Origin of the sequence: Candidatus Chlamydia sanziniae, assembly GCF_001653975.1 — a bacterium.
Classification (GTDB): domain Bacteria; phylum Chlamydiota; class Chlamydiia; order Chlamydiales; family Chlamydiaceae; genus Chlamydia; species Chlamydia sanziniae.
Window position 1 is genome coordinate 1 of record NZ_CP014639.1, and the last position, 57671, is coordinate 57671.

The following is a 57671-nucleotide window of genomic DNA, read 5'->3' on the forward strand; positions in this document are numbered from 1 at the left end:
GGAGCTCGAACAATCTGTGTTTCAAGAAATTCCGGACAAGAAACTGAGGAGCGGGTAGCACAGTGCTTCTTTACTGAAACTAAAGAACCTTCATGAACAACTCCACCTAATTGGACTTTTTGGTGAGCATCACTTGAAAGTGTTTCTTCTGTAGACTTTTGAAAACAACGCTTTAGAAATGAGGTAAACGACCTTTTCTCTCTAGTGGTTTTTTCTACTTCCCCAGGAGCTTGCTGTAATGTTTTATTTTTCTTAACAGAACGAGGAGAACATCGGGAAAACTTACTTTTTTTCTGAAGGACAGCAGATTCAGTGTTAGAAGTAGAAAAGACATAAGAAGTAGGCGAAAGACAAGTTTCATTATTTATTCGAGAGTATTTTCTTGCTTTCTGCTTGTCCTTTCTCGAAGACTGGTCTTTTTTAGCAGATTGAGACTCGATATAGACTGTTTTGAGCTCTACAGAAGCGGGTACAGGATGTGCTTGACCTACCGAATGAGTGAATGTTAACACAATTGAAAGCACTGCCAATTGCGAGGTACGCTTAGAGCTCATCATGCTGCTACAATCTCCTAGAAGCCTATGTGATCACCATAGCAACAAAAGGATTTTTTTCACAACTTGGACTTGCAAATCTTTTGGGGACTATAAGAATTAGTGAGTTTGGAATTCCCACTCCTTAATATAAGCAAGCAATTGTTCTTTATCCGGATAACTGTTGAAAAATTTTCTCGCATCTGAAGACATTCCTAAATGCACAACTTTATTTACTAAATTTAAATGATTTTTATCTTGGCAAGCAAAAAGGAAGAAGAGAATGTTTACAGGTTTCCCATCCAAAGCGCCATATTGTATTGGCTTGGGAAGAAACATGACAACAACGACATCGTGATAGGCTTTAATTAAAAAATCTTTTGCGTGGGGAAGAGCGATCCCCTTACCTATACCCGTAGACATTAAGTGTTCGCGATGCAGAAGCATTTCAAAAAGCACACTCTCGTCTAGATGAAACTTCTCTGCGATATATTTTGCAGCGTATTGCAAAGCCTCTTCTTTATCGTTAACAACGACGTTACGAAGAACCCCGCCATGATAAATTGCTTTATACAAACTATATTTTAAGGAGAGGTCTCGAAAAGTATCTTTGTTTTCAGGTCTCTCATGAACTAAGAGAGATTGGTTATGCAAAATCCAATCTTCAATTTCCTCTCGATTAAATCGATATTCATTATTCATGCTGTAACTAGGAATAGCTCCTTGTTCTAACCATTGCAGTACTGTATGTTCAGAAATATCCAATAAGCAAGCAACTTCTTCTAATTTTAAATCCATACAACTACATTCTCACAAATATATTCATAACTTCTTCAATTGTCTTCACTTGCAAAAGTTTTTGACGACATGAATCTTCTCTAAGAAAAAGTGTCAGTGTTGACAACAATTTAAGATACTCTGCTTGTGCATTTCCGGGGCCACCGATTAAAAAAATGAGTCGAACTAAAGCTCCATCAATTGCGTCCCACAGAATGCCTCGAGGATGGATTCCTACCGCAATAAAAAAGCTAGAACAATTTTCTAATTTACCGTGAGGAATTGCTACCCCCATACCAATCCCTGTCGACATAATATTTTCTCTGTGGACAAGAGCTTGGAAAAAAGCTTCTTTATTTTCAAGAAGACCCGCACAATCCACAAGGTCTGTGAGGTCTTGAAGAATTTCATTTCGAGAATGTTTGTTTAAAAACATAATCAATCTAGGGGATAAAAGGGGGGATAAAGAAAAATCTTGTTGATCTTGACAATGGAAAGGCATGTTAGTTCTCTCCAGTATGCCCAAAACCTCTATATCCTCGCAGTGTTGTTGCTAAGCTTTCTTCCTTAACAATGAACTCTGCCCGCACTACAGGAGCCAAAATAGCTTGCGCTATCCTCATCTTAGGCTCAATAACAAATGTACTGTCTCCTAAATTGATTATAATAACACAGACTTCTCCGCGATAATCAGAATCGATAGTTCCTGGAGAATTCAGAACCGTAATCCCGTGTTTTAATGCCAATCCACTACGTGGACGTATCTGCAACTCATAATTCTCAGGAATTTCCACCTTCAATCCTATAGGGATAAGTACACGGTGTCCTGGCAATAATGCAAGAGGTTCGGGAATATTTGCTCTAAGATCTGCACCTGCAGCCCCTGATGTAGCATATTCCGGAAGCTCTCCCCCTGCCTCTAATTCACAAAATACTGTCATATATGGATACTAATGTCGTTACGCAATGCAGCATGATGTTTTATTCACTATCATCTGTCAATAAAAAAATTTCTTTGAGTCTTCTAGAAAGATCTCTAGGAGACTTATCTTTGCCGCCAGTGTATTCTTGTGCTAAAAAGTAATCAAGTAAAGTCCGTAAAGTAGTTTTTAATTCTTTACGTTCAATGATTTTATCAATCATTCCATGTTCGAGTAAAAATTCTGATTTTTGTGCTCCTTCAGGTAGATCTTCACCAATGACCTGAGCAACTACGCGAGGACCAGCAAAACAAATAAGAGCCTTGGGCTCTGCAAGAATCACATCACCAAGGGAAGCAAAAGAAGCGGTAACTCCTCCTGAAGTAGGATTAGTTAAAACAGAAATATAAGGTAAGCCAGCTTCATGCAGTTTAGCAAGGGCTGCTGAAGTTTTAGCCATTTGCATTAAAGAAAAAACAGACTCTTGCATTCTTGCTCCGCCAGAAGCAGAAACGATAATCAAAGGGAGTTTAGATGCAATGGCTTCCTCTATAAGGCGCGTGAGTTTCTCTCCTACAACAGCACCCATAGATCCAGCCATAAAATTGAAATCCATGACCCCGAGCGCTACAGGGTATGTCCCTAGGGTACAAATCCCAACAACAACCCCTTCACTTGCTGTATTATTTTTACGTGCTTTTTTCAAGCGGTTAGCGTAGGTATCTGTGTCTACAAATTCCAAAGGATCCTGGGATCTAAGATTGGAGTAGAGGGGACGCCATGAATTTTGATCTGCAAGGAGCTTTATTCTTTCCATTGCAGTGATACGATAATGGTAGGAGCATTTAGGACAGCAATTATAATTCTGTCCTAACTCATTCGCATGAATCATCTCGTGACAATGCGTACACTTTAACCAACCACTAAAACCATCTGCTTTAATTTTTTGCACTTTAATCTTCGGTTTGTCATAAGAAAATAAACGCACAGACTACCTAACTCAAAATTCTGTTGGAAGGCAATTTTAAATTAAAGTTGTTAACACTGCAATTAAAATTACCCAATTAAAATTATTTAGATGAAATTATTTCAATAAATCTATTTTCAATATATCCCCAATTAATTACTTTAGGAAAAGCACGTAAATAATCTGCCCGAACGTTTTTATATTGGAGGTAGTAGGCATGTTCCCAAACATCCACTCCAAGGAGAGGCACTTTCCCCGTCACTGCTTGTAGAGGATCTTGGTTTGCTGTAGCCTTTAACAGAAGTTCCTTTTTTTCGGGACAAAAAGCTAACCATGCCCATCCGGATCCCTGAATAGTAGCGGCAACGTGAATGAGTTTCTTCAAAAAATTGTCAAAAGTCCCACAAAATTTTTCAATTAATTTTAAGAGTTCATGTCGGGGAAGCTCTCCCCCACCGGCGTTTACAGGAGCAAGCATTTCCCAAAACAAAGAGTGGTTAATATGTCCTCCACCATTGAAACGTAAGTTGGGTTCTAAAGCAATGAGTCCAATAAGGTCTTGTTGAGTTTCTGCGTCATCGAGCTTATTCAAAGCATCATTCAAATTATTTATATAGGCTTGGTGATGTTTCTGATGATGCAATTGCATAATTTCAGCTGAAATTACAGGCTCTAACGCATCGTAATCATAGGGCAAGTTTGGCAGAGTGTAGGGTACAAAATTCATAAGATATATCCTTCTTGGTCTTCGTGTTCAATCTTTCGATCACGGGTTTCTTTTAGAAATCACAACATTACAACCTCGTTTTGAGTCAACAAAAAAAGCCTGAGGGCGCAAGAGTTTTCTTTAAGGAAATTCCATGTTGAAGTTTAGATAGCTTGAAGATATTCCTACAAGGGGATTTTTATCTCAAGTTACACGAATTATAAAGTAGAAAATTTTTCTTTGAAATCTGTTATGAAGAGATCTAGTGTTTCGAAACTCTCTTTCTCTCTTTGCTTTTGAAGATGCTTGTCTGTGGTAGGCTCAGAGTATTTATGTACGACTTCGAAATAGAACTTAACTTTAGGTTCTGTTCCCGAGGGGCGTATAATAATTCTGGCTCCTCCACTAAAATAATAACACAGCATAGAAGTTCGGGGTAACTCTAAAGAATACGTAGTTCCGGAAAGCATATGCATTCCTAAACTTTTGGAATAATTTTCAAATTTCTCAATTTTATAGTTTCCTAAAGAAGTAAAGTTTGTGATTTGTTTTTCGAAGCGAGACAGTTTTTCACGCATTTCTTCCTTATGGTGTTGTTCCGAAAAGACGAAAGATTCTGTTTTATTTGCGAAATATCCATGAGTTTCGTAAAGCTCCAACAAAGCATCTCGAAGTGTTTTCCCTAGCAATTTTTGTTGTAAAGCAGCCTCAGCAACGATTGCGGAAGCAATAATTGCATCCTTATCCTCAACGTGAGTGCCATAGAGATAACCGTAAGACTCTTCAGCTCCAAAGACAAAACGCATGGGAGAATGTCTCCACAGCTCAATTTTCTCTCCAATATATTTAAATCCTGTTTCTACATTCACAATATCAGCGTGATAATGTTGGGCAATAGCAGTGAGCATTTCAGTGGTGACTACACTTTTTACGATCTTATCTTCTTTATCCAATTGTCTTTGTTGAGACCATGCGCCCAAAATATGATCTGCCAATAAACAGGCAATTTGATTGCCATTGAAACGATAAGGTAAACCTTCGTCTAAACAGACGACGCCTACACGATCTGTATCAGGATCTGTAGCAATAAAAATATCATCTTTGTTAGCCATCAATTGCTTGATTCCCAAGGCAAGTGCTTCAGGATCTTCGGGATTAGGAAGACGTACAGTGGGGAAATCGCCATCGGGAAGAGCTTGTTCCTCAACAAGTTTTACAAGTAAAAATCCCCAATCTTTCAGGACACGAGGAAGGATAGAGACTCCTGTGCCATGTAGAGGAGAATAGGAAAGATGTAGAGTTTTTCCTGACCTACGGTTATCTGCAGGGTACAGTTGTAATTTTCTGACGGTATCTATATAGGCAGTTTCATATTCCTCTCCTAAAATGCGAATCTTAGGGTCTTCTATAGAATCTACGGAAAAAATTGTTTCAACTTGTGCACAAACCTTAACAATTTCTTCAGCAAGGGTGGGAAGAATCTGACCTCCCGAAGCCATATAAACTTTATATCCATTATACTCTGGAGGATTATGGGAAGCAGTGATCATGACTCCTGCGGTAGCAGATTCCTGCCGTACAGTAAAGGAGGTTAATGCCAGCGGTTCGGGATTTTTAAATAGAAGAGCCTTACAACCATTACCGGCAAGAACCTTAGCCGTTTCATGAGCAAACTCTAAAGAATGGTGGCGCGTATCATAGCCTATAACAACACAAGGCATATCTTCTACATGGCGTTGATGAGAACGCAACACCTGTGCTAGCCCTTGAGTAGCACGACGTACAGTAAAAGTATTCATTCTATTTGTGCCGATTCCCATAGGACTACGTAATCCTCCCGTGCCAAACACTAGGGTAGTACTAAACAGCTCTTTAAGGTATTGAGGATTTTGATCTAAAAGTTGCGTAATTTCCTTTTTATCCTGCTCGGGGAAATCTCCTGATAGCCAAAACAGAATATTTTTTGCTGTTATTGTATCATAAAGAGCTTCAATACGTTGTTTCAATAGCTTCATAAGAACCTGGTATAGATTTAAGAAGCTTAATAAACATAAACAATCTTGAGAGGCAAGTAAATTCTTTTTAAATCTACTAAAAAAATAAGTTTAAACGATAGGATGACCTATGGAAGAAAAGGCAAGCAACAATCCTGTAGCTTTTGGCTCTAGCCGACAAAGATCTGTAGGATAGGGTCCTACAAAAAAGACACCACTTCCCATGCTAGCTCCAGAAAGAGAAAGAAAAAGCGTACAATCCTCTTCTCCCTCAAGGACTTCTTCATGAGAAAAAACCCAAAGATCGCGCACTAAAGAAAGCTTGGGGCGATGAACAAATTCAGCGGCAAAAGAAGACAACTGACGCTTATGTATCATTAAACTAATTTCAGGGATGGAGCGGAATAAATTTCCCCGCCAGCGTATATCTTGTGTATTTTTTGAAACCTTGCTCACAAAATTGCGTAATTTCACTTCTAGTTCAAGACAATCGTATTTTGTTAGAAGCGCTTCAAATAAAATAGAACCGTGATTTTGGAAATGACGCAAGTGTTCGAGGTGTAGTGCAAACCTCATACTTACCCAAATAAGACAACAAATTCAAAAGCACTATAGACTTTAAGCCTTTTTCCGCCTATAAAAAAGCTCCTGCATTCAAACAAAAAAAGACCAAAAGTTTATGAGTGAGTCTTTAAATATTCGGGCAATCGAAGTAAAATTAAAAATTACCTTTACCCAACCTCAATTATTAATCACCGCCTTTACCCACCCCTCATATAAAAACGAATCCCTGGCTTCTATTGAAGATAGTGAACGTTTAGAATTTTTAGGAGATGCTGTACTTGGCCTTATTGTTACTGAATATTTATTCTCACTCTTTCCTGCCTTAGATGAAGGAACGTTATCTACCGTCCGTGCTGCTTTGGTAAATGCCAAGGCATGTTACAGCTATACCCAGGCTTTAGGAGTAGGCCAGTACCTTCTTATAGGTAGGGGAGAGCGTGTTCAAAATCAACGTGGACAGTTTTCCGCATATGCCAATCTCTTTGAAGCTATTTTAGGCGCTATTTATCTTGATCATGGTCTGGCTCTAGCAAGGCAAATTACTATTCCCCTATTGCCATCTAAAGAAGCAATTTTCCCTCTAATGTTGGGAAATCCCAAAAACCGCCTTCAACAACTTACACAAAAGCACCTACGAACCTTACCTCTATATCAAGCTACACTATTGACGACTCCTGGAGGAACGGGGGGGTATCATGTTCAGGTAGTAGTGAATAAGGAAATTTGGGGAGAGGGATGTGCCACATCTAAAAAAGAAGCAGAACAACTCGCAGCACAACAAGCTTTAGAAACCCATGACTATGAAAACCAAAACACAATGGATATGTAATCATTGCGGAACTCATACTTCCAAATGGTTAGGACAATGTCCTAGTTGTCTCCAGTGGAATACTTTTGTTGAAGAATATTATACTGTTCCCACTCGTTCAAAATCTTCCTTACCTTCTGTAGTTGCAGCTGTTTCTCTAAATACTGTAGAAATCCAAGAAGAAGAACGACTTTGTATTGACTATGCAGGATGGGATAGAATTCTTGGTGGGGGTGTTGTTCGAGGAAGTCTAACGCTCCTTGGAGGAGATCCTGGCATTGGAAAATCTACACTCCTTTTACAAACTTCGGCAAACTTAGCTACACAAGGCTATAAAGTCCTTTATATCTGTGGCGAGGAGTCCATAACACAAACTTCATTAAGAGCAAAACGTCTGAATATTTCTTCTCATTTGATTTTCCTTTGTCCCGAAACGAATCTTGAAAATATTAAGCAGCAAATCAGTAGAGTAGCTCCCGATGTCTTGATTATAGATTCCATTCAAATTATCTTTAATCCCGTTTTACAGTCTGCTCCGGGTTCTGTTGCTCAAGTACGGGAAGTTACTGCTGAGTTAATGCATTTAGCCAAACGCTCCCAAATAACAACTTTTATTATTGGCCACGTAACTAAGTCTGGAGAAATTGCTGGGCCTCGTGTTTTAGAGCACCTCGTCGATACTGTTCTCTATTTTGAAGGAAACTCCCATGCAAATTATCGAATGATACGCTCAATAAAGAATCGCTTTGGCCCTACAAACGAATTGCTGATTCTCTCTATGCATACTGACGGGCTCAAAGAAGTTGCAAATCCCTCTGGTCTTTTTCTTCAGGAAACTCGAACAACCACCACAGGCTCTGTAGTTATCCCTGTAATTGAAGGTTCAGGAACCCTACTTATAGAACTCCAAGCCTTAGCATCTCCTTCTCCCTTCACCAACCCGATTAGAAAAACCTCAGGCTTTGATCCTAATCGTTTTTCTCTACTCCTTGCTGTGTTAGAAAAGCGTGCTCAAGTAAAGCTGTTTACTATGGATGTCTTTCTTTCAGTGACTGGGGGCTTAAAAATCACGGAACCTGCTGCAGATCTGGGGACTGTACTTGCCGTAGCTTCTTCATTATACAATCGCCTTCCCCCGGAGAACTTTACCTTTATTGGGGAAATGGGTTTAGGAGGAGAGATCCGTTATGTGACACATCTAGAACGACGTCTTAAAGAGAGCAAGCTCATGGGCTTTCAAGGAGCCGTAGTACCTGAAGGACAGATCTCCAGTCTTCCCAAAGAAAGTCTTGAAAATTTTGATATCCAAGGAATAAAAACAATCAAAGATGTTATCCGCCTGCTACGCTGATCCATTTCTTTCTAATTTTTTCCACGGCAAACGCCCTGTACATATAGCGTCTCGTAGTTCAAATTTAGCTAAAATGCAAGTTTATGAATGTCTTATGTTGCTCCGAGCTTGGTATCCTAAACTTCGATTTCATCTTCATACTGTAAAAACTGAAGGAGACCGTGACAAAAAGACTTCCTTACGCTGTGTAGAGAATACCCACTTCTTTACTGGAGATGTGGATGCCCTTGTTCATAAGGGAATCTGTCACTTCGCTGTCCACTCCGCTAAGGATCTCCCCCGACCTTCTCCACTTCCCATAGTGGCTCTAACACGCTGTCTGCATCCTGCAGATCTTTTAATCTATGGCAGACATTACCACGTGCACTCCTTACCCCATGTATTGCATCGCATAGGCAGCTCTTCAATTCGTCGCACGGAAATACTAAAACAGCACTTCCCTCAAGCACACATCATGGATATCCGTGGGACTATAGAAGAACGTTTACAGCAACTCAAACATGGGCGTTATGATGCTATTGTCCTAGCGAAAGCAGCCAGCCTAAGGCTACATTTACATAGATTTCACAGTATTGAACTCCCTCCACCTTATCATCCATTGCAAGGTAGCCTAGCCATTACAGCTCTAACATTCCTAGATTCTTGGAAAAAGTTTTTTGCTCCCCTACACAAGCCAACCTTTAGCTATTCCTAATGACCCCTGTGTGAAATAAAATCCATCAAGAGGGCTCTCTGTCTTTGCGAAGTAGCTAAGAGTCTTGACTTAAATTCCAATTTAGTAATAAAATGTTTTTTCCGCAAATAATCAACGGCAAACTTTTACATGTTGAGTAATGCCCATGTCTCTTGAGTTTCTTGCAATAAATGCTTATACTATCGAGAGTCACGAACATATCTTCCAAGATAAATCCACAGCTAAGGTTAATGCTGGTTTTATAACTCTTGAGGCAAAGAATTTCCCTATGTATAAGCTTTCCTGTATGATATTAGCATGTCTTCCTCTTGTAGGATGGATTCATGCATACTATCTTTACAAGAATCAGAACAACATTACTGCGAATATCGGAATGCAGCTTGGCTATCTGCCAAACTCTAAATGTCGTAGTCAAGCATGTGCAGTTACATACTACCTCCTATACCTTCCTTTTATAACAGCAATCATAGGTGGCACAGGGCTCCTCCTTCCCCTACTCCTACTTTCTCTTATTATCTCTGCTTTTATACTTGGAATAGCCTACTGCTTAAATTTACGACAGGGTTTATAATCCACTACTGGTTCTATAAAGCATCTTGCTTCTACACGTAAAACATATTATGAGTAAAGTTACTCGCATTAGGAATAAAGGTATTCCCTCTAGCGTGTGTAGATAACTTTAGTTTTTAAAGAACCATTGAAATCATGTCTCAACCAAACAGAGTAAGTTTTTTTAGCTCTTATGATTCTACTTAGATTAGGGATGACTTATGAAAGCCGGGCAATTTGTTTGCAACTACCAGTTGCGGAGACTTTTCATATTTCGAACAAATCTATAATTGGAGCATCTAAGTAGGCTTAGACGCCTTCTTGTTTACTTACCTAAACACTATGAATGCATTTTCCCCTATCCTGTTATTGTTTTCTCCTGAAGTTGTATGCAAGCTCTCAGAGAGTTTTTTGGATTAGACTAGACAAACAAGTCATGCAAAATCAAAATAGACAAAACAAAAAAATAAATAAGATAACATCTCTAATGCTTTCTTCCGTATTCTCCCACGCTTCCACCCTACATATACTATATCAACCTTTCTTAAGCCCTCTACGAAGGGATTGTAGCCCTATCCTCTGAGCTGTGATATACAACAATTCCTTTTTATAAGACTGCTTCCGTTTTTCTGAAGAATTCTTCTTTTATATTCTTAATTCAATCCTACTCGCTGTTAAAGTACTAAAGTCTTACTCTACCTCCATATAGGACAAAAAAACACCGTTCACTTACAAGTTTTTCGAAAGATTCTTGAGTATCAAAGAAATAAAACAATAAAATCTTTAAATACTTTTTAAGTTCTTAAATGATACGCTATCTTTGCAAGAGCTATGAGTCATTAGATGCGATAATTTTCAATATCATGTAGTATAGTGAAATTACAGCATGCTTCTTACCCTTACTGTCAGAGATCTTAAGGGAAAATAAGCCCGTATATAAAACTCACATGTTTGAAATACTTTTAGGATGATACCTCATGACTCAAGTCTCCTATCAAGCCTCTTCTAGAAAATACCGTCCACAAAATTTTGCTGAAATTCTTGGGCAAAGTTCCATTGTTACTGTATTAAAAAATGCTCTTCTTTTAGAGCGTGCAGTGCATGCTTATATATTTTCAGGAATTCGTGGTACGGGAAAAACTACATTAGCGCGAATTTTTACCAAAGCTCTCAACTGTACGTATTTAAGTGCCGAAGGCGAGCCTTGTAACTCATGTGCTTCTTGTAAAGAGGTTACTGCAGGTTCTTCCTTAGATGTCATTGAAATCGATGGTGCTTCACATCGAGGAATTGAGGATATTCGTCAGATCAATGAAACTGTGCTCTTTTCTCCTGCAAAGTCAAAATATAAAATCTATATTATCGATGAAGTGCATATGCTGACTAAAGAAGCTTTCAATGCTTTATTGAAGACTTTGGAGGAACCTCCTCGTCATGTAAAGTTTTTCCTGGCAACTACAGAAATTCATAAAGTTCCAAGTACTATTTTGAGCCGTTGTCAAAAATTGCACCTACAGAGAATTCCAGACTCTATGATTATAGAGAAGCTCTTACTCATGGCTCAAGATAATTCTATAGAAACTTCTAAAGAAGCTCTAGTGCCTATCGCCCGTGCGGCTCAGGGAAGCTTACGTGATGCAGAGTCTCTCTATGACTATGCTACTGTTTTACTTGGGAACACTCTGTCTACTAAAGCCGTGGCTGACGCGTTAGGGTTAGTTTCCTTAGACACTTTTTGTGCTTTAGAAGAAGCTATCCGTCAAGGAGATGTCCTTGCTGCTTTAACTCCTGTAACAGCTCTTTTAAATGCTGGCATAGTCCCTACAATATTTTTGCATGAGTTTACATTATTTTACCGTGACTTACTTTTTATCAGTGATCCCAGCTCACGTTTAGCAAAAATAGCTGGTCTATATCAACCAGAGCAGCTCTTGGAAATGATAGACTTTCTTGGGGAATCTGCTCGTCATTTGCAGCATACAATTTTTGAACAAACGTTTTTAGAAACCTCAATTATTCATTTAATCCGGATTTTCCACAGGCCAACACTATCTCAGCTTGTTTCAACCATACAGACGAAAGAATGGGAAAGTCTTCGAGATCCTAAAGAACTTGACTTGGAGCAGGCACAGCCGACTCCTTTGCCAACCCCTAAAACAACCTCTCTTTACGAAGAGCAAAGTCTTCTTCCACAAACAGATGTGCAGCAACAGTCTTTATCCAAAGTTGTTCTTTCTGTAAAGGCAAACACATCACCCTCTTTAGCAGGATCAGCAACGACAGATACACTATTACAATTTGCTGTTGTAGAATTTTCAGGAATTTTAACTAAGGAATAGAACCCATGGGCAGCGGGTATGCTAAGAAAAAAAAAGAAGCCAAAATCATGGAACAACAATTCTTAGAAATGGAAGCTTCTTTACTGCAAAAACGGTATGAAGGCAAAGCAGGCAATGGTCTTGTTACCATTATCATCAACGGAAAATGCGACATTGTATCTGTCAAAGTTTCTCCTACGTGCCTTGACCCTGAAGATCCAGAAATCATTGAGGATCTCTTCTGTGCGGCTTTTCAAGTAGCAAAACAAAAGATGGATGAAGAGATGTCTGCTCTGCGTTCAGGAATGTCCTTTTAAGCAAGTAATGCTCGGACTTCCTGACATGTTCTTGCTTGTAGAAGCTGCTCGGCAAACTCATCACAATAGTGCCTATCTAAACACGCTATATGTTGACGTAGCTCTGGAACCAAAGGCATCGCCACTGACAACTCCTCAACTCCCAAACTCACGAAGAAAGGAGCGAGGTGCAGATCTCCTGCAGCTTCCCCGCAGATACTTACAGCAATGCCTTGTTGTTTTGCAGCCTGTACAACATAACGAATCATACGAATGACAGCTGGAGGTAAAGCAACATCAAGATAAGGAGGAGATAAAGCCTCTCGAGAGTTTCCTAAGGTATGCTGTGTGAGATCATTGGTTCCTATCGAAACAAAATCACACTCAGAAAGGATTTCTTCAATCATCCATACTGCTGAGGGAAACTCTATCATACTTCCCCAATAGATATTTTTTGAGTTCTGTTTTAGACGCGACGCACGCTCTATAGCAGTCCATCGTGCTTTGATCTCCAGAATCTCTGCAATATCGACAACGCCGGGAATCAGCACTTTCAATGGACCCGTTACTGAAGCAGCAACAATAGCTTCAAGTTGTTCCTCAAGAATATCTGGACTCTGCAACAAATGTCGAACAGACCGTTCTTTTGTAGTCTTACCTTTAGGGCAAGGCTTATCCTCTCCAAAATCAAAAAGTCGTAGCACAGAAGGCAACCCAGGAAGACGAGCAAGTTGCCTATATACTTGAACCTGTTCTTGAAACGTAGGGAGACGACCTAAAGCAATGGCTAGAAATTCAGAACGGAATAGCCCCACAGGAGTCTTAGGCAAATTCTCTAACAATGTGGTTAAATCTTCCTGACTTGTCGCTTGTGAAGAAACTGAAGTATATACAAAGCCTGACAATTTAACAGAAGGTTGTACAACTTTAGACACTTTCTTTTGATAGCAGTTTTGCAACGTCCTGGATTTAGGGTTAAAAATAAGTTCTCCTTCCAATCCATTGATAAGGACGAGTTTTCCACTATACTTTTTCGCAAGACCCCATAGCTCTTCAGAAACATTGGCTAAATAGGGAATACTTTTTGCTCGAGAGACAATAGCCGTATGTGATGTTGCTGCTCCTCTTAAAGAAACAAATCCGCGAATATAGGCAGGATTCGCACTCGCCACTTCAGAGGGGGTAAGTTCTTCAGCAAAAACAATAAGATTTTGATCTGACTCTCCCAAGGAGCTCTTATGCTGACAACAAAGATGACCAATAACTCTATTAGAGATATCATGGATATCTTGCACGCGATCTACAACAGGAGACATTCCCTGAACTGCAGATAAAGACTCTTCTATTTGCCCCATAACACGAGAAAAAACATATTCTGCATTTTTACGATCCTTACGGATCGTATTTACAACCTCCTCAGTCAACAGAGGATCTTTAATAATTTCCAAATGTGCTTGTAAAATAGAGGAGACCTCGTGGAGTCCCTGTTTTCCTGTAACTTCTTTCTCCAGAGCAACAATATCAGACTTTGAACGATTCAAAGCCTTGTAATAGCGGTGTATCTCATGTTCCACCTCTTCCTGTGGCAACGTTAACTCTCGAATATGTAATGGAGAGGCTCCTAAAAAAAAAACTTTGCCTAAAGCCACTCCAGGAACGATCGCTGTTCCTAAAATACGCCATTCTTCACCTGTGTCTTGAGGAAACACCGAACCATTCATTTACAGTTCTCCAAAGCCAGTTTCAAACGCAGTCTGAAGTTTCTCCAAAACACACAAAGCATTGTTCCCTTTCACAGAGACAAAGATTTTCCCTCCTTGGGGAGCTCCAAGCATGAGTATACTCATGATACTTCTAGCATTCACTGTTTTCCCAGCATAAGTAAAACGCACCTCACAGTCTTCCTCCTCAAAAAGCCTAACAATAACCCCAGCAGGACGTACATGAATCCCTGAGGCATTTTTTACCAGACAGATTCCACTGTATTCTTTAGATTTAGATATCATATTTCGAAGAGGGTTGTTGCGTTTATAGACTGAAGAAGGTTTACTCATTATATACCTCTTCACTATGTAAGTAATTTTCTAACCAAGAAAGGAAAGAAGGATAATGACTAGCAGTTAAATGGAGGAGTTCAATATTTTCTAAACTACGATGTTTCAGGCTTTCTTCCCCCAAGAATAAGTTAGGAGAGGATAGGTCCCTACGTATTTCAGGATCAAAAAGGAAACACTGATAAGTGAAAGGCTCTTCATATCCATAAAAAGGGAAAAGCCCTAAAGAATAGCAATTTTCTTCAGAACGTACTTTATTTAATTCGACAAGTTGCTGACGCAACTGCTGCTGCACTCTAGCAAGAGACCTATAAGGAAAAATGCCTTCATCTTCCCACTTACCAAAACCATTATGGATAGTAAAAAAACGCTCGTACAAACTGTCTCCCAAAGGAGGAAACCATCGTCCTTCAGATTGAGCAAGAGGAGGAGCTCCTTGAAATCCACAGCGACCATCGCAAAATGAATAAAACATCTTCACATCGTAAGGACCTTTCCCTCGTTCAAAGCGAAAAATATACACCTCCAAGGTTTCTAATAAAGAAAAAAAACGACAAATACCTGGCGATGCGCTATGCTCGAGTCCTAAAATAGAACACCAAAAATCCAAGCATAAATCTATGCGATCTTTTTTGGACAATCCCATCAATTCATACCAACCTCGGGGTAAGCGTGGCACTTTCTGGGCTATTGCTTCCCAGCTCATTTCTTTACGGAGTTGTTCTAAAGAAAACATTTCTATAGGACAAGAATAGACAATATCGGATGCAAAAATATTTTCAAAATTTTTCATCTTTCTTCTCTTGTTACCCCCTAGGCTCGTGGCTCACCCAACTACGCATTACATGCCAATATTTCCAAGAAAAACATCCAACTTTTTTATGCGCTTTATATTGGTTGGCAGGAATACTTGCGCGCACTCATGCAGATTGCTGTATTCTCATACTCGTTTTTCTACACCCTTTTCTTCCACGCAACCCTAAACAGTGGTTCCCTTTAGGATTGTGTTGGCTCGTTCCCTTACTTATATCTTCACCACCTTTCTCACACGAAGGATCCGCCTCAGGAATTTTTAAGGTCAGTTATAAAGGATGGGGAAAAACCTATTATGGCGAAGCTATTTATCTAAGCACTCCCTGCGGTAAACAGACACGCCATCTTTCTTGCAAGATTCTATCCTCACTCCATTTAGAACCAAAAAAAACTTATCATCTCCAAGGAACGCTATATCATACATCTCAAAATGTTTTTAAGTCTAATTCTTGCTATAAAGAAATTCCTAAATCCAAGTTCATTACTACAAAAGAAAAACTACGAGAAACAACCAGCCACTATTTAATTTCGTTATTTGACTCCTCACAAACAGGAAAATTTGTTTCCAGTTTGCTTCTCGGTACCCCCCTACCAAAAGACCTTCAAGAACTTTTCAGAAACAAAGGGCTCTCCCATCTTTTTGCTGTTTCCGGATGGCATTTCTCCTTATTTTCCTCTATTTTTTGGGTTTTCTTTTCTTTTTTTCCTATAAAAATAAAAAATTTCGTAAGTTTTGTTATTCTTACTTCGCTCACTCTCCTTTTCCCCACGTCTCCTTCAGTATGGCGCGCATGGATTGCCCTTTCCTTTTTGTACTTTTCTACGTATTCTTCGGGAACTTGCTCAGGACTGAACCGCTTAGGGCTGGGTTTTATCTTCTGTTCCTTATTTTTTTCTCCTTTTTCTCCTGGGTTTGCTCTTAGCTTTTTAGCCACTCTGGGAATCCTTCTTTTTTTCCCTATTCTTCATACCTTTTTTTATACCCCCTGGGCCTTGTTGATAGCCTCCCCATTCTGGCTCCATCTTATCCGCTACCTAATGACTATATTCGCTATTTCTCTATCTGCCCAAATCTTTCTGTGGCTACCTCTGATGTACTTTTTTAGAAGTTTTCCTCTCGATGGCATTATCTACAACCTTATTTTTCCCCTGATCATGCTACCTACGATTGCTTTAATTCTAACGACGGTGATTTTCCCTTCTCTAGCTCCGCTTACCCACCGTGTAATTTCCTGGGTAATTTCAAACCCCTGGATGTCCAGACCCAACCTCTTAGTATCCGTATCCTTTCCTCCAGTATCTCCCTGGCAACTCACCCTCATCTCCTCAGTGCTATTCTTTTTAGGCCTCGCATTTACTAAATCCTCATTTTCTGGGATTTCTTATTCAGATAAAGTAAATTATTTTACTGAAAACCTATATCCACAATAAGCTAAGCTTATTAAAATAGCGTTATAGTAAAATAATAAAAAATCTCGACAGATATAAAATTTATTTTTATACTACCTTAAATCAAAAACCTTAAGGTTTTTATTATGCTGCCTTCGATCCCTCCTCCCTCTTCCTCCCCACCTGCTAGCTATTCTTCACAACGCACTTCATGTTGCAACTTGAAAATTTTTGCTATAGATTCTGGACTTTTCCTTTTATCGATTGCGTTTTCTGTCTTAATATTTATTCTCGTATGCCAAGCCCTAGTTAGCACTCTAGGTCTTGTTGGTATACCCATTGCACTCGCTGCTAGTATTGCAGGCTTACTCACTTTCGTGTTAATGCACGTATTAATTAAGGCTTGTGTGAACTTTGTTTTTGACAAATGTATAAGGCGCGATAGTCTCCAGCTTCCTCTTTCTCCGCCTCCACATACACACAACCCACATCATTCCAATAATCCTCCACCTCTATATCCCAATACCCCTCCGCCTCCATACTCACAATGTCTACCGCGTCCTAGTACCCCTCCGCCTCCATACTCAGAAGAGCCTAACTAAATTCCCTAGCCCGTTTTAATAATATAACACCTAAATACAAGACTTCCCTATACTACAATTCGTTGTATGAAAGAAAAACTTTCTACAGAATACAAGCTCAAGCCCTGAAGTCAACAATTGTCTTTTAGTTCTGTACTCTATTTACTCCATCGCTTCATGCGCTACTTCCAAAAATTTCATAAGACAACTAAAAGATATAAGCCAGGTACATGAGCAGAAATCCCTACAACAGATGCATTCACCCCAATTAAAAAAGTACTGTAGATTCTTGTCTTAGCCATACAACAAAGCAGAGATACATCTACATTCCTATTGCAAAACCAAATGTTTATTAACACTCTCTTCTGAGACGATAGTAATTACTTATTCTTGTGTTGAGTCTATTGATATTATGTTATGACGATGACATAATCGCAGGACAAGTAAATTGCGTTTTTCCACATATAGGTGTGCCCTACAATGTTAAGGACAGCTTTTCTTAGCTGTAATTGCGCTGTCATCAGGGCTAGCCCTTAGTTCTTATTGATACTGAAAAACCTTATAATCGCCCTTTAGAATAATTATAAACACTAAAAAGTAATTATACTATTGCCATGTATTTTCTATTTTTATACACGTTAAAAATGCGCTAGGTCTTTCTATGCCTTACATTGTCCACCATGCTTATTCTCCTCATGGCGAACTTCTGAATAATACTCAGAAAAACAAGAAGCCCAGTAGGAACAATATTATGACTAATATTTCTACAGCAATAATGGATATCGGCTTAGGAATACTCGTTGTCTTATCTTTCATCGCAATTCCTATAATTACACTTCCTTTTCTTATTCTGATTACCGTAATCATAATTTGCTGCACACTTATCAAACTTGTCCAGCTGATCCTCGCTATACTTCTACTTTTATTCTATAAATGTAGGTAGATTACGTTTTCTATGGGTTCACATCTGGAAACACAAAAAAACCAGTTAATCCAAACACTGAAATAGAATAGAGGACATTTCTTTTAAATAATTACTACATCAAATCACCAGCGAGAGATCCCTCAACGTTTGAATTTAAAAAAAAATTAAAATTCAGCAAGGTTTTTTATTGCCTGGGCAATTTGATCTTTTTGTGGAAGGACCTCGTTTTCCAAGATCTTAGAATAAGGAACGGGAGCGTGAAGCCCCCCGAGACGACGAATCGGAGCATCTAAATGCATATAAGCCTGCTCTGCAACCGTAGCAACAAGCTCGCCACCAAACCCACAGAACTCTGAAGCTTCGTGAATGACTAAGAGTCTGCCTGTTTTTTCCACAGACTTGAATACTGTAGCAAAATCACAAGGAACTATCGTACGTAGATCTATAATTTCCACAGAAATGCCATCAAGTTTGAGCTCCTGGACGACTTCGAAACTCAGGACTAGAGGCATTCCCCAAGAAACTACAGTCAAATCTGTCCCAGGATGCACAATAGCAGCTTGTCCAAAAGGTAGAATATAGTCTCCACAAAACACAGGGCGGGCACTAAATATACGCCGTTGGTATAAAGCTTTATGTTCTAAAAACACTACAGGATTAGGATCTCGAATGGCAGCTTTTAATAAGGCTTTAGCGTCTGCAGCATTTGAAGGATAGGCTATTTTGATCCCTGGACAATGAGCAAGGAATCCTTCTATATTCTGAGAATGATAAGGCCCTCCCTGAATGTACCCTCCTGATGGAGCACGTATGACCAAGGGAACCTCCCATTCTCCAGCAGAACGATAATATATGCTTGAGGCTTCAGAAAATAACTGATTTATCCCTGGCCAAATATAGTCAGCGAATTGGATTTCTACAACAGGTTTATGAATACCATCAAGAGCCATGCCTATGGCGGTACCTATAATGGTAGCTTCTGCTAAAGGAGAATTAAAACAACGCGAAGGCCCAAATTGTTTTGTAAAATTTCGAGTGATACCAAAGACGCCTCCCTTGTCTCCCGCGACATCCTCACCAAAAACAATAACTCCTGAATCACAAGTCATCTCCTCTACCAAGGCCTCTGTAATAGCATCACGCATCACTTTGGGCTCGCTAACACGTAAATGCTGTGCTTCATGAGAAGACTCGTAATCTATTAACGAAAGCGTGTGGGGGGAGAACACTTCATGACTTGTTGTTCCTTTACAGGGAAAGGGAAAGGCCTCAGCAAGTGTATAAGCTTGGGAAACCTCCTCTTGAGCCTCAGCTTTAATTGCCGCTATCTCCGCAGTAGAAAAACCATAATTCTCTATTAGTTCTCTTTCTAAACGCAATAGGGGGTCCTTTTCATTACACGTCTGTAGCTCTAACTTTGAGCGATATTTTTCATGGTTATCTGAATTACTGTGAGGTCCTAAACGCACAACATCAATCAGAATCAATGCAGGGACAAAACTCTGACGTGCTCGCTCAATAGCTATAGAAAAGGTATGTTGAAGTGTTGCATAGTCTCCGCCATCTACTTCATAAACAGCAAGGCCTTGATAACATTCCCCCAAACGAAGAAGATCAACCCCACATTGTTCCTCGAATGGGACGGAAATCGCCCACCGATTATTTTGTATTACAGTGACGAGAGGAAGCTGGTGTAGAGCGACAAAATTCAACATCTCATGAAATTCACCTTGAGAGGTAGCTCCATCTCCACCGGAAACATACACTATTTCCTGAGAACGTATATTTTTCACTGCCCAAGCACGTCCTGCAGCTTGTAAAAATTGCGTCCCCACTACACTAGACTGACAACAAATACGTAACTTTTTATGTGAATAATGATAAGGCATCATCCTAGCTGAAGAATGATTCGGAGTCACTCGAGCAAGAAAAGAAGCGAAAATTTCAGAAAGATCACAGCCCAAACCTATGGGGAATCCTTGATCTCGATAATAAGGAAAAGACCAATCTTTTCCTGGAATCAAACTCTTTCCAGCAAGAACACCGGCAAGCTCATGACCCGCACAAGAAAGTTGAAAAGTACCTCCGGAATCGCTTTGCCTCGAAAGAAGAAGCATCTTACTTTCAGCAAATCTTAAGACCCAGACTAACTTGAAAATCTCTCCTATAGAAGAGGTGACTTCACGTTGTAGTAATCTCATAGCTTGCCCTTAATGAAGGATATACTTTTCCCTCTATACAGCGAAGTCAGAAAAAAAACCTTTGATTTTATCTAAAAAGCCTCGTTTTTTGGGAAAATTTTCTACTTTTTCTGTAGCAGAAAAACTACGCAAAAGTTCCTTTTGATCCTCAGACAAATGCTGTGGGGTTTCCACAGACACTCGAACAAGAAGATCACCACGATTTTTTCCATGAACATTGGGGAACCCTTGATTTCTTACCTTTAAAATGGTCCCACTTTGGATTCCTTCAGGAATTGTAAGACGACATGTTCCTTCTTGTTTAAGTAACGTGGGGATCTCTTTCTTCATCCCTAAGGCAGCATCTACAAAGCCTATTGGTAAATCCAAAATTAAATCATCTCCACGACGTTCAAAAACAGGATGCGGTTCTACTTCAATAAAGACATAGAGGTCACCTGCGGGAGCTCCATTTTGTCCTGCATCTCCATAACCTTCCATTTTTAAGCGCATCCCAGAATCTACTCCCGAAGGAATATGAACATGAACATTATGCTTATCTTTGATTCTTCCTTGACCACGACAAGAAGGGCAGGGATCTGTTATTATCCTTCCTTCCCCTCCGCAATCCGGACAAGTAGACGCCATAGAAAAAAAGCCACGACTTTGAACAACTTGTCCAGAACCTTTACAACGCTCACAATATTTTATACCTTGAGAACTGGCTGTTCCCTTACCGGAACAAGTTTCACAAGTCTTATATCCTGAAACAACGAGCTCTTTTTCTACCCCAAGAGCAGCTTCTTCAAACGTCAGGGTAATGTGCACCTTCTTACTTGATCCCTGACGAGCCCCCGTGGGATCAGCCCGCATCCCAAAGGCCTCGCCAAGACCTCCAAAAAGGCCGTCGAAAAAGCTCCCCCCACTAAATTCTCCACCAAAAGCGCCCATAAAAGTACGTAACGCATCTTCCATATTCCCCATATTGGCGCCACCAAAGCCGCCAGCACCGGCAAAAGGACCGTCTTTACCAAAGCGATCATAAGACTCACGCTTTTGAGGATTGCTCAATACTTCGTAAGCCTCCGATACTTCTTTAAAATGACGTTCGGCATCAGCATCTCCAGGATTTTTATCTGGATGATATTTAACAGCTAATTTACGATAAGCTTTTTTAATTTCCTCTGAAGAGGCGGTTTTAGAAACACCTAGAACTGAATAATAATCCATAAATTAAACACTACTAACTAAGCGACACTTTCAATTAACGACCACGATATTTGGCAGCAGCTTTAGACTTGGCACGTTTTTTGATCGAAGGTTTATCGTAAAATCGATGTGATTTAGCAGCTTTTAAAATTCCTTCTTTATCTATTTTCTTTTTTAAGATTCGCAGAGCTCGGTCTACTGGCTCCCCGACTCGAACTTTAACACTGGGCATGTGCCACCTTGTTACGTAATAAATAACGATAATTTGATCTTCTACATAGCAATCCTTTACTATGTTCTTAGAAGAGATTTGATTGTATCACCATCACTAATAGGCTTCAAGAGTTAGTTGAAGTTAAATACAACGCGTCTCATGCTTTTTACAGAAAGATTAAAAAAAACATGAGTAACTGCGGTAATCGGGCAAGAGTTGCTTGTTACATTCTAGATATATGTATTGGGAAATGATATATTGCCGAATTTTTTCTATAGAAGGTGATACTTTTTCTATAGAGATTTTTTTTGAAAAACTCTTTATAAAAAGCTGGGGATTTGGAGAAATCACATGATAATAGCCATGAACTAAGCAATGTTCTGAAGCTTCCGAATATGAAAGAAGTGTCCCTGGACCGACGCCTTTTTTTTTCTGAACAAATCCATCTTCAGAAAGATCCGAACTTAAAGTTAATACACCTCCGCGCTTCCCTAAAGGGAGCATCAATGCCTTTCCCTGATCTCCAGGAGAAAGGTAACCTTCAAGGGAACTATAACCTAGTAAAGGTACTTTGTGTGCCATAGCTAAGCCCTGAGCAAAAGAAAGTCCTATACGTGTAGCTGAAAAATTGCCAGGTCCTAAAGCAACAGCAATGCCTTGAAAAGGCAAGGCATGATTTTGAAAAAGAAACTCTAGAACAGGACCAAGATCGGGTCCTAAGGGTAAGGACCAATATTGAAGTACTGCATGACTATCTATACAAGCCAAAAACGGCTGGTAACCTGAAGTATCTATGACAATATACTTATAGAAGTACATAAATTGAGTTTAGAAAACAAAAAAATAAACTATACCCACCAAAAAACTTTTAATCAAAACAAAACTCTATTTTTTAACAAGAAGTTAATGGAAACATATGTTTCCATAGCTACTTTTCAAAAAAATCAACTAACTTCTTCTCTATCAAGGGAAAAAACAAAATTCTGTGAAATGCTACGCAACTAGAGTAAGCAACAATTTCTTTTTAATTAGGGGAAAATGCAGTCATTAGGAATAAAGGAAGAGACACTTCTTGGTCCTTTCTTCAGATTGAAAAAAAATGAGATGTCGCATTAAAGAACAGGGACATAAAATTCTCTCATATTTTGGTACTTCAATCTGTGAGCTTTTCTATAACCTGCGTCTCCAAAGCAATCCTTAGGTAAAGATAAATACAACTATTGAATTATCCGGACTCTATAAAATTTTCTTTGCAAAACATTTGAGAAGTTTTTCTAAAAATACGAAAAGACGATTTGCGTTAAACATGTGTCTTTTCTAATCTGTAATCGCTTCTAGCTATTTTGTGAAAAGTTGTGTATATGTGCTAATTTCGTTTATTTTGTAGTATAGCGAAATATGATATCTTTAAAGAAATTGCTTCTCTCTTGCCCAAATGAAAACATAGAATGGGCATGGATATAACGTATTTGATTTATAAGGACACTTGTGGACTCTACAATAAATACCGATTCTCCTACCTTAGATCCTAATTCAGAAGAGGTAGAAAAACTTTTAGATGAATCGGAAGACGAGGTTGAAGAAAAATCGAATGATCGAGCGCTTCCTTCGGAATTATTCATTCTTCCATTAAATAAACGACCCTTTTTCCCAGGAATGGCAGCTCCTATCCTTATAGAATCTGGTCCTTATTATGAAGTTTTAAAAGTTCTAGCAAAATCTTCGCAGAAATACATTGGGCTTATTCTCACTAAAAAAGAAAATGCTGATATTTTAAAAATAGGGTTTCACCAATTGTATTGTGTTGGGGTAGCCGCGCGTATTTTACGCATTATGCCTATTGAAGGAGGGAGTGCTCAAGTCCTTCTCAGTATTGAAGAGCGTATTCGCATTATAGATCCTGTAAAAGACAAATACTTAAAGGCGCGTGTCTCCTATCATGCTGATAACAAAGAGCTGACTGAAGAGCTCAAAGCCTATTCCATTAGCATTGTTTCCGTGATTAAAGATCTTCTAAAGCTCAACCCATTATTCAAAGAAGAACTGCAAATATTCCTTGGTCATTCTGATTTTACTGAGCCGGGAAAGCTCGCAGATTTTTCAGTAGCTCTAACAACAGCAACGCGAGAAGAACTTCAAGAGGTTTTAGAAACTACAAATATGCATGATCGCATTGATAAAGCGCTGATCCTGCTTAAGAAAGAGTTAGATTTAAGTCGCCTACAAAGCAGCATTAATCAGAAAATCGAAGCGACAATTACAAAAAGTCAGAAAGAATTTTTTTTAAAAGAGCAATTAAAGACGATTAAAAAAGAGCTGGGTTTAGAAAAAGAAGACCGCGCGATTGATATAGAAAAATTTACTGAAAGGCTGAAAAAACGTCATGTTCCCAACTATGCAATGGAAGTGATTCATGACGAAATAGAAAAACTACAAACTTTAGAGACTTCTTCTGCTGAATATACAGTATGCCGCAATTATTTAGATTGGCTTACGATTGTTCCCTGGGGAATTCAAAGTAAGGAATATCATAACTTAAAAAAAGCTGAACTCATTCTCAATAAAGATCATTATGGTCTGGAAGAAATTAAACAGCGTATTTTAGAGCTTATCAGTGTAGGGAAACTTTCTAAGGGATTAAAAGGCAGTATTATCTGTCTTGTCGGCCCTCCAGGTGTGGGAAAAACAAGTATTGGGCGTAGTATTGCTAAAGTTCTACATAGGAAATTTTTCCGTTTTTCAGTAGGAGGCATGCGGGATGAAGCTGAAATTAAAGGACACCGTCGTACCTACATCGGAGCTATGCCAGGAAAGATGGTCCAAGCTCTTAAACAAAGTCAAGCTATGAATCCTGTGATCATGATTGATGAGGTAGATAAAATTGGTGCGAGTTACCATGGGGATCCCGCTTCCGCTCTTTTAGAAGTTTTGGATCCTGAGCAAAACAAAGATTTCCTTGATCACTACCTTGACGTACGCGTAGATTTATCTAGTGTGTTATTCATTCTCACAGCAAATGTCTTGGATACCATTCCAGATCCTCTTTTGGACCGCATGGAAATCCTTCGTCTTTCTGGTTATATTTTAGAAGAAAAATTACAAATAGCCATAAAGTACCTTGTTCCTAAAGCTCGTAAAGAAATGGGGTTAACGGCACAACAGGTTATGTTTCAATCTGAAGCTTTAAAGCATATCATCAATAATTATGCACGCGAAGCTGGAGTACGTACTTTAAATGGAAATATCAAGAAAGTCTTAAGAAAAGTTGCTTTAAAAATTGTTCAGAATCAGGAAAAGATAAAATCTAAAACTGCACAGTTTAAAATTTCGGTAAGAAACTTACAGGACTACCTAGGTAAGCCTATATTTTCTAGTGATCGCTTTTATGAAGATACTCCTATAGGTGTGGCTACCGGCCTTGCTTGGACTTCCCTAGGAGGTGCAACTTTATATATAGAAAGTGTTCAAGTGTCTTCAACAAAAACAGACATGCATCTTACGGGTCAGGCAGGAGATGTCATGAAAGAGTCATCACAGATTGCTTGGACATATCTCCATAGTGCTTTAACTCGATATGCTCCAGGCTATCCATTCTTTCCTAAATCACAAGTGCACATTCATATTCCGGAAGGAGCAACCCCTAAAGATGGGCCCTCTGCAGGGATCACTATGGTAACATCTTTGCTCTCTTTACTTTTAGAAACGCCTGTAGTCAATAATCTAGGAATGACAGGAGAGATTACGCTAACGGGCCGAGTATTAGGCGTGGGAGGCATTAGAGAAAAGCTTATTGCCGCGCGTAGATCCCGGTTAAACATTCTTATTTTTCCTGAAGATAACCGTCGCGATTATGATGAACTTCCCAGTTACTTAAAAAAAGGACTCAAAATACACTTTGTATCGCATTACGATCATGTTTTCAAAGTTGCTTTCCTCCAATGCAAATAACTTGACACTCTAAGTGCTGTTATAAAGGGATTATTTCATCCTTGTTGTCATTTCAGATATCGAAAAAAAGTCTGTATATTTACAAATGATATCAAAGTTTGTAAGCTACGTTTTCTTATCTTTATCTTTCTAAACAACCGCTTTACCTTATGTCTTTCCTTCCTAATCTTTCCAATTTTGGTTCTAACTTAATTGCTAATACAACGGGCTTTGCTAAAAAACTGTTTAGCCGAGAAAAAAAGGTTGAAGAGCCCAATCTCACAATAAAACGTTGCACTATTGCTTATATAATTACCATGCTCACCCTCCTTATGCTCACAATAGTTGGTTTCATAACCACTATTTTCTTTATTGTGCCTGGTCTACTTATAGGTCTAATCAGTTTAGCACTCCTAATCGTTGGATTATGCCTAACCCCTTGTTTTTATTATATTGTAGCCAAATATACTTCTATAGAGTCTATACCTAAGTCTTCTCAAAATGGAAATACTCTCGGCCATTTATTCTCTTCGCGTAAGAAAACCCGTCGTACACACTCACATACGGCTATAGAGACAAGTACTGGTGGAGAAAAGCCAACGAAAACGACAAAGAGGTTGAGCTCGTCTTCCTCCGAATCTTCGGGTAAGTCTTCAAGAAGTAGGCACAAACAATCTGTGCCACGCCCGCAAACACCCTCAAAGAATGAGGAAGAAATTCACAGTGATGATTCTTTGCTTAGCTCACGCTCATCCTCTCCAACCCCAGAAAAACAATCCTTATCACCACGACGTGGGCGATGGTGGTAGTAGATAAGCTCGACGACTCTCAGAACTATGCAATTCTATTAGTCAGATCTGGTCTCGTTTTTCTTAATGAAAGGCGCAGCTGAAAAGTTCTAATGGAGTATATTGCTCAAGTTGGTTTATTCTATAGCTTTACTTATAGTAAATCCTCATGAGTTCTAGAGAATTGATTGTTTTAGGCTCTTCCAGCCAACAGCCCACCCGAACACGAAATCAGGGTGCGTATTTATTTCGATGGAATAATGAAGGCCTCCTCTTTGATCCTGGAGAGGGAACACAAAGGCAATTTATCTTTGCAAATATTGCTCCTACAGCAGTAACACGAATTTTTATTAGCCATTTCCATGGGGATCATTGTTTAGGGTTAGGTTCCATGCTTATGCGACTCAACCTAGATAAAATTGCTCATCCAATTCATTGTTATTATCCTGCTTCTGGGAAAAAGTATTTTGATCGTTTACGCTATGGGACTATCTACCATGAAACAATTAAAGTGATTGAGCATCCTGTAGATAAGAACGGTATTATTGAAGATTTTGGTAATTTTCGTATTGAAGCAGAGCGATTGCAACATCAGGTGGATACGCTGGGGTGGAGAATCACAGAGCCTGATACTTTAAAATTTCTGCCTAAAGAACTTCAAGCCCGTGGTATTCAGGGTCTCAAGATGCAAGATCTCATTAAAAGAGGAAAGATCTGTATAGATGGTAAGACAACGCAACTCAACGAAGTCAGCTATATTCGGCCCGGAGACAGCATTACTGTCATTGCGGATACACTGCCTTGCCAAGCCGCTATAGATCTTGCAAAAAATGCTCGTATCCTGCTCTGTGAAAGTACCTACCTTGAAGAGCATTGCCATCTTGCTAAAAGTCATTTTCATATGACTGCAAAGCAAGCAGCAGAAATAGCAAAAAATGCCAATGCTTATCAGCTTATTCTCACCCATTTCTCTGCACGTTATCTTAACCTCAAAGATTTTTTTTTAGAAGCTTCAACAATTTTCCCTAATGTTGCTATAGCTGAGGAATGCTGTCGCTACCCTTTTCCGAAAAATACCCTTCTCATTAAATAACCTGGGCGAGATACTTCCAGGAAAAAGGAGTGAGCCATGATTGCCGCTATCTATTCTTTTTTAGATTACCTACAAAACATCAAATCTGCCTCTCCCCATACGTTAAGAAATTACTGTATAGATCTGAATAAACTAAAAAATTTTTTAGAAAAGAAAGGAAACCTCTCCACTTTACCCCCAATAACCCTATCACGCATACAACGCAAGCAAGGAGACCTCCCTTTTACGCTGTTCACAAAAGATCATTTACGTCTGTATGTTTTAGAACTTATAGATACTGGCAAAGCAAAGCGCACAATTAAACGTAGTCTTTCTGTGATTAAAAGTTTTGCACAGTACTGTAGAACACACAAACTCCTCTTAGAAGACCCTGCGCGCAACATTCAGGGACCACGTCTGCCCAAAGAAATTCCTTCTCCTCTGACTTATGCGCAAATTGAAGTTCTAATGGCCATTCCCAATCTCTCCAAATATACCGGATTACGCGATCGCTGTCTTTTAGAGCTCTTTTATAGTTCTGGGCTTAGAATCAGTGAGATTGTTGCTATTAACAAGTGGGATATAGACTTTTCCTCAAACCTTATTCGCGTGCGGGGGAAAGGGAAAAAAGAACGTATCATTCCGATTACCCCGCATGCGGCTCAATGGATACAGACTTACCTGAGTCATCCTGAAAGGGCTGCGATAGAACAAAAAACCCAATCTCTCTTTCTTAATCGGTTTGGTAAGCGTTTAACTCCACGCTCTATTGATAGAAAATTCCAGGAATATTTACGCAAGTCTGGACTTTCAGGTCGCATTACTCCTCATACGATTCGCCATACGATAGCAACGCATTGGTTAGAAAACGGTATGGATTTAAAGACAATCCAAGCGATTCTTGGCCATAGTTCTTTAGAAACCACCACGATTTATACTCAAGTCTCTATAAAATTGAAAAAACAAACACATCGAGAATCCCACCCTCATGCTTAATAGAACAAGGCAAAGCTCTTGTGCTCTAAGAAGTACTTTGCTATGCTAGATGCCATGAGCATTGTATTAGATAAAATTGGCAAATCTTTAGGCACTCGTATTTTATTCGATGATGTGTCTGTAGTTTTCAATCCTGGGAACTGCTATGGTTTGACAGGTCCTAATGGCGCAGGCAAGTCTACACTGTTAAAAATCATTATGGGGACAGTAGAGGCAACAAAAGGTTCTATTTCGCTACCTAAAAAAGTGGGAATTCTGCGTCAAAATATCGATAGTTTTCGTGATATCACTGTTTCAGATTGCGTGATCATGGGAAACTCTCGACTTTGGGAGGCTTTACAACATCGTGATATGCTTTATTGTGAAGAGTTTACTGATGAAATTGGCATGCAGCTCGCAGAAATTGAAGAGGTAATTGGCGAAGAAAATGGTTATCGTGCCGATTCAGAAGCTGAAGAACTTCTAACAGGAATTGGTATTTCTTCTGAACTTTTTGATAAGAAAATGCAGACAATTCCTATAGATTTGCAATTTCGTGTTCTCTTATGTCAAGCACTTTTTGGTCATCCAGAAGCTCTCCTTCTTGATGAACCTACGAACCATCTTGATCTATATTCCATCAATTGGCTAGCTAATTTTTTAAAGAGTTATAATGGAACTGTAATCGTGGTGAGTCACGACCGTCATTTCCTAAACACCATCACCTCACATATTGCAGATATTGATTACGATACAATTATCATTTATCCTGGAAATTATGATGCGATGATAGAGATGAAAACTGCTTCTCGAGAACAAGAGAAAGCAGATATTAAATCTAAGGAAAAGAAAATTACTCAACTCAAAGACTTTGTAGCTAAGTTTGGAGCAGGATCCCGCGCTAGCCAAGTGCAATCGCGACTAAGAGAAATTAGGAAACTCCAACCTCAAGAGTTGAAAAAGTCTAATATTCAGCGTCCGTATATTCGCTTTCCTATTTCGGATCAATCTTCAGGTAAAGTAGTTTTTTCCTTAGAGGAGATTGTAAAAAACTATGATGATAATGAAGTGATTCGGCCATTTTCTCTTGAAATCTACCAAGGAGATAAGCTTGGCATTATTGGAAATAACGGCTTAGGGAAAAGTACTTTCATGAAATTACTTGCAGAAGTTGAGGAACCTTCTTCTGGATTGATAAAATTAGGGCATCAAGCTGTATGTTCATATTTTCCACAGAATCACGGAGATGTCCTAGCAAGCTGTGGTCATGAAACTTTATTTGAATGGTTACGCAATCGCAAAACAGGGATCAATGATCAAGAAATTCGTAGTGTACTTGGGAAAATGCTTTTTGGTGGGGATGACGCATTTAAACAGATTCACGCATTATCTGGGGGAGAAACCGCACGTTTGCTTATGGCAGGGATGATGTTGGAAAATCACAATGTTCTTATTCTTGACGAAGCGAATAACCACTTAGACTTAGAGTCCGTCTCTGCTTTATCCTGGGCAATCAATGATTATAAAGGCACGGCAATTTTTGTTTCTCATGATAGAGGTCTTATCCAAGATTGTGCTATGAAACTGCTCATTTTTGAAAAGGATAAAATCGTATTCTTTGACGGAACTTTAGCAGAATATACTACGAGTCATCGACAATTGACTTAAATGTAGTGTTAAAATAGCAAGTATACATTTTTTGGGGATCCATGCCATTACCGTTTGTTTTAGGATCTTCTTCTCCAGGAAGAAAAGTTATTTTAGAAGACTTGGGGTTATCTTTTACCACTGTTTCTCCGCAATTTGATGAAAGACAAATGGATTGTCACGATCACCCCACTGTGTACACACAAAAACTTGCTTTATACAAAGCTTTTGCTGTCGCCCACCAGATAGAAGATCCTGAAGCTTTGATAGTCACTGCAGACACTATTGTAGTCTATCAAGGACGTGTTTTCAATAAACCTAAAGACAAACAAGAAGCTATAGACATGCTGAAGATTCTTAGGAATCAAACACATTCCATAGTGAGTAGTCTTGCGGTACTTCAAAACCAAAAAGTTCTTACGGGTTCTGAAGTTTCTTTGGTCTCCTTAACAAACATTCCAGATGACTACCTAGAAGCCTATATTGAGGCTGCAGGCACTTTAAATACATGTGGTGCTTACGATATTCGACGTAAAGGTGCTTTAATAGTGCAGAAGATTGATGGATGTTCTTATAATGTTCAAGGACTTCCGATTCAAACACTGAAACACTTGCTGCTGGGGTTTAACATTGATTTATGGAGTTACGTTATCTAATCTTTTTTGAATTATTATTTTTTATTTTTCCTTTAGCATTGCTAGGAAATTTCCCTGAGTCTGTAAGTCATAAAATTCTTTATACTAGCACACAATCTCCTCAGGAAGCATTGAGTCATTACATCCAAGCTTTGGATACTTACTGTGACCATGATTTTTTTATCTTAAGAAAAATTGCGGAAGATTGTTTAAAACAAGGATTACGCTCTTCAGATCCTTATATCAGGAAAAGTACGATTATTGGAGCGGGGTTGGTAGGATCTTCAGAAGCTTTAGATATTCTTACAGAAGCTATGGAAACTTCAGACCCATTGCAGCAGCTGCTAGTTCTTTCTGCAGTATCTGCACATTTAAGTAAAACTTCTGACGAATTGCTTTTTAAAGCTCTTGCTTCTCCTTATCCTATAATTCGTTTGGAAGCTGCTTACCGCCTTGCAGGATTAAAAAATACTAAAGTTATTGACTATCTTCGTGCTTTTATTTATCAGCTTCCCGAAGAAATTCAATGCTTATCGGCAGCTATTTTTCTTCGCCTTGAAACTGAAGAGTCTGATACTTATATTCGCCAACTTTTATCTTCAACTAAAAGTACTATTCGAAGTACGACAGCAGTACTCATTGGAGAATACCAACAAAAGCGCTTTCTTACTACCCTACGCAACCTATTAACAAGTACATCCCCGCAAGATCAGGAGGCTGCTCTTTATGCCTTAGGGAAACTAAACGATGGTCAAAGCTACTATGCAATAAAAAAACAACTCCAGAAAGCAGACCCAGATGTTGCACTGGCTGCAGCACAAGCTTTAATAGCCCTAGGCAAGGAAGAAGATGCTCTTTCTCTACTAGAAGTACAGGCTCGAGAAGAGCGTCCACGTGCCCTGTATGCCATCCGACAACTGTCTCCTGAGGTGGGGATCCCAATTATACTTCCTATATTTCTAAAAACAGAAAACAGTGAAGCTAAATTAAATGCTGCGTTAGCCTTGTTGGAAACAGGCAGTGACCATCCGCAACTTTTAGAGTATATTACTGCTTGGCTGATAGAGCCACATTATAGCACAGCTTTAATGCCTACCTTTTCTAAAGGACGTGCTTTACAAAGTTGGAAGTGCGTCCCCACCGTTTTGCCACACAATCCTATGGAAAGGGCAAAAGTTCTTGCTACCTATCAAGCGATTGAGGAGCAAATTCTTGCTTTCTTATTTCGTCTTCCTAAAGAAGCCTATCTACCTTGTATTTATAAACTTTTAGCAAGTCAGAAAACACAGCTGGCAGCCACAGCTATTTCTTTTTTGAGTCATACCTCGAATCATGAAGCTATTGCACTACTTTCCAAGGCAGCGAGTCTTCCTGGAGAGCCTGTAATTCGTGCTTACGCAGATCTTGCTCTATATAATCTCACTAAAGACCCGGGGAAAAAACTATCGTTGCACCGTTATGCACAATATTTAATTCAGGAAACACTATTATTTATCGATACTGAAGAGCAAAGCCCTCGTCCCTATACTTCTTATCTTCGCTATCAAATAGCTCCTGAAAGTCGAGCGAAATTAATGTTGGATATTTTAGAAGCTCTTGTAGCTTCTAAATCTTCCGACGATATTCGTCTATTAGTGCAGCTTATGACCCAGGGGCATGTGAAAAACTTTCCTATCTTAGCAGGATTGCTCATGAAAATCGTGGAGTAAACAGAACACTTGTATATGAAATGTTATCTCCCCGCTTTTTTTCTTTTTGCCTTTCTTTTTACATCTCTGCCCCTAGATGCTTTGACTTATAAAGAAGCTGAGAAGAAAAAAAACTCTTATCTGAGCCATTTCAAAGGAATGACAGGGATATTAACCATAGAAGATGGTGTAGTGAATGTTCATAGTAATCTAAGGATTCAAGCAAATAAAGCCTATGTAGAGAGTGCCAAAGAGCGTGGGGTCAAGATCATCGCCCATGGAAATGTGATGGTAAATTATCGAGGGAAAACACTCGTCTGTGATTATCTAGAATACTACGAAGACAACGACTCGTGTCTCCTTACTAATGGGCGTTTTGCGATTTATCCATGGTTTTTAGGAGGTTCTATGATTACCTTAACTCCTGAAACCATCCTTATCCGTAAAGGTTATATTTCCACTTCGGAGGGGCAAAAAAAAGATCTTTGCCTTTCTGGGGACTACTTAAAGTACTCGTCAGATGGCTTGCTTTCTATAGGCAAAACCACATTGAAAATATGTCATGTCCCGATACTTTGCTTGCCTCCGTTTTCAATCATGCCCATGGAAATCCCCAAGCCGCCTATAAATTTCCGCGGGGGAACAGGGGGATTTCTTGGCTCTTATTTAGGGATCAGCTATTCTCCAATCTCAAAAAAATATTTTTCTTCTACTTTCTTCTTAGATAGCTTTTTCAAACACGGCATTGGCATGGGGTACAACATGCACATCTCGCAAAAACACGCTCCTAAGAATATTTTCAACATAAAGAGCTACTATGCCCATAGACTTGCTATCGATATGGCAGAAGCTCATGACCGTTATCGCCTGCATGGAGATTTCTCCTTTACTTACAAGCATGCCAACTTCGCTGGCACTTACCACCTGAGCGATAGCTGGGAAACTATTGCAGATATTTTCCCTAATAATTTTGCACTAAAGAATACGGGTCCTACTCGTGTAGTCTTTACCTGGAGGGATAAATATTTCGAAGGAAGTCTAAGATCTTCTTTACAAGTCAACTCTTTTCAAAATGTAAATCAAGAATTTCCTTATCTTATCCTCAAGCAATATCCTCTCCATCTTTGCAATACAGGAATCTATTTTGAAAATCTTTTAGAATGCGGGTATTTGAATTTTGCTTTTAGCAATCGTATTTCAGGAGAAAATTTTTTTTCCTTACGAGCAGCAACTTCTCCAAAAATTTATAGGACTTTTAAGCTCCCTCTAGGCACCTTAACTCCTACACTCTCTGGATCGATAATTTATTATAGCCATGTTCCTCAAGATACTTCAAATCACTACCAAGCCTCGGGTAAACTCAAGCTTGACTACCGTTTCTCCGCACATAAAACTTACCTACAAAAGCATCATGTTATAGAGCCCTTTATCTCCTTTATGACAACCACCCGTCCTCTTATTAAAAATCATGAACATTACATCTTCTCTCTTCAAGATGCCTTTCATTCTTTACATCTTCTACAAGTGGGTGTGAACTCATCAATATTCAGCAGGGTTATGCTCTCACAATCTCAAATATTTGCGAAACTTTGGACTACCTATATTTTCAACAACACTACAACTAAAGAGACCTTTCCTAAAACAGCAGGCAAGATGATCCTTCCCTTAGGGAAGAAAAATACTCTATCTGCAGATGTAGAATGGATATGGAAAACACATTGTTGGGATCACCTAAATGTCCGTTGGCAATGGATTAATAATGATCATCTTGCCATGACTTTGGAAGCTCTCCATAGAAGCAAATATAGCTTAATTAAGTGTGATAGAAACAACTTTATTTTGGATGTGAGTCGTCCTTTGAAAGAACTCCTCAACTCTTCATTATCAGATCGCAGAAATCTTATTCTTGGAAAATTATTTATTCGTCCTCATCCGTGTTGGAGTTATTACCTTTCCTTACGGTATGGCTGGCATCGCTCACATACTCCGAATTATTTAGAATACCAAATGATTCTTGGTACGAAAATTTTGGAACACTGGCAGCTTTATACTGTCTACGAACGACGTGAAGCGGACAATCGCTTTTTCTTCTTTTTAAAACTGGATAAATCTAAGAAATTTCATAAATAGCACCCCCATTTTCCCAGAGCAAAATATAAAAATAGTGACTTTAGGCAAGCACTAGGAGACCAAACTACTTTTATCGAGGTGGGTATTATAACGACGTTTAATTTTTTCTAAAAAAGTTTTAAATTTTTTTGGATCTTTAGGTTCTTCCATACGATCAATATAAAGTATGCCATGAAGATGATCTGTTTCATGCATAACGATACGTGCAGGGAAACCCTCTAAGGTCTCTGTAAACATTTGTCCTGTAAGGTTCATAGCGGTAACGGTAACTTGAGCAGGGCGAACAACCTCCCCTCGCAATCCGGGAATAGAAAGGCACCCTTCTTTACCTAGGACGAGTTGTTCCGCAAACTTAGACAATACAGGATTGATAAACACTTTTGGAAATTTAGAAAATATTAATTCCCCTTCTTCTGTTTCTCCTTCCACACACATGACAAATAAGCTTAAGCTTCTTCCTACTTGTGGAGCTGCCAACCCTACACCTTTATGTGCCAACATCGTCTCATACATATCACGAGCAAGATCCTGAATATCTCCTGTGATTTCTGGAATCAAAGCGGCCTTTTGTCTTAAAATAGGGCTACCATAGTATTCTAATCGTCTAATCATGAGTTTTGCAAACGCTTACATCATTATAATCCCGAAGATATACCGGGCATATAAGTCGATTTCCTTTTCTACGAATTTTATATTTTCGCACATATCCCTTGTCAAAGGCAATAATATACTTGTCAAACATAATAAATAAAAAAATTCATTCTATTTGTTATCTTCGTAATTTTTTAAAAAAACACTCACAACACAATTCTATGCATCTACATCTTAAATCAAACTAAGCAAAAATTATTTATACAATAGTGTAAGTATGAGAGAATTCAGAGTGGTAACTAGTTTTCTTGCTCTACAACTGTTTCCTGTGCAGAAGTCTGAAGAACATCGCCGTCACTAACGTTTAGAGAAAACTCTGTAGCGTCTAATTTTTTTCCTAAAAGGGAGGTGGAAAATGAAAGAAGTAAGCAACCAAGACAAAAAGCTACAGCACACCACGAAGTGATTTTTTTCAATATATCTGGAGTAGAAACACCAAATACAGAATCTCCCGAATCAACGCCAAACGACGAGCCTAGTCCCATGCTCTTACTTTCTTGTATTAAGATTAGGCCACAAAGAATTCCACATAAGAGAAGAAAAATGAATAGAAATGTGTAAAACAAAATCGTCATAGTACTCCCCTCACTTAAAACACTCATTAGAATGACATACATTCTGTTGTTATTTTAATTACTATACAGTTTGCATATTCCTTTAGGGCTTTAGATTTGCCTTCCATAAGTCCATTAAGAAAGTCCATCACTCCTAGCTACGCATTTGCCTATCATTCTCTTACAAAATCCAATTATTGACTATGTGAAAAATCGTCGTACGAGAAAAACAACAGCTGGGTTACTTTTAGAAATTTTATTATCTTTACATATACTCAAAGCAAAAAATCTGGGAAAGGATAAAGAAAAACCTAGGGGGTTCCCAAAAAGAATCTGTGTTTCAAGGTTTTTTTTCAGAAAGTACATTAGCAGAAGGAATATGAACAGTTAGACCCTCAATAGAAGAGAGAATCTTATGAGGATTACGCTTCTCTCTTCCCTGGGGACAAATCCTGAAGTTAGCTTAGGCTAGCTAAGTCATTAAACATTTTCTTAAAAACAAAAATTTTTAGCGACATGAAAAAATTGTTGTGGGTCTAAGGAAGCACCGCCTACTAACAGTCCATCTACATCGGGACACGCTCCCAAGCTCTGAGCATTTTCAGCTTTTACTGATCCACCATAAAGAATAGAGATCCGTTCGGCTTCATTTTGAGAAAACTTACGTGCCAAAACTTGGCGGCAGAAAACATGGACGCGTTGCACATCAGTGGCTAAAGCTACCTTGCCCGTGCCAATGGCCCATACAGGCTCATAGGCAATCACGATCTCTGTATTGTTAGATACACGCTCCAACCCTAAGAGGAGTTGTTCTTGCAATACGGCTTCTGTTTTTCCCCGTTCCCGTACGTCTAAGCTCTCCCCAATACAGAGGACAGGCAAAAGATTTGTTTGCACTGTAGCTTCAACTTTAGCAGCAATAAAAGCATCATTTTCAAAAAAGATATGACGACGTTCTGAGTGGCCCAACAAGACTAGATCTACATGCCATTCCTTCAACATGGGCAAAGAAATTTCTCCTGTAAATGCTCCTGAAGTTGCTGAATAGACGTTTTGTGCTCCCAGTAAAAGAGAAGAACGCTCTTTGGCGATTTCCTCAGCACAAATACTTAAAGCAGTATACGGCGGGAGAATACCGACCGTACAAGACACAGGATCTTCTTTCAGCAATGAAGAAAATACAGACAGGTAAGTTTTAGCATCTTGAGCGGTTTTATGCATTTTCCAATTTCCCAAAACATAACGCGTACGTGCCATTTTTCATCTCCTGATTTCTCTCTTCCTTAATAGGATTGATGATTTTTTGATAGTTTTCTATAACAAAGTACTCTACCATTAATTAAGTGGCGTGCTCCAAAGAGTTATTCATGTCCATACCTACTCAACCTGTCGCTTATCTAACAGAATCCATAAAGACTCTGCTTGAATCTCATTTTTATCATATCGTTGTAAAGGGAGAACTTAGCAATGTCTCTTTACAGCCTAGTGGACACCTCTATTTTGGGATTAAAGACAGCAAAGCATTTCTTCATGGTGCTTTTTTTCATTTTAAAAGTAAGTACTACGATCGTCGTCCTAAAGATGGGGATGCTGTTATCATCCACGGCAAACTTTCCGTCTATGCTCCACGAGGTCAATACCAAGTTATTGCTCAAGCTTTGGTGTATGCAGGAGAAGGAGATCTTCTGCAACAATTTGAGGAAATGAAAAAGCGTCTTACTGCAGAAGGTTATTTTGCTAAGGAGAAGAAAAAACCTCTTCCTCTTGCTCCCAAATGCATTGGAATCATTACCAGTCCCACAGGTGCCGTTATTCAAGATATTTTGCAGATACTTTCACGACGTGCCTACAATTACAAAATCTTAATTTATCCTGTTACTGTACAAGGAGATTTAGCAGCACGAGAAATTTCCCGAGCCATTGAGGTCATGAATACTGAAAGTCTTGCCGATGTACTGATCCTCGCTCGTGGGGGCGGAAGCATTGAAGATCTTTGGGCATTTAATGAAGAGATCGTTGTTAAGGCAATTCATGCAAGTGATGTACCGATTCTTTCTGCTGTGGGTCACGAAACTGACTATACCCTATGTGATTTTGCTGCGGATGTAAGAGCTCCGACTCCCTCTGCTGCTGCTGAGATCGTTTGTAAAAGTAGTGAAGAGCATATTCAAATTTTAGAGGGATGTTTACGCCATGTACTTTCCCATTCACGTCAATTTCTCAGTGCAAAACAACAACAGCTGTATCCTTGGCGACGATTTCTAGAACGTGCTGAGTTTTACCGCACAGCACAACAACAGCTCGATTATGTAGAGCTTGCCGTAAACAAGGAAATGCAAAGCAAGGTAGTCTATTACCTTCAGCGTTATGAACACATATCACGTTGGCTACAAGGAGATCTGATTTCTAAAACACGCTACCGTCTGCGCGATTTGCAGAAGATGTTATCTCAAGCCTTTTATCATAAACTTTTTTCTATCCGCGCAGCTTTTTCTCAATTGAGAAAAAGTTGTAGCGCTCCTCGACATCCCCAACGTTATGCACAACAACTCGTTCTTTGGCAGCAACAATTACATTCCTCTCTTCTAAGACACCAACACTATCAACAACAAGCTTATGCACATAAACAAGCTTTATTCAGACATGCACAAGAGACTCTGAAACAAGAAGTTTTTGCTCATAAACACACTGTAACCTTGTTAAATAAACGGCTAGCTTTCCGTGTTACCCATATCGTACAGAATCAGAAGCAACATTATGCCAATGTAAAAGAAAGTTTTACTCTGGCTTGGCAGCGACGTAACGAAGTGTATCGTGCTTGGTACCATGCACTTAGAGAGAATCTTTACTCGTTAAATCCGAAAAATGTTTTACAACGAGGATATGCAATGCTCTTTGACTTTAAAGACCAATCCGCTATTATTTCCGTGAGTAATTTAAAATTAGATGCTCGTATAAGAGTGCAGCTACATGATGGAGAAGCTCTCCTTACTGTGATAGAAACCTCTAGTTTTACATCTGTGAAGTCTTAGCTATGGAAGAAATTCCTTTTGAAAAAGCCATGCAGCGACTAGAAGAAATTGTAGATTTAATGAATCAGTCTACAACTTCGTTGGATGCTTCCTTGGCACTTTATGAAGAAGCTGATGTTTTAATGCGCATTTGCGAATCTCGAATCCGCCAGGTAGAACAGAGAGTTCGTGAGTTGTCGGATAGGCGCCACGAAGGTTCTACTCATGAGGAGGAAACCCTTGTTCCTTAGGTAAGCAAGCATGGCGCAATGTGATTCCATAGATTCTGTACAAGAGATACTGATTCTGGAACAATCTCTCGAAACTCTTGGCTCCCTTGACATAGCTTTGGCTACATATGAAAAAATGTTTTCTTTGATTTATCAAAGTTTGAATAGGGCTTTACGCAAAGATCAGCAATGTTATTTATTATCTGTGCAACCTGATGGAGGTCTTGTTAAAGATGCTTTAGGGAGTCCTGTGGTACAAATATTTTCTATGAATTTTGAATAGTTAAAGCAACGAGCATGCGATCCTTTCCTCTTTTAGATCAAATATTTTCTCCTAAAGATCTTAAAAAGCTTTCAGCAACACAGTTGCCACAGTTAGCTGAGGAAATTCGTGAACGTATTCTTTCTGTATTAGCACAGACAGGGGGACACCTCGCATCTAACTTAGGAATTGTAGAGCTCACCATTGCTTTACATTATGTATTCTCTTCTCCAAAAGATAAATTTATCTTTGATGTAGGCCATCAAACCTATCCCCATAAACTCCTCACAGGAAGGAACACGTCAAAATTTGACAACATTCGCCATGACGGGGGTCTGAGTGGGTTTACCAATCCTTTAGAAACCGACCACGATCTTTTTTTTTCTGGTCACGCAGGAACAGCGTTATCCCTAGCTATGGGAATAGCAAAAACCACCCTGAAAGAATCCCAGACCCATGTCATTCCTATTCTTGGCGATGCTGCGTTTTCCTGTGGTCTTACGCTAGAAGCATTAAATAATATCTCTGCTGATCTTTCGAAATTTATTGTCATTTTGAATGACAATAACATGTCAATATCCAAGAACGTTGGAGTAATGTCGCAGATTCTCTCCCCGTGGATTCATCATCCTACGATAAATAAACTCACAAAACAAATTGAGAAGTGGCTGACTAAAATTCCCCGTTATGGTGATAACCTAGCTAAGCGCAGCCATAAAATCTCCCAATCCTTTAAGAATTTTTTCTGTCCTGCTCCACTCTTTGAGCAATTCGGATTATCGTATGTCGGACCTGTGGACGGACATAATTTAAAAAAACTCGTTACTATTTTACAAGCAGTGCGCGACCTTCCTTTTCCTATTGTACTGCATGTATGCACAACAAAAGGCAAAGGGTTGGAGCAAGCTCAGGACAACCCTACGAAATACCACGGTGTCAGCACCAACTTTAATGTTCAAGAGCCTACAAAACACCTTCCCATTGTCAAGCCTAAAGCTTCTTTCCCTAATATCTTTGGACAAACAATTTGCGAACTTGGAGAAGTGTACCCACGTCTTCATATCGTCACGCCAGCAATGTCTTTGGGATCATGCCTTGAGGATTTCAAGAAGCGGTTCCCTGAGCGTTTTTTTGATGTAGGCATTGCTGAAGGCCACGCGGTCACTTTCTCCGCAGGAATTGCCAAAGCTGGCAACTCCGTGATTTGCTCTATATATTCTACGTTTTTACACCGTGCTTTAGATAATGTTTTCCATGACGTGTGTATGCAAGATCTTCCTGTAATCTTTGCTATTGATCGTGCGGGGTTAGCCTATCATGATGGACGGAGTCATCATGGGATTTATGATATGAGCTTTCTACGTGCTATGCCACGCATGATTATCTCCCAACCTAGAAGCAGCATTGTATTCCAACAATTGCTCTACTCTGCACTCCAATGGTGTGCTCCCTGTGCGATCCGCTATCCTAATGTACCTGCCTCTCTTCAGGACCCCATCAGCATTGATGCACGCCTTCTACGTTCCCCGGGGACTGCAGAGATTCTCTCACAAGGCGAAGATATTTTAATTATTGGCCTAGGGATTTTATGTTTCACTGCTCTATCCATTAAACATCAGCTTCTCGCCTATGGTATTTCCGCTACCGTCATTGATCCTGTCTTTATAAAGCCTTTAGACAAAGACCTCTTCAGTTTGCTACTCATGAATCATACAAAAATTGTCATTATAGAAGAACACGTAATCCATGGAGGGCTTGCTTCAGAATTTAATGATTTTGTTGCAGTATGTAGTTTCAAAGTCGACCTTCTTCATTTCGCGCTCCCCGATACATTCCTATCTCATGGAGATAAAGAAAGTTTACTGAAAACTGTCGGACTTGATGAAGTCAGCATACTTAACCGCATTTTGACATATTTTAACTTCCGAACAAAAAAGCATATCTTCGGAGAATTGCACGTCTAATTTTGTTTTCAGCCAGTCAGTCAGAGATACTAAGAAGTTCGCTTTTTTAGCGTGGGAATCATGATAACACAAAATATATGCGTGTCCTACTGGCCTATATTTCTAATTCCGTAGATAGTTTCTCTTGCAGAGAAATGCGTCACAAAGAATGTAGAAACTGAAAGAGTGTGAGGTAATCATGAAGACTCAAAATCTCAGGACGGGCCTTTTCAGGAAGTCCAAGCTCATGAAGTGCACGACTTACCTCATCTTTAGAATAGAGATTTTTCAAGGTATTTGTAAGTAGCTTTCTTCGTTGCTGAAAAGCAGTTCGGGTTAAAGCAAAAAAAGGGACTAAGAGCATCTCAGGCAATGGAAATATCTTTTTTACCACCATATGGATAACAGCGGAGTAAACTTGAGGCTTAGGGAAGAAACAGGAAGGGCTCACTTTAAACGCATAGCGCACTTCAGCAAAAAATTGCAGAAAGAGAGTCAAAGAACCATAATCCTTACTTCCGGGTTGTGCAGTAATGCGTCTGGCAACTTCATCCTGCACCATGACTGTTAAGGTAGTCCATAGGTGAGGGGCTTCTAAGAACAATTTTGTAAGTAGAGGCGTAGTAATGTGGTAAGGAAGGTTAGCTATGACTCTTCCTTTTCCTTCCCAGCCTTTATTTTTAAGATCGTTAAGCGAATATTTACGGGCATCAATAATTTCAAAAACAAGTGGAAGTTCTTCCAACACGGGAAGAAATAGTGGATCTTTTTCCAAAGCTACAATGCGAGCGCCTTGGGAAATAAGTTCTTCTGTAAGAGCTCCGAATCCAGCACCAATTTCAAGAACCCAATCTCCAGGTGTAAGTTGAGATGTGGCGACAATTTTCTTCACAATATTTTTATCGACTAAAAAATTTTGTGACAATCCTTTTTTTGGTTTCCCTTGTGCTTCGGTAAGGAAGCGACACAACTTCTCACGAGAACTTCTCGACATGTAAAGATTCCTAAAGCAGGGAAAGGAGGGGGGGAGCTTCTTCAGAAAGCAGTTTAGCAATCATAGAGGCATCGTAACCATAACGGTTGCGTAATTTCTCTTTATATCGTTTCTCTAGACCTTCGGCCTCCATAACAAAAAGATGCTGCTTAATCCTAGGTTCCATAACATCCAAAGATTCTATAGAAGCTATAGATTTGTCTAACAACACATAGATCTTAAATCCAGATTTGTGTGCCCTAGGAAGACTACAAAGCTTGTCGGGATAGGAAATTTCTTCTAATGCAATTCTGTGACTTTTCGAGAGTTCCTGTTCCTTACGACAAAATTCCTCGGAGCAGACCATCTGTCCGCCTTGAGAAAGCACTAAAGCAGATAAACGTTCTTTATCCCAAGTCTTTGTTTCATTCAACCGAGTGAACACCTTATCCGCGATTTGGCTGGCTAAAGATTCTGTGTTTGCCTTAAGGGTAACTACGCGATATTTCCATACAGGGGTTTGGGCAGCCTCTTCAGATAGCTGGTTGTAGTGTTCACGAATTTTTCCCGGGGTTATTTTCAACATCGCCTTAGAACGGACCATCATTCCCACAACCCTTTGTGCTGTGAGTGTACGTTCCATCACCTTAAAAATGTCTTCGGGAGTCATATCAAAATGGACATAGAAAGAAGAGAGATCTCTACCAAATATCTCTTCGATTTCCTGGTTGACAATTGTAGGATCGATACCGATTTTTTTAACTTTTGCATCCGCAACCATGAGAAACTCGTCAATTACAGACTCTACGACTACAGGCCACATAGTCGTATAATATTGCGAGCGTGCAGGAAATGAATCTATAAGATGAGGGTAAGAAGTATAGAAAAGCAGGTTTAACTTTTGGATCACATCTAATGTAGTGACGACAAGGTCTTCATTAACTTTAAATAAAACGCGGTTATGGATGACTAGCCCTGAGGGATCAGCCTCCTTCTTAGAGTCAAATACATTTTCATAACTTGAAGACACTGCAGAAGTTTCATTGCTGTATCCTATGGGGAATCCCAGCGAACAGATCAGACCCACTAAAGACAGGATACTCAGGGTTTGCTGTAATTTCATAACTTACTACCTTGGATTTTTCATCTACCTAAGGACTTACTATAAGGGATTATCCAAATTTTGACCACTTAGAGAAGCATCTTTCCCTGCTTGGAGAAAGAAAGAGAACCTTTAAGATGATGCTAGGTACCTACGGAAAGCTTCAAGATCTTGAAACTTTCTTCCTTGATTCGCGTCTAAAACATAAAGGATAGAAGTGGTTTGGTTTTCCTGGGGAATGAGACTGTGTTCATATTTGGAAAGGACGGTTTCTAAAATGTCTTTGTCTTTTTTTGTCATCCAGACTATGGAAATGTGGGGAAGAAAAAGTCCGGAAAAGCACTGGAAGATTGCCTTGCGATCGTGTTCATTTCCCAAGGAAATAAGAATTTTTTTATGTTGTCGGGAAAAGTAATTCTGTGCTGCCAGAAGATGACCTAGAGAGGAAAATTTATGCGTATGCCAATAGGCTTGTGCGAGCTGTAAGATCTCTTCAGCATGGGTAAAGTAATGTTTTTTTTCTGTAAGGAGATAAAGAGAAAGTAGCCCTTCACATACCAAAGCATTTCCCGAGATGGACTCTCCATCAGCAAAAGGAGATTGTTTAATTAACAACGTGGTATCCTGTCCATCTGTACTGTAAAATCCTCCGCCTTCTGCACGAAAAGAAATCAATACTTCCTGCATAAGTTCCTCTGCAAAACTCAACCAACAAGCTCCGCAGCCAGATTCGTAGAGAGCCAACGAACCTAGGATTAAAGCACCATAATCTTCTAACCCTCCCCGATACTTGGCTTCGCCTTCTCTCCACCGACGCAATAGAGTAGGATGCTTGTATAGAGAGTCGCGGACAAACTTTCCACATTTCTCCGCAATGTGGATATAATGAAACTCTCCCAGCAAACGGCCTGCATGAGCCAAAATATAAATCATCCAACCATTATTGAAAGACAACGATAGATCATCTTTTAATGGAAGAGTTCTCCGATCTCTAAGACTTTTTAAAATTCCTTGGAGTTTTTCTAGCATCTCTTCAAATTCTTCAACAGAACAATGATATTTCTCCGCAATTTCCTTAAGTTCAATATGCGCGGGGATATGAAGAATGTTCCTTCCATTACAGAATCCCTCACGGGAAATGCCATAATATTCACAGAAAAGTTCAGCATTAGGACCTAGAGCATTACGGATTTCTTCTCCTGACCATGTATAGAAATTTTTTGCTTCACCTCCCCAGTTTTCCGCTTGTTCCGAATTATAGAATGTCCCTACGTCCCCATCATAAAGTTCTGAAAGGATATAGGAAAGCCCCTGCTGTCCTATAGAGTAATAACTCTCTCTCTTGGTATAGGCCCAAGCTTCTAAATAGTTCAAAGCCATAAGAGCATTATCTATAAGGCGTTTTTCAAAACAGGGAATTAACCATTTATCATCTATGGTATACGTATACACCCCACCACCAATATGATCTCGAATTCCTCCTGCAGCAATCCTAGTTAAAGAGCGCTCTGCAAAAAATATGCTACGGCTATCTTGATATTCATTTCCATATCTTAAAAAAAATCTTATCAATAATCCGGGAGTACGTTTAGGGAAGGCTTTTATGCCTCCATAATGACCATCGATATCGTGATATAAAGCTTCTACAGTTTGACGCAACGCGCTCTCTTCTAAAAGTTCCTTTCTGAAACATCCCTCTAAGAATGAGGCAATTTCCGTAACTTTCATCGCCTGATGAATAAGCATGTCTTTTTCTTCGCTATCTTCCCACATCAAATGGAGTTTATCGATCACTTGGGGAAATGAGGGAAGGCCAAGTTTTCCTTCCACTCCGATATAATTTATAGAGAAAAAAGGCAAAAGGTCGGGTGTGAGGAAAACATTTAAAGGCCAAGCAGTTCCCTCTTGCTGTCCTCCAGATACTGAAAGCATCTGAGCCAAATCACAATACAGCTTAGCAATGTGAGGAAGTTCTTCTTTATCTACTTTGATATTAACAAAGTACTCATTCAACATCGCAGCCACTTCAGGGTTTGTATAGCTCTCCTGGAGCATAACCCTGCACCACCGTGATTGTGTGCAACCTATAGATAAAAAAATAGGTTTATCTTCAATTGCTGCGATGTGAAAAGCTTCGGGCCCCCAAGGATACCAATTCACAGGAGTATGAGCGTAGAGAAGCAAATAGGGGGATTTTTCTGCGATGAGCTTATTCGTATACAAGGGTTCGGACATGGTATAATAAAAAAGTAAAAGTCTATATTCTATTTTAAATTAAAAAATACACTTTTAATATCTTTTTTAAATAAATATCCTATTATTATTTAATAAATCTTTTATTTAGAAATCTCTAACCATTTCTAGTCCCTTTTTTCGGTATAAAGAAGAGCTTGAAAAATATAATGCCCTAAACATAAATACATTAAGCAACAGTCTCCTCCTTAAATGAAAAACAAGAATACGCATCCCCTTTCTTGAGATTTTGCGGCGTAAGAAAAATGGCTTTCTCTTGATTTCCTACACCAAGATTCTCTACACTACATTGGAGCCTAAGGAAGAGTGGCAGAGTGGTCGAATGCGTCTGATTCGAAATCAGAAGTTCTTGTAAGGAACCGGGGGTTCGAATCCCTTCTCTTCCGAACCTTGTACCTACCAAATAACATTAGAGAAAACCTGAACTTAACACAATGAAGACACTTGAGGTAAGCAATAAGGTGTACCATTTTCAAGTTGATGATTAAAAAAACTATTCAGGTATGTTTCCAATAACAGAGGGTGCTATAGAATTTAACAACATCATATAGTAATCATCAGAAAAACACTTCAGAAGTTGCTCCCACTGGATGACAGTAAGCCTGGCATCATAGTTTTCTACGCGTTTTACTGCCGGGGTATAGAGTATCCCTACATAGTAAAGATCTGCCCATCGGCAGGCGATTTCTACAGATTTCAAGCGATTCTCATCGGAATCTACGTAAACAATTTGTTTAGGATACACTGACAATGTATCTAAGAAAGCTGTTAGCACTTCATCCATAGATAAACCATTAATCATGCTTCCTGTAAACAAAACGTTGTTTTCTATTGTCATCACTTTCATAGGCGTATCTTGAGTTTTGACATGAGGAATGATTCCCTCGCTCTTTTGTATTGCTGTGCAAGAAGTGAAGTCTAATCCCAAAGACTGCAAAACACTTAACGTTCTACTTACAAGAGGAAGTGGGCGTATGGAGATTCCTAAGATATAGGCCGACGTGGATGCTAATTGTAAAAAAAAAGAAGAAACCTGGGGATGGACAAGTTCATAATCTGCTAAAAAAACAATTCCCATCCACTCACACAATGCTTTCTCTTTAGCGTTAGCGGCTGTCATATCAGCCATCAATTCCTGATTTCTATGATTGAACCACACTGTTTGCCCCAGCATCTGCTTAGGAAATACTAGAGAGTCATCGATACCAAGGCAAATTAAACTGCCTTCTTTTGCATACCTATGCACTACTTGAATATCAGAAACTTTGATTATCGTAGCTTCAACAAGAGGTTCACGACATAAACACATTCCTAAGGCAATCAGAAGACAACATCGCATAATATATCATCGCAATATGAACAGCGACATTGTATAGGGATGGAGTTTAGGAGCAAATATTTTTTTTATAAAGCAAGAATATCTTAGAAATCAGGGATTTCTTTGTTTAAATTTCGAGAATAGAGCATCGAAAAAAGGGCCCTAAACATCCTCAGGGGGAGAGAGAGAATGTTTAGGGCTTATTTTGAATCATAACTATTTAACTATTTCTAGGAAGAGAATCTAACGCTAACTGTGCGATCTCATCTGAAATTATCTCCAGAGCCTGTCTCTCCTGCATTTCAGCAGCTGTAGAATATGGATACCTATAAGAGAAAAGGCTCTCAGTGGCTGGGTAATACACGAGTCCTATGAATTTTAATCCTTGTTTCACACAAGCCGCACCCAAACTTCGAATGACTCCGGGATCATCACTCAAAAAAATCACTTTTTTCACAGTGAGGTTCAACTGAGTCCTTAGCTGTTGGAAAGCATCTTCTACTGAAGTTCTAGCACAAAAAAGCACACCTTGATAAAATAGAGCGGACATTGAAGGCAACGGAAAAGTTTCTAAAAAGAAGTTTACCAATGACACAGAATTTTGAGAAAAATCTAACTTCTGTTGTAATAAGCTTTGAATGGTAGTAAAAACAGCATTAGGGCCAAGAAAAGAGATTCCCAATACGCGACAAGGAAAGTCTTGAATAAGGGTGGCGAAGTGTTGCGGAATGGTTTTCTCTAAACATACTCTCTTTCGAAAAGTATCTATAGCGAGTTGTTCTTCTCTTGTACGTTTTTGGGCTTCAACATCATCTTTATAGATTTGTGTTAATTTTACGCGGCGTTGCTCATACCACGCAGGACTTCCAAAATGGCGATGTTGCAATAACCCACGATCTACATCAAAACAAATCAAAGTGTCTTTATCTTCATGTTTCAGATAAGGAAAGACTTGGTTAAAAGAATAGATGATTGATATGGAAATTTTTTTGTTTTCATTACTTGCTTCTATAGGAGCGCAGAGTATGTTACCAATTCCGAAGACTATTAGGCTAAAATTCGCGATTTGTTTTCGAAATCCTAACATAAGCACCCATAAGCAAATCCAGGACCCAAAGTTTATAAATTTTTTTTAAAAAAACAATAAGAAAAAATCCAGTCTAGGCTTTTATTTTCTTGATACGTTATCAAGAAATCTTAAACAATTTTAAGAGAAAACCTTAACATAGAAAGCACAAAACTTTTTCTTTTGGTGGTTGAATTCCAACAGCAATCTTAAATCTTATAAAAAATATAGGAACAGTATGGACTTGAAAAAATTTTTTACAAAATCATTGCTTCAATTTATTCAAATTTCAAAGAAAGTGCCCAAAATATATGTAGACAATGCTCTCGCCCTTTTCCCAGTCATTCTGGACAGCTATTTCATGTACGAAGCCTATACATTAGAAAATGCTCCACCTTAATTTTCTCTGCCTTACTCTAATAAAGAGACGGTTAGAAAATTCTAAAAAACTTTGGGACAAAAACAACGGGGCCTATGAACCTGGCCTCTCTACTTTCTCATAACAAAGCTTGCTTAGAAATTTCTCGTTGTTCTTCCCGAGCAAATCCATAGCTTGTTATATCCAATAACGGGCTAACAAACACAAGCGTCTAACAATAGTGAAATAAACTAAAACAATTTTTAAAGGGGGTGTACTATGGTTTTCCCGCATTATCCTATATATCATCATTCTTTGTATTATCATCTTAAGGACCCGTCTGATGAATGGATGCAAATTAAGGACTGCCGCCGGGGTGGATGGATGCCAGTTACAACAATAATAGAAGACGATCCTGGAGAAGGGACAAGCTCCTCTGTACAAACACCACAACCTTCTTCAAGAAAAGTAACCAAAAAACCACAATTGCAAACTAAAGAAAACTTAATCAAAGCAATACAGAATACAGGAATAGCAATGCAAAGTATCCTGTCAACTGAAGACGACCTGCAAACACAAAGTGAGGGTTGCGATTATAATACATGCTCAGACAGATGTGATAGGCATTGTGGTTTTTTCGGACGTTTCATTTGTGGATTGTATAAGAACTGTTGTATGAATCCCACAAGCAATGTTCCTGAAGTAGTTAACAACTTCAATACAAAGTATGGTCCGGTTGCTGTTAATACAGCTGCTAAAAGCATGCGCTTGAACCTACGCAAACTCACACTAGATGGAACTTCCCTAACAGAAGAGCAAATAGAGAATTTTAACCAGTGTTGCCAAGATACTAAAGATGGCCTTCAAGGGATTTTATTACAATGTACCCAGAACCTCTGGTATAAAGGAGTTGAAAGCGTATCGGCCCTTGAACTAGACAGTCCTTTCATAAGAACATGCCTCGAAGTCATAGCAGGAAGAAGTTGGGAGCATCCTAAAAAGCCCTCCCCTCCCATACCTGACTGTTGGATAATTGAAAAACAGCCTTCCCCTACAACAGCGCAGCCCTCCTCTTCCACAGGCTCAGCAACAGCAATATTCTCTCAAGAAGAAAACATATTAACAGATACTCAATGTAGATATACAAAATACAAATCAAAACCACTGGAAAAATATCTAGAAAACTTACAAGTCATGAACCTAAAAACAGGAGATACAGGTCCTTTGGGTCCTTTCTCTTATCTACTAATATGCATGATGAATACTTTCCTACAGAAAGTAAGCAAAGACTCATCCTCAGGAGGAAGCCTCTTTTATAATCTCTGTGATTTTAGGAACACAATCGTTATTCTCTTAATAGGCCTAGGCTACGTTCCTTTAGATCAGAAAGGCTTATCTCAAGTAGAGCACAATAATCCCGCTGATCCTATTGTGAAGTTATTTAGACAAATGCAATATTGCTACCATTCGCAGCGCTTATTGTCTACACGCTCTAAATGTGTTTTATCGCGTAAGTTTAGCTTTGAGACATTAACACCTGCTGAAAATTTTAAAAAAAATGTAAATTTAATAACGTCAGAGGAAAGCAGCGATGAAGATGAAGATACAACTCTAGAATACCGCCTTCTAGAATGTTCACAACATGTAACTTCGTTATTCTTAGGTCTCTATGGCGACCCGCTGAGTTGATCAACCTCTCAATCAAACCTATAGGGAACATTAAACTCGGTTGTTCAGGATATTTTTAGAAAATTTTTCAATTTACGTCTTTCTTCAGAAGCCTCTAGACAATGAATCGCTTTAAAAGCCAGGTAAGTTTAAACCGCTGTTTTTGTAAGAATTTGTACACCAGAAAATATAAAAAGAAATTTCTTTCCCCTAGTTGTATTTTTTGTAGAGAGCTCGTCATTTCCACTCAATATCAACAACTTGATTCACAAATATTCAGTTAGATTGTACCATATTTTGGAACAGGTCAGTTAAGCTTTTGCCTATTTTCACCAAGATTTCTAAAAAAATTCTCAAGGAGAAATAATCATGTCATGTGGATTTCCTAATCTAGATTGTTATTATCGCGAACAACACGACAATAATCCTGAGCAGGTGGAAAACATACCTCTTCAACCCGTAACTCAACAACCGAAGTCAAGAACTAGGGAATTCGGGTTTTCGCTGGGAGAGACCACCCTATTGGATATAATATCTGGGGGTGGAAAGATATTATCAAACTTACTTAATTCGAACCAAGTACAGCGCACCGGGCGGTATTGTGATGACACTTGTTCTCCTTGGTGTGAGGAAACTTGTCCTCGTGGGTTAAACTGGCTTTGGCATTGCTGTTGTATCTGTCTTCTCAATCCGCCCATGCTTCCTGATGAGGATTCTCTAGCATTGTATTTGCAAAGTTTGAGAGAAAAATTCGGGCCCATTTGTCTTTATCAGGCCCTCTGCAAATGCTCAGGTATCTGTGAGAAGGTACAGGCCGAAGGACGCCCACTCTCTGATAGCGAAAAGAACCAATTAGAAAATGCTTGTCAGCAGGCACAGGGGAACCTGAAGTCACTGGTATCTAAGAATATGGGAAACACGCTAACGGAACTATTAAGCGATTCAGGTAAAGCTCCAAATCCTGATAGCCCCCTCGTGTCTGCCGTAAGACAGGCGGAAATATCCCCTAGACCAGGAGAACCCCCGGTATGTTGGATTCTACAGCCTCCCTCCCCAGGAGAAGGGGAGCCTACCGCTCCTACTTCCGTGCCCGATATTTCTCCTTCTCACTACAATCCAGATTGCCGTTCTACATGTAAGTTAAATCCTAGAAAATTAGAGAAAAATTTATCTCACCTTCAAGTTACATGTCTCTATGATCCTAGCTATCAGGGTCCTTTAGGACATGTTGGAGCTAAATCCGTAGTCGCAACTCTTTTGAAAGCTTTAGTAGCACTTATACATGACCATACGGATCTCTTTACGATACCTGGCGTAGGACTCAGCCTCGAATTAAATGTATTCAACTCACTTCTTCTGCTATGTCTTCTTATTCAGGGATACCTCCCTCTAGATCCTTTAAGTGGGGAAACACCATTTGACCCTGACGATCTGAATAACCCTTGGACAAAAGTATTAAATCAATTGATAATGAAGTTAAAAATCAGTGACAAAATTAAAACCGGCCGGGGTGGTAGTCTAGAATCTTTAGTTGCTGACTGTGGTTTTTCTTCTACAGATCATTCAGATGGTGCTACACTAGGGCCAACCCCTAAATCAGATGACAATGACAATAACGATGTTTGTTGGAATCCTCAAGAGCAAGAACGACTACTACAACAAGCAATAAAAACTCAACATATATTCTTAGGTTAATCTATGCGCATGTGGTTTTGGGGAGGAGATGGATCAAAATTAAACTAAAGAATAGAAAATAGCGACCCTAGCCACCATAATGCCATGCCACCGACAACAATAAGCCCTGCCCACCAGAGGTTTGCCCATGAGTGGATAGCTCTTTCTGGAGAGTTCCTCCCTCCCATAGACTCAAGGTCTAGAAGCATTTCTATATTATGATCGGAAAATTCTTTGAAGATTTTCATGACGTAGGGATGTTCCTGAAGAATATTTTCTCCGTCCAACCCTAAATACGCAGCGTACTTCTTAATGAATCCTTGTGCATAAATAGGGGAAATGAGCTTTCCCAAATATCCCTGTTCTATAGCCTCTAAGCAAGAGTAACGTATTGAAGTCGCGGCTTCCACATCCCTTAATGACAGAGATCGCGATTCGCGACATGTGCGAAAGACTTCACCCAAATGTAGAAGTTCTTTATGTATATGTTGTTTCATAGGATAGCTTTGCCCTCTTTAATCTAATTCTTTCAAAGACGAATACAGCTCCGACTTTTCCAATAAGACTCTCCTCCTGCTCTTCTGACAACATAGCAAGAAAAATACTATACTACATTGCATTCCGGGTATTTATAAAAATATATAGAATGCTCTTTAATTTGTACTTGGAAATCGTCCTTCTTATACAGTATAAATGATAGGAAAATCTAGGGCTAAACACTCCTACAAGCTGAGTTCTTACTTAAGAATAGCAATACTGCAAGGATTAGCCTGGAATTGATAGGCTATTTTTTATGTCGACACCCTTTGTTACTACCTTAACGCTTTCCTCTCAGGTTCTTCTAAAAGAAAAACTCGAAGAAAAAGGTTTTAACTTTTCTCAACCACAAAACACTGTATTCCAAGCTCGCTCTTCTTTAGTGACTTGTACTCTATACACCTCAGGGAAACTTGTTGTTCAAGGTAAAGGCTCTCAAGAATTTATTGAGTTCTTCTTAGAGCCAGAGATTCTGTATACCTTTACTCATAACCTTATAGAAAAAGATCTTCGCCCACGTATAGGCGTCGACGAATCGGGGAAAGGAGATTTTTTCGGACCCTTATGCATTGCGGGAGTTTATGGCGTCAATGTTGAGAATTTACAAAAGCTCTATAATACTAAAGTACAAGATTCCAAAACGTTACGCGACACCACAATCCTTTCATTAGCTAAAACAATACGTTCCTTTTGTACTTATGATGTCATCACTCTCTATCCAGAAAAATATAATGAACTCTATACGAAGTTTCAAAACCTCAATGCTCTTTTAGCTTGGGGTCACGCCACAGTTATCGACAATCTTGCTCCACGACCTGCAGGTGAAGTCTTTGCTATCTCAGATCAATTTGCTGCTTCAGAATACACTCTTCTACAAGCATTAAAGAAAAAAAATACAGACATTACGCTAATACAAAAAACTCATGCTGAACAAGACGTTGTCGTTGCTGCTGCTTCAATCTTAGCGCGGGAAGCTTTTATTACTACAATAGCTAAACTTGAAAGTTTCTATAAAGTTCTACTCCCTAAAGGAGCGGGCTCTCGAGTGCACGCTGTGGGAAAAGCAATTTTACGAGAACATGGTCGTGACATCCTTACTAAGTTATGCAAAACCCATTTCAAGACCTTTTCAGAAATCAGCATAAAAATTTAAAGTTATAGCGGATGTTTTTCTTAGTACATAAGAGCCTCTAGAGAAACTTTCAAAAAGGAAAATTGTTAGATAGTAATCCCTAAATTCACTATACTTTGTTTTTTCTTGCACAAAGCAACAAGGATGCAAAGTTCTTTACTTAGAGAGTTCTGTATCCTCCACAAAGTTGGAGAATCTACACGATGTTCAAACTCCTATTCCATATAGTTACTTTTGTGGGCCATATATTCTCCTCTCCGGTTTTTATTTTTCAAGACATCTGTGGCATAGATCAAGAAACGTGTGAAAATCCCCCTCCACGTCCTTTTTCTTGTCAGGCACAATACCTAAAAATTCATGATGCGAAATTTAAAAAGTTCCCTGAGCAAACTTTAGGATACTGCCAACATGACGCTACATTCTTATGTACTCTTCCCATAACAACGCAGTCGGGTTTTTTATTCTCCACAGGATACATAGGAGCTGCTATCCACTGGAAAAGTTCTCATCCTGTAGTGCCCCTGGGTCCCGAACTTGTAGGAGTATCTATCTTTGAGGATGCGTCTTACTATAACTATATCTTGCTTTCCTTAGGAGCCTATACCTTATCCATGAAGAACTGGCAGTGGTCTATCATGTGCTCCGGTCTCTTCGATCCTAAAAATATCGAAGCAAGCTATGGTCTTTATCAAGCTGTCCTTTCTGGAAAATACCAAGCTACAGGCAAGCTTTCTCTTGTTTTTGGTGTGATCAACGAAACTGGATTACATCAAGAAAAAGCGTGGCCTCTTGCAGGGGCAAGTTACAGAGCCACTGATAAGCTCACAGTAAATTGCATTTACCCTATAAATTTTTCTATTGATTATCACGCCACTTCAGTCTGTCAGTTGGGGGCTGCGTACCGTTTAACAAGATTTCGTAAAAAACTTCACAAAAATGAATCGATCTACTCTCAAGGCATCTTTGAATACCAAGGTCGTGAAATTGAAGGGAATGTGAAGCTCACCCCTTGGTCGGGAAGCTTCATTAAAGGCTTTTATGGCTGGTCTTTGGGGAAAGATATTTCCATTGCTAATGACCACAATAAAAATAAACTTATCTATCCTTTCAAATCTTCAGCATTTTTTGGTGGTTCAGCGAAGATAACATTCTAAGTGTCCTGCTTTCTTCTCAAAGCTTTTTTCCTATCTTTTTGTTCTTAGTCTAAGGGCAAAGCCCAAGCTTACTAGATATTTCCATTGTTCAAAAACACTAGACTACTTACACTGTAAGCTCTTTACTTAAAATCATCTATCTTAGGCAGATATGAGTTTATGTAGTATTTTCAACCAAGGTGCTAATCTGTATCTTGACTGTATCATGCCGGAACGCATTTTAGCCCACAAAGCTCAACACTACGCTGCACATTGGCCTAAAGTGGCATTAGCTGCTGAGATTATTTCTACCGTGGCTTTAGGACCCTTGAAGATCCTTACTATACCCTTAGCCTCTGCCTTTGCCCTTACTTCTTTACCGATCCGGGCTATTTGGATAGGAATCAAAACAAAAAGCTTCCTGAAAACATTGCCCTATCTCATTGCATGGTTGCTTAGCCTACTTGTCCTTGCGCTATTTATTACTACAATCTTCAGTATGATCTTCATTCCTCCTGAAGTTGTATTCCTTACTTTGGGTATTCTTATTGCAGTAGGTACGAGTGCTACGCTATTTCAGGTACACAAAAATCTATTTCCTTTACCTAAGGAACCTGAGGAAAAGGTCCATCCATGGCCTGTGGTTGCTTCTGATCACGTTCCTTTGACTTCTGAAGAAGAACTTGTTGGATGATAGGAATTTGCGGAAAAAATGTCAAGAAAAATTTATATTGCTTTACTTATGTTAAGATCTTACTTAAACTTCCAGCAAAAAGCGCTAAAAAATAATTATAGAGAACAAAAAGATAAAACTAATCTGAATAAATAATGGCAACATGTTATAATCAATCTCTATTCATTATAAACAATAATTAACAGTTCATTAAGCTTTTAGGAGAACTTAAACAACTGTTACCATCTCTACCTGTAGTTGGTGATATGAGTCAATATCCTATCAATCCTTTGTATTCCCCCCAGAGAGCCGCCTCTGTTCCTTCTGAGCAACCTAAGACCGAGGGAATAACACAACACTTAAAAACCTCATCGGCAAGCCGATGGAATTCCTTTTTAACGGCTCCTGATCGTTATCCCAAGTTAAAGTATGTCTATGATATTTGCCTGATTGCTATTGCGATTATCTCCATTATTTCTATCCTCATTGCCACACAAGGAAATGGATTACTACTCTATGCCCTTATTCCTGGGTTCATTATGGGAGCGTTAGGCGTTACTCTCCTCGTCTCTGACATAGCCTCTACACCAAAAGCAAAAAAGATCGCTGACATTATCACGGCACTTCTCCTCCCTATTATCGTCCTGGGAATTGCTGCTGTTCTTATAGCCTCTGCATATTTCAGTGCTGGAGGCACGGCATTAGTATTTGCCAACCCCCAATTCATCATGGGGTTCCTAACTATAGGCCTGTTCTTTTTAACTTTAAATAAGATCACTTTAAACTATTTTCGTATGGAAATGTTGCGAAAAATTCAGAAAAAAATGGAGTCCTCCGCGGAACCCATCCTTGCCACTCCAAAGCTTAAAGATAAGAAAAAAATCGACGAAGAGAAGAAAAAAGACTATGCTAGCACTGCTCACCGCCAACAGCAGAATCGAATAGCAAGGCGGCATGCAAGAAAGAAGAATGTGAAACACCAGACACAAGCACTCATCCATCACGGTCCTAAAACAGATCGAGATAATGCAGTGATAATACAACCACCAAGCTCCGATTCCGATACAGACACTACAGAAACCAAAATCATAAGATCAGGGGATTCCCCCCAGACAAACAGACATAATTTCTCGTCAAGGCGACATTCCGATCCATCTTCTTCTTCAAACTTTTATCCCCTAGACAGTTCCCCCAGCACTCACCCCGGGAACTTTCCTACCACAACTCCTTTCCTCTCTCAACCATTCGAAAGAACGGGTTTTCAAAAAAGAATTCGTGTGACTCCTTCCTCAAGGACCTCCTCATCCACAAAAGACTCACACCAACAAAAGCAACAACAAGAAGATAACGACACTTCTGAGGACGACACTAATCCTTTTAGTGAAAAAAATCCGAAAAAAGAACAGGAAAAGAAGAGAAACCCTTCCCCCAAACCATATAACCCAAAGTTGAATCCCTTTCATGAAGATATAAAAAGTGATGAAGATTAAGTGAATTCTGGATTCCTAAAAGCAAAATCTTTTGTTATGACTTTTTCTCATCCCTACTAAGTTCGTTAAGCAAAAGTTCATTGACTCTTTTAGGAGGAGCTTTTCCTTCTGTATGTTTCATAATCTGTCCAACTAAGAAGCCTAAGGCTTTTGTTTTTCCATTTTTGTAGTCTGAGACAGACTCTGGATACATGCCGACGACTTCAATGATAATTGTACGTAAGGCACTTTCATCCGTCATAGGAAGAAGGCTAGGATTTTCTTCCAAAATGTTCCTCGGATTTTTTCCTGGAAACTCCATCATGATGTCGGCGATATCTTTGGCGATCTTTCCTGTTATTGTTCCGTTGTCAATAGCATTCACAAGTTCAGCAACACCTTCGGGTAGAATCCCTGAGAAAGCCAACTTTAACCCTCGGAGTTTGCACCGCCCTCCGAATTCTCCTGTCACCCAGTTGGATAATGCTCTATAATTTTTGCAATGAAGACAACTAGCTTCGAAAAATTCTGCTGTATGTTTATCGCTGATAAGAATTTGCGCGATGTCTTCGGCAAGACCGTATGTTTCTAAATAACGCTGATATTTATCATAGGGAAGCTCAGGAAGTGTCTTACCTACCTCCTCAATATAGGCCTCTGTAAGCTGAAGAATAGGAAGATCTGGTTCGGCAAAATATTTGTAATCTTCCGTACGTTCTTTAAGACGCATGAGTACCGTTTTTTTCTTTTCCGGATCCCAGCGATATGTAGCTCCAGGAACAACAGTACGGGGATCTTTATTTGGCTGTGCTTGATACTCATCGATTTGGCGACGTTTCTCTGACTCTAGAGCTTGTGCCATAAAAGCAAAAGAATTCATGTTTTTGATCTCTACTTTATTCCGAAGTTCTAGGGATCCTTTAGGGCGGACAGAGATATTCACGTCAAAGCGAACGGAGC

The 57671-nt window shown here is 39.3% G+C and carries 51 protein-coding genes, 1 tRNA gene and 1 pseudogene (1 of these 53 running past the window's edge); 28 read left to right on the forward strand and 25 right to left on the reverse strand.

Annotated elements, in window-relative coordinates; translation table 11 throughout:
- From Cs308_RS05050 to Cs308_RS00040, 8 genes and pseudogenes are all read right to left on the reverse strand, one after another.
- Positions 1–554 (reverse strand): annotated as a pseudogene (locus tag Cs308_RS05050) (hypothetical protein); the annotation flags it as partial.
- A gap of 99 nt (positions 555–653) precedes the next feature.
- Positions 654–1331, reverse strand: coding sequence for a PTS sugar transporter subunit IIA (locus tag Cs308_RS00010; RefSeq protein WP_066481108.1), 678 nt, complete (start codon positions 1329–1331; stop codon positions 654–656).
- Positions 1332–1335: 4 nt separating this feature from the next.
- Positions 1336–1812 carry a PTS sugar transporter subunit IIA gene (locus tag Cs308_RS00015; protein WP_066481112.1) on the reverse strand — a complete coding sequence of 159 codons (477 nt, stop codon included), beginning with the start codon at positions 1810–1812 and terminating at the stop codon, positions 1336–1338.
- 1 nt (position 1813) lies between these two features.
- The gene (gene dut, locus Cs308_RS00020) at positions 1814–2251 is read right to left on the reverse strand and encodes a dUTP diphosphatase (RefSeq protein WP_066481120.1); all 438 of its coding nucleotides are present in this window, start codon (positions 2249–2251) and stop codon (positions 1814–1816) included.
- A gap of 40 nt (positions 2252–2291) precedes the next feature.
- Positions 2292–3218, reverse strand: coding sequence for an acetyl-CoA carboxylase, carboxyltransferase subunit beta (gene accD, locus Cs308_RS00025; protein ID WP_066481123.1), 927 nt, complete (start codon positions 3216–3218; stop codon positions 2292–2294).
- An 82-nt stretch (positions 3219–3300) separates the two neighbouring features.
- Positions 3301–3924: a superoxide dismutase gene (locus Cs308_RS00030; protein ID WP_066481124.1), complete on the reverse strand. Its 624-nt coding sequence runs from the start codon at positions 3922–3924 to the stop codon at positions 3301–3303.
- A 197-nt stretch (positions 3925–4121) separates the two neighbouring features.
- The gene (locus tag Cs308_RS00035) at positions 4122–5918 is read right to left on the reverse strand and encodes a phospho-sugar mutase (RefSeq protein WP_066481126.1); all 1797 of its coding nucleotides are present in this window, start codon (positions 5916–5918) and stop codon (positions 4122–4124) included.
- 90 nt (positions 5919–6008) lie between these two features.
- A complete protein-coding gene (locus Cs308_RS00040) occupies positions 6009–6473 on the reverse strand; it encodes a DUF5070 domain-containing protein (protein WP_066481131.1) in 465 nt (154 codons plus the stop codon).
- Positions 6474–6576: 103 nt separating this feature from the next.
- Between Cs308_RS00040 and rnc the strand changes: the two genes are divergently transcribed.
- The 6 genes from rnc to Cs308_RS00070 all read left to right on the forward strand — a co-directional run bounded on the left by rnc (position 6577) and on the right by Cs308_RS00070 (position 12498).
- Entirely contained in the window at positions 6577–7290 is a 714-nt protein-coding gene (gene rnc / locus Cs308_RS00045; RefSeq protein WP_066481132.1) for a ribonuclease III, read from the forward strand.
- Positions 7256–8620 carry a DNA repair protein RadA gene (gene radA / locus Cs308_RS00050; protein ID WP_066481134.1) on the forward strand — a complete coding sequence of 455 codons (1365 nt, stop codon included), beginning with the start codon at positions 7256–7258 and terminating at the stop codon, positions 8618–8620. Before rnc ends, radA begins: the two co-directional genes overlap by 35 nt.
- Positions 8598–9314, forward strand: a complete 717-nt coding sequence (locus Cs308_RS00055; RefSeq protein ID WP_066481135.1) for a hydroxymethylbilane synthase — start codon at positions 8598–8600, stop codon at positions 9312–9314. Before radA ends, Cs308_RS00055 begins: the two co-directional genes overlap by 23 nt.
- Positions 9315–9459: 145 nt before the next feature.
- A complete protein-coding gene (locus Cs308_RS00060; RefSeq protein WP_066481140.1) occupies positions 9460–9885 on the forward strand; it encodes a hypothetical protein in 426 nt (141 codons plus the stop codon).
- A 955-nt stretch (positions 9886–10840) separates the two neighbouring features.
- Entirely contained in the window at positions 10841–12202 is a 1362-nt protein-coding gene (gene dnaX / locus Cs308_RS00065) for a DNA polymerase III subunit gamma/tau (protein ID WP_066481142.1), read from the forward strand.
- A gap of 5 nt (positions 12203–12207) precedes the next feature.
- On the forward strand, positions 12208–12498 hold the full coding sequence (locus Cs308_RS00070; RefSeq protein ID WP_066481144.1) for a YbaB/EbfC family nucleoid-associated protein: 291 nt from the start codon (positions 12208–12210) through the stop codon (positions 12496–12498).
- On the opposite strand, the gene ptsP is transcribed toward Cs308_RS00070, so the two are convergent.
- From ptsP to Cs308_RS00085, 3 genes are read right to left on the reverse strand one after another with little or no spacing between them, the layout of a single operon-like run.
- Positions 12495–14198, reverse strand: coding sequence for a phosphoenolpyruvate--protein phosphotransferase (ptsP, locus tag Cs308_RS00075; RefSeq protein ID WP_066481152.1), 1704 nt, complete (start codon positions 14196–14198; stop codon positions 12495–12497). The two genes, Cs308_RS00070 and ptsP, sit on opposite strands and share 4 nt — an antisense overlap.
- Complete coding sequence (locus tag Cs308_RS00080; protein WP_231881975.1) at positions 14199–14483, reverse strand: HPr family phosphocarrier protein; 285 nt, start codon at positions 14481–14483, stop codon at positions 14199–14201.
- 40 nt (positions 14484–14523) lie between these two features.
- On the reverse strand, positions 14524–15324 hold the full coding sequence (locus Cs308_RS00085) for a hypothetical protein (protein ID WP_066481162.1): 801 nt from the start codon (positions 15322–15324) through the stop codon (positions 14524–14526).
- Here Cs308_RS00085 and Cs308_RS00090 point away from each other — a divergent pair.
- From Cs308_RS00090 to Cs308_RS00100, 3 genes are all read left to right on the forward strand, one after another.
- Complete coding sequence (locus tag Cs308_RS00090; protein WP_082904983.1) at positions 15297–16775, forward strand: ComEC/Rec2 family competence protein; 1479 nt, start codon at positions 15297–15299, stop codon at positions 16773–16775. The genes Cs308_RS00085 and Cs308_RS00090 overlap by 28 nt on opposite strands.
- Before the next feature lie 104 nt (positions 16776–16879).
- A complete protein-coding gene (locus tag Cs308_RS00095; RefSeq protein WP_066481163.1) occupies positions 16880–17335 on the forward strand; it encodes a hypothetical protein in 456 nt (151 codons plus the stop codon).
- A 640-nt stretch (positions 17336–17975) separates the two neighbouring features.
- Entirely contained in the window at positions 17976–18257 is a 282-nt protein-coding gene (locus tag Cs308_RS00100) for a hypothetical protein (RefSeq protein ID WP_066481164.1), read from the forward strand.
- Between the two features lie 146 nt (positions 18258–18403).
- Here the strand turns inward: Cs308_RS00100 and Cs308_RS00105 are convergent, their stop codons facing one another.
- The 4 genes from Cs308_RS00105 to Cs308_RS00120 form a co-directional block, all read right to left on the reverse strand.
- On the reverse strand, positions 18404–20440 hold the full coding sequence (locus tag Cs308_RS00105; protein WP_066481165.1) for an alpha-ketoacid dehydrogenase subunit alpha/beta: 2037 nt from the start codon (positions 20438–20440) through the stop codon (positions 18404–18406).
- Positions 20441–20473: 33 nt separating this feature from the next.
- A complete protein-coding gene (dnaJ, locus tag Cs308_RS00110) occupies positions 20474–21649 on the reverse strand; it encodes a molecular chaperone DnaJ (protein ID WP_066481167.1) in 1176 nt (391 codons plus the stop codon).
- Positions 21650–21683: 34 nt separating this feature from the next.
- A complete protein-coding gene (gene rpsU, locus Cs308_RS00115) occupies positions 21684–21860 on the reverse strand; it encodes a 30S ribosomal protein S21 (protein WP_066481172.1) in 177 nt (58 codons plus the stop codon).
- Between the two features lie 159 nt (positions 21861–22019).
- Positions 22020–22661 carry a tRNA threonylcarbamoyladenosine biosynthesis protein TsaB gene (locus tag Cs308_RS00120; protein WP_066481174.1) on the reverse strand — a complete coding sequence of 214 codons (642 nt, stop codon included), beginning with the start codon at positions 22659–22661 and terminating at the stop codon, positions 22020–22022.
- Between the two features lie 669 nt (positions 22662–23330).
- Between Cs308_RS00120 and lon the strand changes: the two genes are divergently transcribed.
- The 8 genes from lon (at position 23331) to Cs308_RS00160 (ending at position 34704) form a co-directional block, all read left to right on the forward strand.
- Complete coding sequence (gene lon / locus Cs308_RS00125) at positions 23331–25790, forward strand: endopeptidase La (RefSeq protein WP_066481175.1); 2460 nt, start codon at positions 23331–23333, stop codon at positions 25788–25790.
- A gap of 149 nt (positions 25791–25939) precedes the next feature.
- Complete coding sequence (locus Cs308_RS00130) at positions 25940–26578, forward strand: hypothetical protein (protein ID WP_066481176.1); 639 nt, start codon at positions 25940–25942, stop codon at positions 26576–26578.
- 148 nt (positions 26579–26726) lie between these two features.
- The gene (locus tag Cs308_RS00135) at positions 26727–27650 is read left to right on the forward strand and encodes a ribonuclease Z (protein ID WP_066481178.1); all 924 of its coding nucleotides are present in this window, start codon (positions 26727–26729) and stop codon (positions 27648–27650) included.
- A 36-nt stretch (positions 27651–27686) separates the two neighbouring features.
- A complete protein-coding gene (locus Cs308_RS00140) occupies positions 27687–28625 on the forward strand; it encodes a tyrosine recombinase XerC (RefSeq protein ID WP_066481184.1) in 939 nt (312 codons plus the stop codon).
- Positions 28626–28679: 54 nt separating this feature from the next.
- Positions 28680–30272, forward strand: a complete 1593-nt coding sequence (locus tag Cs308_RS00145) for an ABC-F family ATP-binding cassette domain-containing protein (RefSeq protein ID WP_066483289.1) — start codon at positions 28680–28682, stop codon at positions 30270–30272.
- Positions 30273–30313: 41 nt separating this feature from the next.
- Positions 30314–30907 (forward strand): Maf family nucleotide pyrophosphatase, encoded by a 594-nt coding sequence (locus Cs308_RS00150; protein ID WP_066481186.1) that lies wholly within the window; start codon positions 30314–30316, stop codon positions 30905–30907.
- Positions 30889–32595 carry a HEAT repeat domain-containing protein gene (locus Cs308_RS00155; protein WP_066481189.1) on the forward strand — a complete coding sequence of 569 codons (1707 nt, stop codon included), beginning with the start codon at positions 30889–30891 and terminating at the stop codon, positions 32593–32595. Before Cs308_RS00150 ends, Cs308_RS00155 begins: the two co-directional genes overlap by 19 nt.
- 15 nt (positions 32596–32610) lie before the next feature.
- Entirely contained in the window at positions 32611–34704 is a 2094-nt protein-coding gene (locus Cs308_RS00160; RefSeq protein ID WP_066481191.1) for a CT351 family outer membrane beta-barrel protein, read from the forward strand.
- Positions 34705–34755: 51 nt separating this feature from the next.
- On the opposite strand, the gene def is transcribed toward Cs308_RS00160, so the two are convergent.
- From def to tpiA, 3 genes are all read right to left on the reverse strand, one after another.
- Positions 34756–35316 carry a peptide deformylase gene (gene def, locus Cs308_RS00165; protein WP_066481200.1) on the reverse strand — a complete coding sequence of 187 codons (561 nt, stop codon included), beginning with the start codon at positions 35314–35316 and terminating at the stop codon, positions 34756–34758.
- A gap of 278 nt (positions 35317–35594) precedes the next feature.
- Positions 35595–35930, reverse strand: coding sequence for a preprotein translocase subunit SecG (secG, locus tag Cs308_RS00170; protein WP_066481201.1), 336 nt, complete (start codon positions 35928–35930; stop codon positions 35595–35597).
- A 471-nt stretch (positions 35931–36401) separates the two neighbouring features.
- Positions 36402–37166: a triose-phosphate isomerase gene (gene tpiA, locus Cs308_RS00175; RefSeq protein ID WP_066481203.1), complete on the reverse strand. Its 765-nt coding sequence runs from the start codon at positions 37164–37166 to the stop codon at positions 36402–36404.
- Between the two features lie 110 nt (positions 37167–37276).
- Between tpiA and xseA the strand changes: the two genes are divergently transcribed.
- Genes xseA through Cs308_RS00195 form a run of 4 tightly spaced genes read left to right on the forward strand, consistent with a single transcriptional unit; the run spans position 37277 to position 41376 of the window.
- Complete coding sequence (xseA, locus tag Cs308_RS00180; RefSeq protein WP_066481205.1) at positions 37277–38941, forward strand: exodeoxyribonuclease VII large subunit; 1665 nt, start codon at positions 37277–37279, stop codon at positions 38939–38941.
- 2 nt (positions 38942–38943) lie between these two features.
- A complete protein-coding gene (locus tag Cs308_RS00185; RefSeq protein ID WP_066481206.1) occupies positions 38944–39171 on the forward strand; it encodes an exodeoxyribonuclease VII small subunit in 228 nt (75 codons plus the stop codon).
- Positions 39172–39181: 10 nt separating this feature from the next.
- Positions 39182–39433 (forward strand): hypothetical protein, encoded by a 252-nt coding sequence (locus Cs308_RS00190; RefSeq protein ID WP_066481207.1) that lies wholly within the window; start codon positions 39182–39184, stop codon positions 39431–39433.
- Positions 39434–39447: 14 nt separating this feature from the next.
- Positions 39448–41376 carry a 1-deoxy-D-xylulose-5-phosphate synthase gene (locus Cs308_RS00195; RefSeq protein WP_066481208.1) on the forward strand — a complete coding sequence of 643 codons (1929 nt, stop codon included), beginning with the start codon at positions 39448–39450 and terminating at the stop codon, positions 41374–41376.
- Between the two features lie 139 nt (positions 41377–41515).
- On the opposite strand, the gene rsmA is transcribed toward Cs308_RS00195, so the two are convergent.
- The 3 genes from rsmA to Cs308_RS00210 all read right to left on the reverse strand — a co-directional run bounded on the left by rsmA (position 41516) and on the right by Cs308_RS00210 (position 45665).
- Positions 41516–42349, reverse strand: a complete 834-nt coding sequence (gene rsmA / locus Cs308_RS00200) for a 16S rRNA (adenine(1518)-N(6)/adenine(1519)-N(6))-dimethyltransferase RsmA (RefSeq protein WP_066481210.1) — start codon at positions 42347–42349, stop codon at positions 41516–41518.
- 10 nt (positions 42350–42359) lie between these two features.
- A complete protein-coding gene (locus Cs308_RS00205) occupies positions 42360–43451 on the reverse strand; it encodes a hypothetical protein (RefSeq protein ID WP_066481212.1) in 1092 nt (363 codons plus the stop codon).
- A gap of 111 nt (positions 43452–43562) precedes the next feature.
- Positions 43563–45665 (reverse strand): thioredoxin domain-containing protein, encoded by a 2103-nt coding sequence (locus Cs308_RS00210; RefSeq protein ID WP_066481215.1) that lies wholly within the window; start codon positions 45663–45665, stop codon positions 43563–43565.
- A gap of 318 nt (positions 45666–45983) precedes the next feature.
- On the opposite strand from Cs308_RS00210, the gene Cs308_RS00215 reads away from it, so the two are divergent.
- Positions 45984–46069: transfer RNA gene (locus tag Cs308_RS00215), tRNA-Ser, on the forward strand.
- A 107-nt stretch (positions 46070–46176) separates the two neighbouring features.
- Here the strand turns inward: Cs308_RS00215 and Cs308_RS00220 are convergent.
- Both Cs308_RS00220 and Cs308_RS00225 read right to left on the reverse strand, forming a co-directional pair.
- On the reverse strand, positions 46177–47022 hold the full coding sequence (locus tag Cs308_RS00220; protein WP_066481218.1) for a DUF2608 domain-containing protein: 846 nt from the start codon (positions 47020–47022) through the stop codon (positions 46177–46179).
- A gap of 199 nt (positions 47023–47221) precedes the next feature.
- Positions 47222–48088, reverse strand: coding sequence for a DUF2608 domain-containing protein (locus Cs308_RS00225; protein WP_066481221.1), 867 nt, complete (start codon positions 48086–48088; stop codon positions 47222–47224).
- 616 nt (positions 48089–48704) lie between these two features.
- On the opposite strand from Cs308_RS00225, the gene Cs308_RS00230 reads away from it, so the two are divergent.
- Together Cs308_RS00230 and Cs308_RS00235 are read left to right on the forward strand one after the other, a co-directional pair.
- On the forward strand, positions 48705–50114 hold the full coding sequence (locus Cs308_RS00230; protein ID WP_156506717.1) for a hypothetical protein: 1410 nt from the start codon (positions 48705–48707) through the stop codon (positions 50112–50114).
- A 348-nt stretch (positions 50115–50462) separates the two neighbouring features.
- Positions 50463–51788 (forward strand): hypothetical protein, encoded by a 1326-nt coding sequence (locus Cs308_RS00235; RefSeq protein WP_066481225.1) that lies wholly within the window; start codon positions 50463–50465, stop codon positions 51786–51788.
- 44 nt (positions 51789–51832) lie between these two features.
- Here Cs308_RS00235 and Cs308_RS00240 read toward each other — a convergent pair whose 3' ends face one another.
- Positions 51833–52264, reverse strand: a complete 432-nt coding sequence (locus tag Cs308_RS00240) for a helix-turn-helix domain-containing protein (protein WP_066481227.1) — start codon at positions 52262–52264, stop codon at positions 51833–51835.
- A gap of 296 nt (positions 52265–52560) precedes the next feature.
- On the opposite strand from Cs308_RS00240, the gene rnhC reads away from it, so the two are divergent.
- From rnhC to Cs308_RS00260, 4 genes are all read left to right on the forward strand, one after another.
- Positions 52561–53457: a ribonuclease HIII gene (gene rnhC / locus Cs308_RS00245; protein WP_066481229.1), complete on the forward strand. Its 897-nt coding sequence runs from the start codon at positions 52561–52563 to the stop codon at positions 53455–53457.
- Between the two features lie 182 nt (positions 53458–53639).
- The gene (locus Cs308_RS00250; protein ID WP_066481233.1) at positions 53640–54590 is read left to right on the forward strand and encodes a hypothetical protein; all 951 of its coding nucleotides are present in this window, start codon (positions 53640–53642) and stop codon (positions 54588–54590) included.
- A gap of 151 nt (positions 54591–54741) precedes the next feature.
- Positions 54742–55263, forward strand: a complete 522-nt coding sequence (locus Cs308_RS00255; RefSeq protein ID WP_066481235.1) for a DUF5422 family protein — start codon at positions 54742–54744, stop codon at positions 55261–55263.
- Positions 55264–55508: 245 nt separating this feature from the next.
- On the forward strand, positions 55509–56732 hold the full coding sequence (locus Cs308_RS00260; RefSeq protein ID WP_066481237.1) for an IncV family inclusion membrane protein: 1224 nt from the start codon (positions 55509–55511) through the stop codon (positions 56730–56732).
- Between the two features lie 34 nt (positions 56733–56766).
- Here the strand turns inward: Cs308_RS00260 and gatB are convergent, their stop codons facing one another.
- Positions 56767–57671, reverse strand: partial view of an Asp-tRNA(Asn)/Glu-tRNA(Gln) amidotransferase subunit GatB gene (gene gatB / locus Cs308_RS00265; RefSeq protein ID WP_066481240.1) — the 3' portion only. The gene runs 574 nt beyond the window's last position; the window shows 905 of its 1479 coding nt (coding positions 575–1479); the start codon falls outside the window, past its right edge; it ends in the stop codon at positions 56767–56769.

What these genes read in the sequence shown, in the direction of transcription:
- Cs308_RS00010 (WP_066481108.1), bottom strand. Translation starts at nt 1,331, where the DNA reads ATGGATTTAAAATTAGAAGAAGTTGCTTGCTTATTGGATATTTCTGAA.
- Cs308_RS00015 (WP_066481112.1), bottom strand. Translation starts at nt 1,812, where the DNA reads ATGCCTTTCCATTGTCAAGATCAACAAGATTTTTCTTTATCCCCCCTT.
- dut (WP_066481120.1), bottom strand. Translation starts at nt 2,251, where the DNA reads ATGACAGTATTTTGTGAATTAGAGGCAGGGGGAGAGCTTCCGGAATAT.
- Cs308_RS00030 (WP_066481124.1), bottom strand. Translation starts at nt 3,924, where the DNA reads ATGAATTTTGTACCCTACACTCTGCCAAACTTGCCCTATGATTACGAT.
- Cs308_RS00035 (WP_066481126.1), bottom strand. Translation starts at nt 5,918, where the DNA reads ATGAAGCTATTGAAACAACGTATTGAAGCTCTTTATGATACAATAACA.
- Cs308_RS00040 (WP_066481131.1), bottom strand. Translation starts at nt 6,473, where the DNA reads ATGAGGTTTGCACTACACCTCGAACACTTGCGTCATTTCCAAAATCAC.
- rnc (WP_066481132.1), top strand. Translation starts at nt 6,577, where the DNA reads ATGAGTGAGTCTTTAAATATTCGGGCAATCGAAGTAAAATTAAAAATT.
- radA (WP_066481134.1), top strand. Translation starts at nt 7,256, where the DNA reads ATGACTATGAAAACCAAAACACAATGGATATGTAATCATTGCGGAACT.
- Cs308_RS00055 (WP_066481135.1), top strand. Translation starts at nt 8,598, where the DNA reads ATGTTATCCGCCTGCTACGCTGATCCATTTCTTTCTAATTTTTTCCAC.
- Cs308_RS00060 (WP_066481140.1), top strand. Translation starts at nt 9,460, where the DNA reads ATGTCTCTTGAGTTTCTTGCAATAAATGCTTATACTATCGAGAGTCAC.
- dnaX (WP_066481142.1), top strand. Translation starts at nt 10,841, where the DNA reads ATGACTCAAGTCTCCTATCAAGCCTCTTCTAGAAAATACCGTCCACAA.
- Cs308_RS00070 (WP_066481144.1), top strand. Translation starts at nt 12,208, where the DNA reads ATGGGCAGCGGGTATGCTAAGAAAAAAAAAGAAGCCAAAATCATGGAA.
- ptsP (WP_066481152.1), bottom strand. Translation starts at nt 14,198, where the DNA reads ATGAATGGTTCGGTGTTTCCTCAAGACACAGGTGAAGAATGGCGTATT.
- Cs308_RS00080 (WP_231881975.1), bottom strand. Translation starts at nt 14,483, where the DNA reads ATGATATCTAAATCTAAAGAATACAGTGGAATCTGTCTGGTAAAAAAT.
- Cs308_RS00090 (WP_082904983.1), top strand. Translation starts at nt 15,297, where the DNA reads ATGCAAAAATATTTTCAAAATTTTTCATCTTTCTTCTCTTGTTACCCC.
- Cs308_RS00085 (WP_066481162.1), bottom strand. Translation starts at nt 15,324, where the DNA reads ATGAAAAATTTTGAAAATATTTTTGCATCCGATATTGTCTATTCTTGT.
- Cs308_RS00095 (WP_066481163.1), top strand. Translation starts at nt 16,880, where the DNA reads ATGCTGCCTTCGATCCCTCCTCCCTCTTCCTCCCCACCTGCTAGCTAT.
- Cs308_RS00100 (WP_066481164.1), top strand. Translation starts at nt 17,976, where the DNA reads ATGCCTTACATTGTCCACCATGCTTATTCTCCTCATGGCGAACTTCTG.
- Cs308_RS00105 (WP_066481165.1), bottom strand. Translation starts at nt 20,440, where the DNA reads ATGAGATTACTACAACGTGAAGTCACCTCTTCTATAGGAGAGATTTTC.
- dnaJ (WP_066481167.1), bottom strand. Translation starts at nt 21,649, where the DNA reads ATGGATTATTATTCAGTTCTAGGTGTTTCTAAAACCGCCTCTTCAGAG.
- rpsU (WP_066481172.1), bottom strand. Translation starts at nt 21,860, where the DNA reads ATGCCCAGTGTTAAAGTTCGAGTCGGGGAGCCAGTAGACCGAGCTCTG.
- Cs308_RS00120 (WP_066481174.1), bottom strand. Translation starts at nt 22,661, where the DNA reads ATGTACTTCTATAAGTATATTGTCATAGATACTTCAGGTTACCAGCCG.
- Cs308_RS00130 (WP_066481176.1), top strand. Translation starts at nt 25,940, where the DNA reads ATGTCTTTCCTTCCTAATCTTTCCAATTTTGGTTCTAACTTAATTGCT.
- Cs308_RS00135 (WP_066481178.1), top strand. Translation starts at nt 26,727, where the DNA reads ATGAGTTCTAGAGAATTGATTGTTTTAGGCTCTTCCAGCCAACAGCCC.
- Cs308_RS00140 (WP_066481184.1), top strand. Translation starts at nt 27,687, where the DNA reads ATGATTGCCGCTATCTATTCTTTTTTAGATTACCTACAAAACATCAAA.
- Cs308_RS00145 (WP_066483289.1), top strand. Translation starts at nt 28,680, where the DNA reads ATGAGCATTGTATTAGATAAAATTGGCAAATCTTTAGGCACTCGTATT.
- Cs308_RS00150 (WP_066481186.1), top strand. Translation starts at nt 30,314, where the DNA reads ATGCCATTACCGTTTGTTTTAGGATCTTCTTCTCCAGGAAGAAAAGTT.
- Cs308_RS00155 (WP_066481189.1), top strand. Translation starts at nt 30,889, where the DNA reads ATGGAGTTACGTTATCTAATCTTTTTTGAATTATTATTTTTTATTTTT.
- Cs308_RS00160 (WP_066481191.1), top strand. Translation starts at nt 32,611, where the DNA reads ATGAAATGTTATCTCCCCGCTTTTTTTCTTTTTGCCTTTCTTTTTACA.
- def (WP_066481200.1), bottom strand. Translation starts at nt 35,316, where the DNA reads ATGATTAGACGATTAGAATACTATGGTAGCCCTATTTTAAGACAAAAG.
- secG (WP_066481201.1), bottom strand. Translation starts at nt 35,930, where the DNA reads ATGACGATTTTGTTTTACACATTTCTATTCATTTTTCTTCTCTTATGT.
- tpiA (WP_066481203.1), bottom strand. Translation starts at nt 37,166, where the DNA reads ATGGCACGTACGCGTTATGTTTTGGGAAATTGGAAAATGCATAAAACC.
- xseA (WP_066481205.1), top strand. Translation starts at nt 37,277, where the DNA reads ATGTCCATACCTACTCAACCTGTCGCTTATCTAACAGAATCCATAAAG.
- Cs308_RS00185 (WP_066481206.1), top strand. Translation starts at nt 38,944, where the DNA reads ATGGAAGAAATTCCTTTTGAAAAAGCCATGCAGCGACTAGAAGAAATT.
- Cs308_RS00190 (WP_066481207.1), top strand. Translation starts at nt 39,182, where the DNA reads ATGGCGCAATGTGATTCCATAGATTCTGTACAAGAGATACTGATTCTG.
- Cs308_RS00195 (WP_066481208.1), top strand. Translation starts at nt 39,448, where the DNA reads ATGCGATCCTTTCCTCTTTTAGATCAAATATTTTCTCCTAAAGATCTT.
- rsmA (WP_066481210.1), bottom strand. Translation starts at nt 42,349, where the DNA reads ATGTCGAGAAGTTCTCGTGAGAAGTTGTGTCGCTTCCTTACCGAAGCA.
- Cs308_RS00205 (WP_066481212.1), bottom strand. Translation starts at nt 43,451, where the DNA reads ATGAAATTACAGCAAACCCTGAGTATCCTGTCTTTAGTGGGTCTGATC.
- Cs308_RS00210 (WP_066481215.1), bottom strand. Translation starts at nt 45,665, where the DNA reads ATGTCCGAACCCTTGTATACGAATAAGCTCATCGCAGAAAAATCCCCC.
- Cs308_RS00220 (WP_066481218.1), bottom strand. Translation starts at nt 47,022, where the DNA reads ATGCGATGTTGTCTTCTGATTGCCTTAGGAATGTGTTTATGTCGTGAA.
- Cs308_RS00225 (WP_066481221.1), bottom strand. Translation starts at nt 48,088, where the DNA reads ATGTTAGGATTTCGAAAACAAATCGCGAATTTTAGCCTAATAGTCTTC.
- Cs308_RS00230 (WP_156506717.1), top strand. Translation starts at nt 48,705, where the DNA reads ATGGTTTTCCCGCATTATCCTATATATCATCATTCTTTGTATTATCAT.
- Cs308_RS00235 (WP_066481225.1), top strand. Translation starts at nt 50,463, where the DNA reads ATGTCATGTGGATTTCCTAATCTAGATTGTTATTATCGCGAACAACAC.
- Cs308_RS00240 (WP_066481227.1), bottom strand. Translation starts at nt 52,264, where the DNA reads ATGAAACAACATATACATAAAGAACTTCTACATTTGGGTGAAGTCTTT.
- rnhC (WP_066481229.1), top strand. Translation starts at nt 52,561, where the DNA reads ATGTCGACACCCTTTGTTACTACCTTAACGCTTTCCTCTCAGGTTCTT.
- Cs308_RS00250 (WP_066481233.1), top strand. Translation starts at nt 53,640, where the DNA reads ATGTTCAAACTCCTATTCCATATAGTTACTTTTGTGGGCCATATATTC.
- Cs308_RS00255 (WP_066481235.1), top strand. Translation starts at nt 54,742, where the DNA reads ATGAGTTTATGTAGTATTTTCAACCAAGGTGCTAATCTGTATCTTGAC.
- Cs308_RS00260 (WP_066481237.1), top strand. Translation starts at nt 55,509, where the DNA reads ATGAGTCAATATCCTATCAATCCTTTGTATTCCCCCCAGAGAGCCGCC.